Origin of the sequence: Micromonospora sp. NPDC005291 (assembly GCF_040607415.1) — a bacterium.
Taxonomy (GTDB): Bacteria; Actinomycetota; Actinomycetes; order Mycobacteriales; family Micromonosporaceae; genus Micromonospora.
The window spans coordinates 169230-223789 of sequence record NZ_JBEXGR010000009.1; the positions used below are offsets into that span (position 1 = coordinate 169230).

The window sequence follows — 54560 nt, forward strand, 5'->3', positions numbered from 1 at the left end:
GCGGCCTCAACCGGGCCAAGGGCGTACTCAACATGATGATGATGAGCTTCTCCGCTATCGGGCTCATCTCTATTCTGTGGTGGTTCTACGGTTTCAGCGTCGCCTTCGGGGCCGACGTGAACGGATTCTGGGGCGACCCGGGCGCGTACCTCGGCACCAAGACCTTCCTCGCCGAGACCGACCTGTGGGGCGCGACGGCGGAGAACCCCAGCGGCATCGGGGTTCCGCTCTACGTGTTCATGGCCTTCCAGATGGTCTTCGCGGTGATCACCGTCGCGCTGATCAGTGGGGCCATCGCCGACCGGGCCAAGTTCGCCGGCTGGCTGCTGTTCGCCTTCGGCTGGGCCACCCTGGTCTACTTCCCGGTCGCCCACTGGGTGTGGGGCGGCGGGATCATCGGCGCTGACATCCACGCACTGGACTTCGCCGGTGGTACCGCGGTGCACATCAACGCCGGTGCGGCGGCCCTGGCCGTGGCTCTGGTGCTCGGCAAGCGGCTCGGTTGGCCGCGCGAGGGCATGAAGCCGCACAACATCCCACTGGTCGCGCTCGGTGCGGGTCTGCTGTGGTTCGGCTGGTTCGGGTTCAACGCCGGCTCGGAGCTGACCGTCGACTCCGTCGCCGGGCTCGCCTTCATCAACACCCAGCTCGCCACGGCGGCGGCGGTGCTCGGCTGGATCGCGGTCGAGTGGATCAAGGACCGCAAGCCGACCATGGTCGGTGCCTCGTCCGGCGCTGTTGCCGGCCTGGTCGCCATCACCCCGGCCTGTGGTTTCATCGCACCCTGGGCCGCCGTCCTGCTCGGCATCGTCGCCGGGGCCGTGTGTGCGCTGGCCGTGAGCCTCAAGTACAAGCTCGGCTACGACGATTCCCTCGACGTGGTCGGCGTGCACTTCGTCGGCGGTTGGATCGGGTCGCTCTGGCTCGGTCTCTTCGCCACCAACTCGGTCAACGCCGCGATCAGCGACGTGGTGGGTGCATCGGACGGTCTCTTCTACGGCGGCGGCGCGACCCAGTTGGGTCGGCAGGCGCTCGCCGGCCTGATCGTCTCCGTATGGTCGTTCGGCATCGCCTGGGTGCTCGCCGTCGTCATCGAGAAGACGATCGGCTTCCGCGTCAAGGGTGAGGCTGAGGCCGACGGCATCGACATCGCCGAGCACGCCGAGAGCAGCTACGACCTGTCACCGGCGGGCGGCGGCACGGGCAGCGCGTTCGCGATGGCCGGCATCGGCACTCCCGGTGGCGGCGCGACGAGTGATGCCAAGCCGGAGGCGGACACCGCCGAGCCGGTCAGCGCGAAGGTCGCCGGTTAACGTTCCTGGGATGGAGGGGTTGGACATGAAGCTGGTGACCGCGGTCATCAAGCCGTACCAACTGGATGCGGTGAAGGAGGCTCTGCACGCCCTCGGGGTGGCCGGGCTGACCGTCAGCGAGGTGCAGGGGTACGGGCGGCAGAAGGGGCACACCGAGGTCTACCGGGGTGCCGAGTACACGGTCGAGTTCCTGCCCAAGATCCGGGTCGAGGTGCTCACCGACGAGATCGACGTGGAAAAGATCGTGGACGCCATCGTCGGTGCTGCCCGCACGGGCAAGATCGGCGACGGCAAGGTCTGGGTCACCGGTGTCGAAGAGGTCGTCCGGGTGCGTACCGGCGAGCGCGGCCTCGACGCACTCTGATCCCGGCCACGACTGACATGACCTCGTTGATCAAGAAGAACGCGTCAGGACACGCCGATGACGGTGACGCCAACCTCTTGATCAACGAGGTCGTCGGCGTACGCGGCGGGGTCGGCGAAGCCGCTCGGGTTGGTCGGGCGGCGGCTTACGACGACTTTCTGCGCGGGTTGCTGCCCGCGCGGGAGGGGGTCGCGCTGATCGCCGTCGGTGGGCTGGGCCGGCGACAGTGCGCGCCGTACGGCGACCTCGACCTGGTTCTGCTGCACGCGGGTGTACCGGGCACGGACGAGTTGGCCGCCTCGGTCTGGTACCCGATCTGGGACGCGGGCCTGCGGCTCGACCATTCGGTACGGACCGTCTCGGAGGCGCTCTCGGTCGCGCAGGACGACGTCAAGGTCGCCCTCGGGCTGCTCGACGCCCGGTTGGTCGTGGGCGACCGGGCGCTGGCCGATTCGCTGATCCGCACCGCCGCCGATCATTGGCGGCGGACCGCCGTCCGCCAGTTGCCCGGCCTGCGGGAGGTCACCGAAGCCCGCTGGCGGGCCCACGGTGAGCTGGCCTTCCTGCTGGAGGGCGACCTCAAGGAGGCCGCCGGCGGTCTGCGCGACGTGGGTCTGCTGCGGGCCATCTCCGCCGCCGGCATCACCGACGCGCTGCGCCCCGCCGTACGCGCCGCTCACCTGCGCCTGCTGGACACCCGGGACGCCCTGCACCAGCAGGTCGGCCGCCGGGTCGACCGGCTGGTCGCACAGGAGCGGGACGGAGTGGCCGCGCTGCTCGGTCTTGAGGACGGTGACGCCCTCCTGCGCCGGGTCGCCGGTGACGCCCGCACGGTCAGCCACGCCCTGGATGACGCGTTCCGTGCCGCCGACCGGTTGCGCTCCGGCCGGTCCCGTGGCGGTAACGGTCGACCCGCCCGCCGTCCCGTGGCCCGCGACGTGGTCGAGCACGACGGGGAACTGGTGCTGGCCCGGACGGCGATCGGGGCACGTCCCGACCCGAGCCTCTCGCTGCGGGTCGCCGCCGCGGCTGCCGCGACCCGACTCCCGATTGCCCGGGCCACCTGCGAGTGGCTGGCGGCGTACTGCCCGCCACTGCCCGCGCCCTGGCCGGCCGGGGCCAGGGCCGCGCTGACCACCCTGCTCGGTGCCGGTCCCGGTCTGGTGCCGGCCTGGGAGACCTGCGACCGGTACGGGCTGGTCGACGGCTGGCTGCCCGAGTGGACCCGGTTGCGCAGCCTGCCCCAGCACAACCCGGTGCACCGCTACACCCTCGACCGGCATCTCGTGCAGACCGCTCACGAGGCCAGCCGCCACGCCCGCGAGGTGGAACGCCCCGATCTGCTGCTCCTCGGCGCCCTCCTGCACGACATCGGCAAGGGGCTCACCGGTGATCACAGCACCGTCGGTGTGCCACTGGCCCAGGCGGTGGCGACCCGGATCGGTCTGCCCCCCACCGAGGTCGAGTTGATCGGCACGCTGGTCCGATTGCATCTGCTCCTGCCCGACGTGGCCACCCGCCGCGACCTGGCCGACCCGGTCACCATCGCCTCGGTGGCCGAGGCGGTCGGCGACACCGGCACCCTCGACCTGCTGCACGCGCTGGTCCGCGCCGACGCGGCGGCGACCGGGCCGGCGGCCTGGTCGGACTGGAAGGGCCGACTCGTCGCCGAGTTGGTCGCCCGGGTCCGCACCGCACTGGACACCGGCGTGCTGCCCGATCCGCCCGCCCCGGACCCGGCGCTGCTGGCCGGGCCACTGCCGGTCGTCCACCTGACCGGGGACCGGGTGTCAGTCGCCGCGGCCGACCGGCGGGGCCTGCTCGCCACGGTTGCCGGCTGCCTGGCCCTGCACCGGCTGGAAGTGATCTCCGCGGACGCCTCCGTGGTCGACGGCCGCGCCCTGGTCGAGTGCCGGGTGCAACCCCGCTACGGACTGCCGCCGGACCCGGTCGCACTCCGCGCCGACCTGCGCAGGGCGGTCGGTGGTGACGTGTCGGTCACCCAGCGGCTGCGTGGCCGTGCGCTCGCCGCCCGGAGCGGCGGCGCGGCCCCCCGGGTCGTCTGGCACCGCGAGGCGGCCACCGACGCCGTGCTGTTGGAGCTACGCGCAGCGGACGCCGCCGGGCTGCTCTACCGGGTCACCTGCGCGCTCGACGAGGCGGGCGCACTGGTCCGCGCAGCCCGCATCTCCACCCTCGGAGCCGACGTGGTCGACGCCTTCTACCTGGTGGGCGGCTGGCCGGACGACGCGACCCGGGCCAACCTGGAAGCCGCGGTCCTGGCCGCCGTCTGACCCGCTCGGTGCCGGCCCGACGCCCCGGCCCTGCTATCGGGCGTCGGGCGTGCTCGCCTCCTGGCCGATGCGTGGCCCTCCTGGCCCTTGCGCGGGGCTTGCCTGGCCCCCAGGCTGCCTCGCTCCCACGAGCCCGGTCGCTCCCACGAGCGTGATACCTCAGAGTCATATTTATGCCCCAGAGTCATCACGCTCGCACAGGCGTGCGGCCCTCGACCCGGCCCACCGTGGGTGGCGACGGGGCGGCGGGTACGTCCGAGGGCGTAGTGGGGGTGCCGCCCCTGGACGCACGCCGTGGAGCGTCGACGCCGGCAGAATGACGGCCATGCGGTGGAGTGGGCAGTGGGCGGGGCGGACGGCTCCCGACGCCGTGCTCGCCCTGGTGCTGCTCGGCTTCGGGCTGTTCGCCACCGGCCTGGCCGGGGACAACCAGCCGGGGTCGAGACCGGTGGACGCCGCCTGTCGGGTGCTGATCGTGGTCGCCGCGCTCGCCCTGCTGGCCCGGCGACGCGCCCCGGTCGCCACCCTGGCCGTGGTCACCGTGGCCACCTCGACGTACCTGGTGAGCGGGCACCCGTACGGGCCGATACTGCTTACCTTCCTGGTCGCGGTGTACACCGTCGCGGTACGGCTGCCGGTGCGCCCGGCGGCACTGTCCACCGGTGGAGCGTTCGTCGTGCTGCTGGCGCACGTCTTCGTCTCTCGGGGCCCGGCTCCCGGTTGGACGGCGGTGCTGCCCACGTCGGCCTGGCTGGTCGTACCGTTCGCGGTGGGGGTGGTGGTCCGGGTCAACCGCGAGGCAGCCGCGCGCAGCAGCGCCGAGGAGGCCCGTGATCGCGTCGAGCAGGCTCGGCGGCGAACCGACGAGGAACGGCTGCGTATCGCTCAGGAGGTGCACGACGTGGTGGGGCACGGGCTTGCCGCGATCAGCATGCAGGCGGAGATCGCCCTGCACCTGCTGCCGAAACGGCCCGAGCAGGCGGAGATCGCGCTGACCGCGATCAGCCGGACCAGCCGGGAGGCGTTGGACGAGCTCCGGGTCACCCTGGGCGCGGTTCGGCAGGGCGCGGAGCGTGGGCCGGTGCCCGGTCTGGCCCGGCTCCCGGCGCTGCGCGACCGGCTCGCCGGGGCCGGTCTCGCCGTCGAGATGCGCGTGGTCGGCGACCCTCGGGAGTTGCCGGCGGCGGTGGACCTGGCCGCGTACCGGGTGGTGCAGGAGGCGTTGACCAACGTGCTGCGTCACGCCGGGGTGTCCGACGCGGAGGTGACCGTCGGCTATCGGGCCGAGGAGTTGACCGTCGAGGTCACGGACCGGGGCACGGGCGCAGCCGGCGATGGGGTCGATCCGGCCGGTGACGGTGACGGTAACGGTGACGGTGTCGGCGGGCACGGCCTGGCCGGGATGCGGGAGCGCGTCGCGGCGTTGGGCGGGCGGTTGGCAGCCGGGCCGCGTGCCGAGGGCGGGTTCCGGGTGTACGCCCGGCTGCCCGTGGAGCCGGCCTCGTGATCCGGGTGCTGATCGCCGACGACCAGGACCTGGTCCGGCTCGGTCTGCGCGCGCTGGTGGAGAGCGAGGACGACCTGACGCTGGCCGGTGAGGCGGCCGACGGGCTGCGGGCGGTCGAGCTGGCGCGTCGGGAACGGCCGGACGTGGTGCTGATGGACATCCGGATGCCCGGCATCGACGGCATCGAGGCAACCCGGCGGATCGTCGCGGACCCGGACCTGACCGGTACGCGGGTGGTGGTGCTCACCACCTTCGAGCTGGACGAGTACGTCTTCGACGCGCTGCGGCACGGCGCGAGTGGGTTCCTCACCAAGGACACCCGACCGGCCGAGCTGCTGCGTGCGATCCGGCTGATCGCCGAGGGGGAGGCGCTGCTGTCGCCGTCGGTGACCCGTCGAGTGGTGCGGGAGTTCGCCACCCGGCCGTCCCGGGTGCTTCGTCCGCACCCCCGGCTGGACGCGCTGACCGACCGGGAGCGTCAGGTGGTCGGCCTGGTCGGTGAGGGCCTGAACAACGAGGAGATCGCCCTACGGCTGGTGGTCAGCCCGGCGACCGCGCGGACCCACGTCAGCCGGGCCATGGGCAAGCTGGGAGCCCGGGACCGGGCCCAGCTCGTCGTCTTCGCGTACCAGTCGGGGTTGGTGTCCGGTTGAGGCCTGGAAGGCCGGCCGGGCCGGGCGACAGCGGCCGTGCGGGCGGCCGGTTACCCTAGCGGTGGCCGGACTCCGCAGTGCCGGCCGCGTTGTGCCCGCCGGAACACTGACAAACGGGATGTTCGCGTGTTTGACACCTTGAGTGACCGCCTGTCCGGGATCTTCACCAAGCTCCGCGGCAAGGGGCGGCTCACCGACGCCGACATCGACGCCACCGCGCGCGAGATCCGTCTCGCGCTGCTGGAGGCGGACGTCGCGCTGCCGGTGGTCAAGGGCTTCATCGCGGCCGTCAAGGAGCGTGCCCGCAGCTCCGAGGTCTCCCAGGCGCTGAACCCGGCCCAGCAGATCATCAAGATCGTCAACGAAGAGCTGATCAAGGTGCTCGGCGGTGAGGGTCGGCGGCTCCAGTTCGCCAAGCAGCCGCCGACGGTGATCATGCTGGCCGGCCTCCAGGGCTCCGGTAAGACGACTCTGGCCGGCAAGCTGGCCCGCTGGCTCAAGGGCCAGGGCCACCAGCCGCTGCTGGTCGCCGCCGACCTCCAGCGCCCCAACGCCGTCGGGCAGCTGCAGGTGCTCGGTGGCCGGGCCGGCGTCGAGGTGTACGCCCCGGAGCCCGGCAACGGCACCGGTGACCCTGTGCAGGTGGCGCGGGCGTCGATCGAGCACGCGAAGCGGGCTGCCCGCGACATCGTCATCGTCGACACCGCCGGCCGACTCGGTATCGACGCCGAGATGATGCAGCAGGCCGCCGACATCCGCGACGCGGTCCAGCCGGACGAGGTCATCTTCGTCATCGACGCGATGGTCGGTCAGGACGCCGTCCGCACCGCCGAGGCTTTCCGTGACGGCGTCGGCATCACCGGCGTGGTGCTCTCCAAGCTCGACGGTGACGCCCGCGGTGGCGCCGCGCTGTCGGTACGCGAGGTGACCGGGCAGCCGATCCTGTTCGCCTCCACCGGTGAGAAGCTGGAGGACTTCGACGTCTTCCACCCCGACCGGATGGCCAGCCGGATCCTCGGCATGGGCGACGTCCTCACTCTGATCGAGCAGGCCGAGCAGGCCTTCGACTCCGATCAGAAGGAGAAGATGACCGCCAAGCTGATGGGCGGTGAGCAGTTCACTCTGGAGGACTTCCTCGACCAGCTCATCGCGGTGCGGCGGATGGGCCCGATCGCCAACGTGCTCGCCATGATGCCGGGCATGGGGCAGATGAAAGACCAGCTCGCCGATCTGGACGACACCCACTTCGACCGGGTCACCGCGATCATCCGGTCGATGACCCCCGCCGAGCGCACCACCCCGAAGATCATCAACGGCTCCCGTCGGGCGCGCATCGCCAACGGTTCCGGGGTCACGGTGATGGACGTCAACCAGCTGCTCAACCGCTTCGCCGACGCGCAGAAGATGATGAAGCAGATGGGCGGCATGATGGGCCTGCCCGGTGGCGGCCGGCGCAAGGCGACCAAGAGCCCCAAGAACAAGCGCAAGGGCACCAAGGGTGGCGGCCGGCCGCGTACCGGTGCCGGCGCCGGGATGCCGGGCGGTTTCCCGGGCGGCATGCCGCAGCTCCCGCCGGGCATGGACGCGAACGACCTCGCTGGTGGCCAGGGCCTGCCGCCCGGCTTCAAGCTTCCGAAGATCGACTTCAACAAGCTCGGCAAGGGCGACAACCACCCCCGCTGACGCGTGTCGGTGACGGTGGGCGGCGTCGCGGACGCCGGGATGATCGGGTAGGACTGTGCACATGGCTCTTCATGTGCGCGGTGTGCTGCTCCCCGACGACGAGGTCCGGGATCTCTGGCTGGTCGGCGACCGGGTGACCTTCACCCCGGTGCCCGGGGCGGAGACGGTCGCCGACGGCGGCTTCGTCCTGCCGGGCCTGGTCGACGCGCACTGCCACATCGGCATCGCCCGTGGCGGCGCCCCGATCACCTCCCTCGACCAGGCCCGCGAGCTGGCCCACATCGACCGGGACGCCGGGGTGCTGGCGATCCGCGACGCCGGTTCGCCGTACCCGTACCCCGAATTGGACGAGGAGCCGGACCTGCCGCGACTGGCCCGCGCGGGCCGGCACGTCGCGCCGCCGAAGCGCTACCTACGCGACATCGGCGTGGAGGTCGGCGCGGCCGAGGTGGCCGCGACGGTGGCCGCACAGGCGCGGGCCGGCAACGGCTGGGTCAAGCTGGTCGGCGACTGGATCGATCGCGGCGTGGGCGACCTGGCGCCGGCCTGGGACGCGGACACCCTCACCGCGGCCGTGCGGGCCGCGCACGACGCCGGGGTACGCGCGGCGGTGCACACCTTCTCCGAGTCGGCCGTCGAGATCATGGTGCGGGCCGGGGTGGACTCGGTGGAGCACGGCACCGGGCTGAGTCTCGACCTGATCGACGAGATGGCCCGCCAGGGCACCGCGCTGATCCCCACCATGATCAACATTGCGACCTTCGGCGGGATCGCCGAGCAGGCGCGGGACAAGTTCCCCGGGTACGCCGAGCACATGCTGGCACTGCGCGACGGCTTCCCCGAGGTGGTGCGGGCCGCGCACGAGGCGGGCGTGCCGATCTACGTGGGCACCGACGCGGGCGGCGGCATCGACCACGGGCTCGCCGCGGAGGAGATGCTGCTGCTGCACGAGCAGGCCGGCATGGCGCCGATCGACGTGCTCGCCGCCGCCTCCTGGGGCGCCCGGGAGTGGCTCGGCTTCCCGGGCCTGGCCGAGGGCGGCCTCGCCGACCTGACCGTCTACCCCGAGGACCCCCGCCGCGACCTGCGCGTCGTCCGCGCCCCGTCCCGCACGATCCTCCGCGGCCGCGTCGTCCGCTGACCTTCGCCAGGACGCCGCCGTCGTCGGCCTAGTGCCCGCGGCAGCCGTCGTCGTCGCCGCCGTCCCCGCCGCCACCGCCACCGCCACCGCAAGATCGTGCTCGATCGTGGATGTAGTGGCCTCGGCTTCCTTGGGATGCCACTACATCCAGGAAGCAGCACGATCTTGGGCGCGTGGCGCGTGGCGCGTGGCGCGTGGCGCGTGGCGCGTGGCGCGTGGGTCCGTCGGGGGTCAGCGGTTGGGCTGGGTCGCGGCGGCGCTGAAGAGGCGTACGGCAAGGTCGGCCAGGCCCGAGGCGGTCTGGTCGATCGGGGAGCGGGGAAGCACGATGTGGCTCACGACCAGGCGGACGATGCTGTCGGAGGCGAAGGCCAGCGCGGCCGGGTCGGCTCCCGGCAGGTGGTCGCCGGCCCACTCGATCAGCGCGCCGGAAGCTTCGGTGAGCACCACCTCGGCCCGGGTGGTCAGGTAGGGCAGCAGCTCGTCCGACCCGCCTCGGGCGCTGGTCAGGATGGCCTTGACCAGCGGATTGTCCGCCGCCGTGGCGAGGGTGTGCGCGATCGCCGCGTAGGCGCCGGCCCGCACGTCGGCGTCGTGTGCGAGCAGCGCGGCACGGACGTCGCCGACGAACCGGTCCACCTCGTGCCGGGCCAGTGCCTCGGCCAGCCCCGCCTTGCTGCCGAACTCGTTGTAGACGGTCTGCCGGCTCACCCCGGCCGTCGTGGCCACCCCGCCCATCCGGACCGCGTCCCAGCCGGCGGCAATGGTCCGGGTGCGGGCGGCGTCCACGATCGTGTCCCGCAATTGCTGACGCGGTGAGTTGGTCGATGCAGTCATGGTGGTCGAATTCTACGGGCCCATCGTCGACCCGCCAGCGCTGCCACGACGGCCACGGCGACCGGGCGGGACACGGCACGGCTACTCCCGGACGCGGCGTCCCCCCGCGTGGCGCATAGGATGTGCGGTCATGGCTCGCGTGCTCACTCCCCGTGCGGAGGATTTCCCCCGCTGGTACCAGGACCTGATCGCCAAGGCGAAGCTGGCCGACAACGGCCCGGTCCGCGGCACCATGGTCATCCGACCGGCCGGCTACGCCATCTGGGAGCGTATGCAGGCCGAGATGGACGCCCGGATCAAGGCGGCGGGTGCGGAGAACGCGTACTTCCCGCTGTTCATCCCGGAGAGTTACCTCAAGCGCGAGGCGCAGCACGTCGAGGGCTTCTCGCCGGAGTTGGCGGTCGTCACCCACGGTGGTGGCAAGCCTCTCGCCGAGCCGGTGGTGGTGCGCCCGACCAGCGAGACGGTCATCGGCGAGTTCATGGCCAAGTGGATCGACTCGTACCGGGACCTGCCGCTGCTGCTCAACCAGTGGGCGAACGTGGTCCGGTGGGAGCTGCGTCCGCGCATCTTCCTGCGTACCAGCGAGTTCCTCTGGCAGGAGGGGCACACCGCGCACGCCACGCGGGAGGACGCCCGTGCCTACGCCCGGCGGATCCTGCACGAGGCGTACGAGGACCTGATGGTCAACGTGATCGGCATTCCGGTGGTGGTGGGCCTGAAGACGACGCGCGAGCGGTTCGCCGGCGCGACCGCCACGTACACCTGCGAAGGCATGATGGGCGACGGCAAGGCACTCCAGTTGGGCACCAGCCACGAGCTGGGCCAGAACTTCGCCAAGGCGTTCGACATCAGCTACTCCTCGAAGGAGGGCGGCCGGGAGCACGCCTGGACCACCTCCTGGGGCACGTCGACCCGCATGCTGGGCGGCCTGATCATGGCGCACGGTGACGACAACGGTCTGCGCGTGCCGCCGAAGCTGGCGCCCATCCAGGCGTACGTCATGGTGGTCAAGGACGGCGAGGGCGTCGGCGAGGCGGCGGCCAAGCTGCGCGACGGCCTGCGCGACGCCGGTGTCCGGGTGGCGCTCGACGACCGGACCGACACCCCGTTCGGCCGCCGGGCCGTCGATGCCGAGCTGCGCGGTTATCCGGTACGCGTCGAGGTCGGCCCCCGTGACCTGGCCGTCGGCAACGCGACGGTGGTGCGTCGCACCGACGGGTCGAAGACCCCGACGCCGGTGGCCGATGTGGTCGCCGCGGTGCTGGCCGCGCTGGAGACCGACCAGCAGGTGCTGCACGACCAGGCGCTGGCCAACCGCGAGTCGCGCACGGTGGAGGTGGCCACCCTCGCCGAGGCGATCGAGGCCGCCGCGAACGGCTGGGCGCGGGTGCCGTGGTCGGCGGTCGGCGTGGCCGGTGAGGCCGAGGCGAACGGCCAGGGCGTCACGGTGCGCTGCCTGCTGCGCGCCGACGGCTCGGTACCGGACTCCGAGGACGAGCCCGACCTGATCGCCATTCTCGCCCGCGCCTACTGAGGTGCGCTCACCGCACTCACCTCGTTGATCTAGGGCATACTGTCGTTAGTTGATCTCTGTCAACAACGATATGCCCTAGATCAACGAACGAGGTGAGTGCGGGTGCGGCGGCGCGGGGTGGGGTTTGAGGCGGGTCGGCTGATCATGCACCGGAACGTGCGGCACGGTCGGATCGGGTGGGTCCGGCCGGGCCGGGTGGTCAGCGACGACGAGCGGGGCCTGCTGGTGTGGATCGCCCGGGACTCTCCGGTGGCCCACGAGGTGACCGAGGCGGGGCTGGGGATGCGGGCGATGCCGTTCGCCGAGTGGATCTCGTCGACGTACCGGCTGGCGCACGGGCGCTGGGATGGCCCGCCGCTGCTGAAGTTCCTGCCCGCCGGGGCCGCGCACTCCGTCTGGTGGTTCTCCGACGCGCAGGGCCGGTTCGCCAACTGGTACGTCAACCTGGAAGAGCCCGGTGTCCGCTGGGACGACGGCCCGGTTGCCGGTGTCGACGTGGTGGACCAGGACCTGGACGTGGTGGTACGACCGGACCTCAGTTGGGACTGGAAGGACGAGGACGAGTTCGTCGAGCGGCTCGCATTCGGTGACGACTACTGGGTGACCGACGAGAAGGCGGTTCGCGCCGAGGGGGAGCGGGTGATCTTGCTCGCCGAGGCTGGTGAGTTCCCGTTCGACGGCACCTGGTGCGACTTCACGCCCCCGTCAGACTGGGACGTACCGGACGAACTTCCGCCGGGATGGGACCGTCCACCGGTGCGCTGAGAGGTGTTCCGAGTCACTGGATACGCGGTGTCCGGGTCCGATGCGTGAGATCGGCATCGGATCTGGCAGAATAGGTCGCTGGTATCCGGCGCGCGTCCGGCGCCCTCTAACCCGGGCACGTTGCCAGTCCACCGAGTAGTCTCCGGCCCAACCCCACTGTGCCGTCGGCGCTCACCCATGCACACCGCCCGCACGGGCCGGTGAGATCGCAACAGGAGCGAAACAACTGTGGCCGTAAAGATCCGGCTCCTGCGGATGGGCAAGATCCGCAACCCGCAGTACCGCATCGTCATCGCCGACTCGCGCACCAAGCGTGACGGTCGGGCGATCGAGTTCGTCGGGGTGTACCAGCCGAAGGAAGACCCTTCGATCATCGAGGTCAAGTCGGAGCGGGTCCAGTACTGGCTGTCCGTCGGCGCTCAGCCGAGCGAGGCGGTGCAGCGGCTGCTGGAGCTGACCGGTGACTGGCAGAAGTACAAGGGCCTGCCGGCCCCGCCGCCGCTGCTGGTCGCCGCCGAGCGGACCGACCGCAAGGCGGCGTACGAGGCTGAGGCGAAGGCCGCCGCCGGGCTCGCCCCGGAGACCCCGGCCAAGCCGGCCAAGAAGGCCGCCAAGGCTGCCGAGGCTCCGAAGACCGAGGCTCCGAAGACCGAGGCTCCGAAGACCGAGGCTGCGGCCGAGGCTCCGAAGACTGAGGCTCCGGCCGCCGCTGCCGAGGCTCCGGCCGAGGCCCCGGCCGCCGCTGCCGACGCCGGTGAGCAGGCCTGACATGCCATTGCGTCCGGCGTTGGAGCACCTGGTCAAGGGCATCGTCGACCACCCGGACGACGTCCGGGTGCGGATGGTCGATTCCCGTCGGGGCAAGCGGCTCGAAGTCCGCGTGCACCCCGAGGACCTCGGCACTGTGATCGGGCGGTCCGGCCGGACCGCCAAGGCGCTGCGCCAGGTGATCGGCTCCATCGGCGGGCGCGGGGTACGCGTCGACATCGTCGACTCGTACTGATGCAGCTCGTCATTGGCAGGATCGGCAAGCCGCATGGTGTCCGCGGTGAGGTCACCGTGGAAGTGCGGACCGACGAGCCCGAAGCACGGTTCGCCCCCGGCACAGTGCTGCGCACTGAGCCGGGGGCGAAGCCCCCGACCGCATCGCCGCGCAGCACTGAGCCGGGCACTGAGCCGGGGGCGGTTCCGGCTTCCGCGCCAGCGGGCGAGCTCGGAGTGCCGTTCCGGGTTCCCGCGGAGCTGACCATCGAGGAAGCCCGCTTTCACCAGGGCCGGATGCTGGTCGCGTTCGACGGAATCCTGGACCGCGACGGCGCCGAGGCGCTGCGCGGGACACTGCTCGTGGTGGACAGCGCCGACGTGGCTCCGCCGGACGATCCGGAGGAGTTCCACGACCACCAGTTGGTCGGGTTGGCGGCGGTAACCCGGGCAGGCGAACGGCTGGGCGAGGTCGTTCGGATCGACCACGCACCCTCCTCCGACCTGCTGGTCCTGCGGCGCCCCGAGGGGCGTACCGCGTTGATCCCCTTCGTCCGGGCGATCGTTCCGGAGGTCGACCTCGCCGGTGGACGTGTGATCGTCGACCCGCCAGCCGGACTGCTCGACCTCTAGGCCGCTGGAGCACCCCCGCATGCGCGTCGACGTCGTGTCGATCTTTCCGGAGTACTTCGCCCCGCTGGACCTGTCGCTGATCGGGCGGGCGCGGGCCAACGGCGTACTCCAGCTTGCCGTGCACGACCTGCGGGCCTGGACCCACGACGTGCACCGCACGGTCGACGACACCCCCTACGGCGGCGGCCCGGGCATGGTGATGCGTCCTGAGCCGTGGGGTGAGGCGCTGGACGCGCTCGCGCCAGCCGAGGCCCCGCCGCCCCGGCTACTGGTGCCGTCGCCGGCCGGCGCCCCGTTCACCCAGGCCATGGCGTACGAGTTGGCTACCGAGTCGCACCTGCTCTTCGCCTGCGGTCGCTACGAGGGAATCGACCAACGTGTGCTGGCACACGCCGCCACCCGGATGCCGGTCACCGAGGTCTCGCTCGGTGACTACGTGCTCTTTGGCGGCGAGGTCGCGGTCCTGGTGATGCTGGAGGCGGTCACCCGGCTGCTGCCCGGGGTGCTGGGCAACGCGGGCTCGCTGGACGAGGAGTCGCACGCGCACGGGCTGCTGGAAGCGCCGATCTACACCAAGCCGCCGAGTTGGCGTGGGCACGACGTGCCGGAGGTGCTCCGCTCCGGGGACCATGGCAAGATCGCCCGCTGGCGGCGCGAGGAGGGCCTGCTGCGGACCGCCGCCCGGCGCCCGGACCTGCTCGCCGCGCTGCCCGCCGACCGGCTCGACAAACGGGACATCGCGGCCCTGGACCGGGCCGGATTTCAGCCGCCGCCGGGGGATGTGGCAAAGTAGGGGGGTTGCCGCATCCGTCCGCGCCCGCGGGCAGCTGCGAGGATCCCCGACCGGGGTCGGCTCGCCGAGCACCACCCGGGGATCAGAACCACCCACCCGCGCACCGAGTGACGGTGCGCCGTGAGCCTTACGAGGACGCAGCGATGAACATCCTGGACGCCCTTGACGCCCAGTCGAAGCGGACCGACCTTCCCGACTTCCGGGCCGGTGACACCGTCAAGGTGCACGCCCGCGTCGTCGAGGGCAACCGGTCCCGTGTCCAGATCTTCCAGGGCGTCGTGATCCGTCGCCAGGGTGACGGTCTGCGCGAGACCTTCTCGGTCCGCAAGATCAGCTTCGGTGTCGGCGTTGAGCGGACCTACCCGATCAACGGCCCGGGCATCGACCGGATCGAGATCCTGACCCGCGGTGACGTGCGTCGCGCGAAGCTGTACTTCCTGCGCGAGCTGCGCGGCAAGAAGGCCAAGATCAAGGAGAAGCGGGAGAAGCAGCCCAGCTGACTTCCCGCTCGCCACGCCGCCTGAGCTGCGCGTATGCCGTATCGACCAGATCGCACTACCCTGGTCGTACGGGCGCAGCTAGGCGGCAGGCCCGCCCATGTGATGGGCAGCCGTCCACTACCGCCCGTGGAGCCTCGACGAGGCTCCCGGGCGGTGGTTTTTCTGCGGACCGGGGAGTGGCGTGGTGCAGACGCTTGACGAGGACGGCGCCGTCGATCCCTGGCGCCGACGGGCTCGCCGTGGCCGCCGGCAGATGCCGCTCTGGCAGGAGCTTCCGCTGCTGCTGGTCGTCGCCTTCTGCCTCGCGGTGCTGATCCGCACCTTCCTGCTCCAGGCGTTCTTCATCCCGTCCGGCTCGATGGAGGACACGCTCCTCATCGGGGACCGGGTGCTGGTCAACAAGGTCGTCTACGACGTCCGTGACCCCGTACGCGGCGAGGTGGTGGTGTTCCGGGGCACCGACCGCTGGGCGCCGCAGGTCGACGAACAGCCGGATCCGGGCGTCGCCGGCAAGCTCGCCCGCACCGTCGGCGACCTGGTCGGGGTGAGCCGCCCCGGTGAGAAGGACTTCATCAAGCGGGTGATCGGTCTGCCCGGCGACCGGATCAAGTGCTGCGACAGCCAGGGTCGGGTGACCGTCAACGGCACCCCGCTCAACGAGCCGTACGTGCTGCGGAACTCCCCGCTGGACCTGCCGCCCAACCCGTCGGAGTGCCGCTCCCGGCGCTTCGACGAGGTTGTCGTACCGCCCGGTCAGATCTTCGTGATGGGCGACCACCGCGAGGTCTCCCAGGACGCACGCTGTCAGGGCCCGGTGCCGATCGACAACGTGGTCGGCCGGGCCTTCATGGTGGTCTGGCCCTCGTCGCGGTGGAATTCGCTGTCGGTGCCGTCGACATTCGAAGACGTGTCCGGGCCGGCCACGGCATCCTCCGGCGCGCCCCCGGTGCGACCGACCCCGCAGGGCGGTGTGCTGCTCATTCTTCCGGTGGTGGCCGCTCTGCGTGGTTCCCGCGCGTTCCGGACGGTGACGTCCGGTCCGGCAACGTAGGCTCCTTGGCGTGATTGACGAGCAGACCGACAAGCCCCGCAGTTCCTTCTGGAAGGAGCTGCCGATCCTGCTGGGTGTGGCGATCCTGGTCGCGGTGCTGGTCCGCGCCTTCGTGCTGCAGACCTTCTTCATCCCCTCCCCGTCCATGGAAAACACCCTCAAGATCGATGACCGGGTGCTGGTCAACAAACTGGTCTACGACTTCCGATCGCCGCACCGCGGCGAGGTCATCGTGTTCAAGGCTCCGACCGAGTGGAGCGGCAACCCCGACGGTGAGGACTTCATCAAGCGGGTGATCGGCACCCCCGGCGACCACGTGGTCTGCTGCGACCCGGAGGAACGGTTGATCATCAACGGCAAGTCGCTGGATGAGCCGTACATCTTCTCGATGAACGGGATCCGCGACAAGCCGGCCGACCAGGAGTTCGACATCACGGTGCCGGAGGGTCGGCTGTGGGTGATGGGTGACCACCGCTCGGCCTCGGGCGACTCACTGGAGCACTGGCAGCAGTCCGGGCAGAACATCACCGAGGCCACGATCCCCGAGGAGGAAGTGGTCGGGCGCGCGTTCACCGTCTTCTGGCCGTTCAATCGGGCCACCTGGCTGACCGTGCCCGATCAGTACGACGGCATTCCCAAGCCGTAGACCGGCGGGGGCGTGGGCGATCCGCCGTCGGTCTGGCAGGCTGGGGCGGTGAACGTGAGCGCGAGGAGTGAGCTTGCGAGCCCCGCAGTCGCGAACAGCAGCAACCGTGTCTACACCCCTCGACGCGCGGCCCGCGTGCTGCTCGTCGACGCGGCCGGTCGGGTCCTGCTGTTCGAGGGCTTCGACCCGGCACGACCCGGGCACCGCTACTGGTTCACGCCGGGCGGCGGGCTCGACCCGGGGGAGTCGCCGGCGGCGGGCGCGGTCCGAGAGTTGGCCGAGGAGACCGGGCTGCGGCTCGACCCGGCCGAGCTGGGCGAGCCGGTCTGGTCCGACGCGACCGAGTTTCCGTTCGACGGCACCTGGTACCGCCAGGAGCAGGACTTCTTCCTGTTCCGGGTGCCGTCCTGGGAGGTGGACACCACGGGCTTCAACGACGTCGAGCAGCGCAGCATCGCCGGTCACCGCTGGTGGCTTCCCGACGAGCTGGTGGCCAGCGGTGAGCGGTTCTACCCCTCCGAGCTGCCCGCCCTGCTGACCCGGCTGGGGCAGTCGACCGCCGCCGACCAGGACGAGGCGTCGTGCTGACCCCGCCGCGCACCGTCGTGCGCCGCGAGGCCGGGCTGTACGCCCTGGAGCGGGCGCTGCAACGGCGGGGCTTCCGGCACGTCGCCGGCGCCGACGAGGCGGGCCGGGGCGCGTGCGCCGGTCCGCTGGTCGCCGCCGCGGCGGTGCTGCCCGAGGGGCGGCGCGGCGAGATCGAGGGGCTGGCCGACTCGAAGCTGCTCACCCCGGCCAGCCGGGAACGGGTGTACGCGGAGGTCGTGGACCGGGCACTCGCGTACGCCGTGGTGGTCATCCCGGCCGAGGAGGTCGACGCTCGGGGGCTGCACGTGTGCAACCTGGCCGCGATGCGCCGGGCACTCGCCTCGCTCACCACGCGCCCGGAGTACGTGCTGACCGACGGCTTCGGCGTGGACGGCCTGGGCGTGCCCGGGCTGGCGGTGTGGAAGGGCGACCGCGTGGCGGCGTGCGTGGCGGCAGCCAGCGTGCTGGCCAAGGTCACCCGGGACCGGATCATGGTGGAGATGGACGGGGTGTTCCCGGCGTACGGCTTCGCCGAGCACAAGGGCTACATCACCCCGGAGCACACCGCGGCGCTGCGGGAGCACGGGCCGTGCCGGGAGCACCGGTTCTCGTACGTCAATGTCGCCACCGTCTCCGGCCGCGACGGCCGGCCGCCGCGCGCCCGACGGCCCGGCGGCCACGGCCCGGAAGAGCCGATGGAGCGCTCCTGGGCGTCAGGGGGTACCGTCGGCGTGGCGTTGGGCGAGCAGCCTCGGCCTCCGACGCCGGTGGGGGAAGATGTGGCCATGGAAGGCGGAGTGCGATGAGCGCGGAAGATCTCGAGAAGTACGAGACCGAGATGGAGCTGCAGCTCTACCGGGAGTACCGCGACATTGTCCGCCAATTCTCGTACGTGGTGGAGACGGAGCGTCGGTTCTACCTGGCCAACCAGGTCGACCTGCACGTGCGCAACTCCGACGGCGAGGTCTACTTCGAGGTCGAGATGCACGACGCCTGGGTGTGGGACATGTATCGTCCTGCCCGCTTCGTGAAGAACGTCCGGGTGATGACCTTCAAGGACGTCAACGTCGAGGAGCTGGAGAAGCCCGACATCTCGCTGCCGGCCGACTCCGGCTTCGGCGGCTGACCGCACCCGTACCGCCCGGCCGCACCACGGGCCCCCCACCCGTGGCGTAGCCGTCGCCGCCGATCACTCGGCCGGCACCACGACCTCGACCCGCTGCACCAGGTTGTTGGCGAAGCCGCCACGGTTCCACGGTTGCTCGACCGGCTGGGTCCGCCCGGACGCGTCGGTCGCCCGCGCGCCGAGCACGTACCGACCGGGCGTCGCGACCCACTCGTGTCGCCAGCGCCGCCAGGCGAAATCTCCAGCCTCCGCCGGGTCCAGCTCGGCCGGTGCCCAGCTCTCCCCGCCGTCGGTGGTCACCTCAACGGCGACCACCGGCGCGTGCCCCGACCAGGCCCGACCGTCGAGGGTGCACGGTCCCGGGCGCAGCACCCGGCGGCGGGACATGAAGTCGGGGAAGCCGGGCGGACGGACCAGCGCACGCGGCTCGATCCGCGTGACCGGCACGCCCGGGTCGTCGGCATCCTGGCGCACCCGGTAGGCCACCGCGTTCTGGTAGCCGTCGAACGGTCTGGTCTGAATCTCGATGGAGTGGACCCACTTCACGTGCGCCATGCCGTACCAGCCAGGCACGATCAGTCGCAGCGGCGCGCCGTGCTGCGGCAGCAGGGCAGCGCCGTTCATCTCGTACGCCAGCAGCACCTCCTCGCGCAGCGCGTCGGCGACCGGCAGCGCCCGCTGGTAGTCCTGCTCGATCCCGCGTTCGACACCGTGATCGGCGCCGGTGAAGACCACGTCCACCGCGTCCGACCCGAGGCCCGCCTCACGCAGCAGCGGCGCCAGCGGGGTGCCGGTCCACTCGGCGTTGCCGACCGCCTCGACCAGCCAGGGCTGGCTGACCGGCCGGGGGTGCAGCAGGGCTCGACCGTTGCCGGCGCACTCCAGGGTCACCTGGTGGGTGACCCGCGGCCGCTCGCGCAGCTCGGCAAGCGTGACCGTCAGCGGCCGGTCCACCGCGCCGCCGATGGTCAGCGTGTGCGTCGCCGGGTCGAGCTCCGGAATGTCGTAGTGGATCAGCAGGTAGTGCAGCCCGGCCGGGGTGACGTCGTAGCGCAGCGCCTCCAACGGGATGCCGTGGTTGCGGGCGGCGAGCTGCAACTCCTCGGCGCTGATCGCCTCGTCCGGCTCCGCGAGCCGGGACGGCCCGCTCACCTCGGCCAGCGTCGGCCCGCTGGGGGGCTTCGTCCGGTCATCGACACTGGTCATGCGGGGCCTCCCGGTCCAAACGGCGGCACCCGCCGTACGCGGCCCAGCCTAGGCCCTCCGTGATGGCCCAACACGGGCCGGCGGATGCCGCGGCGTTCGAGCGCCTCACCACCGAGGAGGCCGCGCATGCGGAATTGATTCTCGATGTTCCCTCCGACGTCGACCAGGAGGTGACCGGAGGGGAATGCTGCATCAGCTCGGCAGGAAACGGAACATCGTCATCCCGGAGGGCAGCGGCCGGGGATGGCCGAGGTGCCGGTGTACGCCGACACCCACCTGTTCGGCCGGGGTGCTGACCGCGATCTGCGCGAACCCCTCGTGCGCGAACCAGTCTCCGATGGCCGGCACCAGATCGGGCTCGCGCCGGTGCCGCGTCCAGATCACCGTGCCGCCGCTCGCGCAGAGGGCGGCGCAGTGCCCGACGGTGGCCCTGACGTCGGCGTCCGACACGTTGCCGAACACCCCGCAGAGCAGCACCACGTCGGCGGGGACCAGATCGGCGTACGCGTCGGTCAACCCGGCGTCGCCCACCACCACCTGCACGCTGGTCAGCCCGGCCGCCCGTGCGGCGTCCTCGGCCATCGCGGCGTTGCGCGGGTCCAACTCGACCAGGCGGGCGGTCACGTCGGCTTGGCGGGGGTGTGTGGCGAGCACCGGGATCAGGTCTCGCCCCTGACCCGCGCAGGCGCTGACCACCCGCAGCGGCCCGGCCGGTGCGCGGTCCAGGGCCGTCCGGACCTGCTCCTGCACCTTGGTCAGCCGGGCGGCCAAGGCCGACCCCGGCTCGTCGTAGTCCTCGTGCCAGGAGAGCCAGTCCCGAGTCATCGGCCCAGCATAGGTAGCGTCCACCAACCCCGGGCATAGCAGATCATCGACGCCTTCGGGTCGTCGTCCACAGGTCCTCCGGTCATCCACAGCTCGGTCGGCCGGGCTGGCGGACGACCCGGCCCTGGCCGAAGGCTGCCGTCATGCGACCGCCATCCGCACCGTGCGTCGGCTCGATCCGCCGTACCGTCCTGCTCTGCACCGCGTTGCCGCTCGCGCTGACCGTCCAGCTCTGCGGGCTGGCCGTGCTGGTCGCGGCAGTGCCCGGCCAATCACCGGCGCCGGCCGTGCCGCTCGCTGTGGCGGCGGTGGCGGACCAGGTGGACGCCGGCCCCGGGCGGTTCCGCTGGCCGGTCGACGGGCCGCCTCGTCCGGTACGCCGGTTCGATCCGCCGCCCCGGCCCTGGCTGCCCGGCCATCGGGGGGTCGACCTGGCCGCCCCGCCCGGAGCGGTGGTCCGCAGCGCCGGGTCGGGCACCGTGCTCTTCGCCGGTCTGGTGACCGGCCGCCCGGTGATCACCGTGGGGCACGCCGACGGGCTGCGAACCACCCACGAACCGGTCCGACCAGCCGTACGCCCCGGCCAGCCGGTCGCCGCCGGCGCGCCACTGGGTGAGCTGCTGCCCGGACATCCGGGTTGCCCGGCCGACGCGTGCCTGCACTGGGGTCTACGCCGGGGCCAGGAGTATCTGGACCCGCTGGCACTGCTCGGCCTCGGCCCGGTGCGACTGCTCCCGGTCGACGGGGTCAGTGCCGGCGGGGGTAGTGGGGTCAGCGCTGGGCGAGCAGTGCCGGCAGCCGCACGGCCAGCCGTTCGTACTCGTCGGCGGTGTTGTAGACCTGACCGGTGAGCCGCAGCCACCCCTGGCCGCTCCAGCTCATCACCGCCACCTCGGCGGCGAGCCGCTCGCCGATCCGCGTCTGCAACGCCCGCGCCGCGTCGATGGTGGGGGCTGTGCCCGCCGGCAGCGGAATGAGGCGCAGAGACACCCCCGGCCCGCCGGGGTCGGGCAGTTGGGCGGGGGGCACCCCCAGCGCGTCCCCCACCACCCGCTGGCCGTACGCGGCGAGGGCGGAGTTGTGCGCCCGCACCCGGTCGAGGCCGAGACTGCGCAGCGTGAACAGGCCCGCCGGGGCGGCCAGCCAGGGCGTGTAGTCGAGAGTCGCCTGCCACTCGATCCGGGCCGGGAAACCGGAGTCCTGCTCCCAGGAGACCACCAGTGGCTCGATCTGGTCCCGCCACTGCGGTGCCACCGCCAGCAGGGCGGTCCCGCGCGGGGCGTACGCCCACTTGTGCAGGTTGCCCACCCAGAAGTCGGCGCCGATGCTGGCCACCGGCGTCGGCAGCATGCCCGGGGCATGCGCGGCGTCCACCAGGACCGGCACGCCATGTTCGCGGGCAACCCCGACGATGGCGGCGGTCGGGAAGAGCTTGGCGGTGGCCGAAGTGAGCTGATCGACGACAAGTAGCCGGGTACGCCCTGGACGCAGGCCGGCGCGGATGGTCTGCACGATCTGCTCGTGGGTGGCGTCCAGCGGGATCGGCAGGACCCGGCCGACCGCTTCGGTGCGGCGGCACTCACGTTGGATGGCCAGGCTCACCGCCCCGTACCCGTGGTCGGTGCTGAGCACCTCGTCACCGGGTCGCAGGCCCAGCGACTGGAGCACCACGGCGACGCCGGTGGTCGTGTTGCCCACCAGGGCGCTGCCATCGGGGTCGGCGCCCAGGAACCCGGCAAGGTGCTGGCGGGTGTGGGCGATCCGATCGACCAGCCCCTGGGTGAAGAAGCGCAGGGGGTTGGCCTCCATCTCGTCGCGCAGCCGCTGCTGGGCTCGCTGCACGCCGATCGGGACCGCGCCGAACGAGCCGTGGTTGAGGTGGCTGACCGCCGGATCCAGGGAGAAGAGCAGGCGGGCGCCCGGGATCGGCTCAGGGGGCTGCGGGACGCTCACTTGATGATCGTAACCGCCGCGCTCCCTCGCCTCCGGCCCTTGATCAGGCGCGCGGGTGGGCCTGGCGGTACGCGGCACGCAGCCGCTCCACCGAGACGTGCGTGTAGATCTGCGTGCTGGCCAGCGACGAGTGGCCGAGCAGCTCCTGCACGGCGCGCAGGTCCGCACCACCCTCCAGGAGATGGGTGGCAGCGGAGTGGCGCAGACCGTGCGGGCTGATCCGGGGCAGGCCGGCTGTCTCGGCGTACGCACCGACGATCTGACGCGCTGTCGTCGTGTTGAGCCGACCACCTCGGGCGCCGAGCAGCAGCGCGTCGCCAGAGTGGACGCCCACCAACGGTGGGCGTCCCCGGCGTAGCCACTCGTCCAACGCCCGCTGAGCGGGCACCCCGTACGGCACCGAGCGTTCCCGTCCGCCCTTGCCGAACACCCGGATCACCCGTCGGCCGTGGTCGACGTCCCCGACGTCCAACCCGCAGGCCTCGCTGACCCGCACACCGGTGGCGTAGAGCAGCTCGAGCAGCACCCGGTCGCGCAGCGGCACCGCCTCGGTCGCGGCCCGTTCCGCTGCGCCCGATGCCGGTCCGGTCGGTGGGTCCGCGGGCGGTGCCTGCCGGGTGGGCGCCTCGACCAGAGCGGCGGCCTGGTCGGCGCGCAGAACGGTGGGCAGCTCCCGGTGCGCACGAGGGCTGGCGAGCGCGGCACCCACGTCGGCGGAGAGCAGCCCGGCCCGGTGCGCCCACGCGCTGAACGCCCGCGCCGACGCGGCCCGCCGGGCCAACGACGTGCGGGCCGCACCAGTGGTTCGCTGCCGCGCCAGCCAACTGCGCAGCACCGACAGGTCCAGCTCGGCCAGGTCGCCGCAGCCCATCCGTACGGCGTGGTCGAGCAGTGAGACGAGATCGGTGACGTACGCGCGGACGGTGTGCGCCGACCGGTTACGCACCCGGGACAGGTGCTCGGCGAAGTCGTCGATGGCGTCGCGCAGCGCTGGCGGTAGTGCCTGGTGCATGGCCCGGGTGCCCCGGTCGGGCCGGCTCATCGTGGCCCCGCCAGCCGCGCCGACGCGCTGGCCCGACCGGCCCAGGCAACCCCACTGACAGCTGGCACGGCACCAGCCTACGGCCGGGCGACGTACGTCACCGGCCACGATGGTGCCGGTGTTCGTCTAGCGGCGGTTGGCCCTCTTGATCAGTACCGCGACCAAGCCGGCAATGAGCGCGGCGGACGTGACGAGACAGCACAGCGTGGTGATGTGCCACGGCTTGATAGCACCCATGACCGCGCACGGTACCGGCAACACCGACTGTCGGGGTGCCCGGTGCTTCAGGGTGCGGTGACGCCTTCGGTGCCGCGCTTCGGTTTGACGGGTGAGGTGAGGGCATAGCCGTCGTCGCGACGGACCACCATGGACAACTCCTCCAGCAGGGACAGCTTGCGCAACGCGGTCCGTAGGTCGACACCGGCGCGGGCGGCGAGCCGGTCCACGCCCATCGCGCCCCGGCGGGGCAGCGCCTCCAGCAGCGAGCGCGCGTCGTCGTCGAGCGTGTCGGTCGCCCGTTGCGGGCCGCGCGCCAGCGGGGCCAGGTCCGTGCCGATCCGGCCTACCTCCTCAAGCACGTGCGCCACCCCGGTGACCAGCCGGGCCTTGGGGAACTCGCGGAGCAACTCGTGTGCCCCGACGGACATCGCCGAGGTCACCGGCCCGGGCACCACCATGGCCACCCGCTCGGTGTAGATGGCTCGCCGAGCGGTCTGTGTCGCGCCACTGCGCGCCGACGCCTCCACCACGACGGTGCCCAGGGTGCCTCCGGCGATCACCCGGTTGCGGATCAGGAACCGGGGCCGCAGCGGCTCGGCGCCGGGCGGCCACTCGCTGACCAGCAGCCCGGTGTCGGCGATCCGGTCGAAGAGCGCGGCGTTGCCCATCGGGTACGGCCGGTCCAGCCCACAGGCGAGCACCGCAACGGTCAGGCCGCCCGCGTTGAGGGCACCCCGGTGGGCGGCAGCGTCGATGCCGAACGCGCCACCGGACACGACGGTCCAGTCCCGCTCGGCCAGCCCGTACCCCAGCTCAGTGGCGACGTGCTGGCCGTAGCCGGTCGCCGCCCGCGCCCCGACCACGGCCACCGAGCGCTCCAGGGCCTCGCCCAGCGGCCAGCTGCCGCGTACCCAGAAGCAGAGCGGTGGGGCTGTCTCACCGTCCACCCGGCGGGTGACGTCCGGCAGGTGCAGCGTGGCCAGGCCCGCCACCCGGGCCGGCCACTCCTCGTCGTCCGGTGTGACCAGCCGGGCACCGAGCCGGTCCGCCCGGTCCAGCGCCTCGGCCGCCACCGCCCGGGCGTCGCCAGCCGCCGACCGGGCGGCCACCGTGGTGTGCAGCCAGCCGTCCGGGCTGCCGCCGTCGAGCAGCAGGTCCAGGGTCGCCACCGGGCCGAGCCGTTCCACCAGTCGGTGCACCGCGCGGGTGCCCGGCTCGGCCAGCCAGGTCAGTGCGACCCGGGCCAGCCTGCGTTCCTCGTCGGCGCTCACGTCGCCTCCCCCGTCCGTAGTTGGATCGCCTCCCGGACGTCGTCCAGGTCTGGCCGGTCCCGGCCGTCCAGATCAGCGATGGTCCAGGCCATCCGGATCACCCGATCGAAGCCGCGTGCCGACAGCGAGCCGGAGTCGAGCCGGCCACGCAGCTCGACGGTGACCCGGGCGGGCAGCCGCCACGGCGGTCGGCGCAGATGCGGGCCGTCCACCTCGGCGTTGACTCGCCGACCGAGGCTGGCCCAGCGGGTGGCCGCCGCCTGCCGGGCAGCCGCCACCCGGGCGGCGACCGTCGCCGAGGGCTCGGCCTCGCCGTCGGGTGCCATCAGTTCCGCCGCCCGCACCGGCATCAGCCGCACCTGCACGTCGATCCGGTCGAGCAGCGGCCCGGAGAGCCGGCCCAGGTAGCGGCGGCGGGCCAACGGCGTGCACTCGCAGTGCGCGTCGCCGGCCGGTTTGGCACAGGGGCACGGGTTGGCGGCCAGCACCAACTGGGTTCGGGCCGGGTACACGGTGCCGCCCCCGCTGCGAGTCAGCTGAATGCGGCCGTGCTCCAAGGGTTGACGCAGTGCCTCCAGGGCACCCTTGCTGAACTCGGGGGCCTCATCCAGAAAGAGCACACCGCGGTGTGCCAGCGACACCGCGCCGGGTCGGGCCAGCCCCGAGCCGCCACCGACCAGCGACGGGACGGTCGCGGTGTGGTGCGGTGCCTGGAACGGCGGGCGACGCAGCAACCGGCCGCCCGGTGGCAGCAGCCCGGCGACCGAGTGCAGCGCGGTGACCTCCAGCGCCGCGTCGTCGTCCAGCTCGGGAAGGATCGACGGCAGCCGTTCGGCGAGCATCGTCTTGCCGGCGCCCGGAGGGCCGAGCAGTGCCACGTGGTGCCCGCCAGCGGCGGCGACCTCCAATGCGCGCCGGCCCATCTGCTGCCCGGCGACGTCGGCGAGATCCGGCCCGTCGGCGGCCGGCGCCGGGGTGGCGGCCGGCGGCTCGATCAGCGGGGTGCCGTCGCGAACGAAGGCGACCAGCCGGTGCAGGGTGTCCACCGCTCGCACCCGTACCCCGGGGATGACCGCGGCCTCGGCGGCGTTGCCGACCGGGACGATCACCCGCTCGACGCCGGCCTGGGCTGCGGCGGCGACCATCGGGAGCACCCCGCGCACCGGCCGGACCGTTCCGTCCAGCCCCAGCTCGCCGAGGACCACCACCCCCTCCAGGGGAAGCAGCGGCAGCTCACCCGAGCCGCCCAACAGAGCTGCGGCGATGGCCAGGTCGAACCCCGAGCCGAACTTCGGCAGCGTGGCGGGCAGCAGGTTGAGGGTGATCCGCCGGTTGGGCCAGCGCTGGCCGGAGTTGACCACGGCGGCGCGGACGCGGTCGCGGGCCTCGTGCAGGGCGGTGTCCGGCAGACCGGAGATCACCACCGCTGGTAGACCGGCGGCCAGGTCGGCCTCCACCTCGACCAGGTGGCCGGTGACGCCGACCAGCCCCACACAGAGCACCTTCGCGTAGCTCATCGCGCGTCACCGACAGCCCGAACGTCCGGTGTCCGCATCTCAGAACGCGCCCTTGAGGTGGTCGACCTGGGCCGGGCCGGCGTCCGGTAGGCGCACCGACAGCACGTCGAAGCGAACCTCCTCGGCGGTCGTGCCCGTCTCGGCCAGCCAACGCGCGGCGAGCCCACGCAGTCGGCGGGCCTTGGCCGGCACGACGGCTTCGGCAGGGGTGCCGAAGTCGTCGCTCCGGCGGGTCTTCACCTCGCAGAAGGCGAGCACCGGCCCATCCCACGCGATGATGTCGATCTCCCCGGCCGGGCAGCGCCAGTTTCGGGCGACCGGGCGCAGCCCTGCCTCGGTCAGGTGCTGGGCGGCGCACCGCTCGCCGTAGGCGCCAACCGCCTGGTTCCGCTTCGTCATGGCCGGCACGGTGCCTGTCGCCGCACCGGCATCGCGACCCCGCTGGAGGCCGAACTGTGGACGACGGGCCACCTGTGGACAGCCGGACGATCAAGCCCGCGATGTGCTACGGCACCCTGCTGCACAGGTGGGCGGCCGGCGCGGCCCGCGCGGGTTCAAATGGCGCGCAGGCAGCCGGTCGCATACGGTGCCGGACGTGGACGGACGACGGAGCATTCCGGAAGATCAGGAGCCGCGCTGGTACCCCGACGAGCGGGGTCGCGGTTACGGCGAGTCGGAGTGGCGTGGCGCGGGCGAACCGCGGTACCGGGACAGCGAGATTCCCGAGCAGCGTGGCGCCGACGAGGGCCGCTTCGGCGAGGACACCGGCGCTGGCCGACGTCGGGAGCCGGACTCCGGCCGCTTCGGCGCCGTCGACGCGGGCCGCCTCGGCACGCCTGAGCCGGATTCGGGCCGCTTCGCCTCGGCGGAGCCGGACCTGGCTCGCTTCGCCTCGGCGGAGCCGGATTCGAGCCGCTTCGCCTCGACGGAGCCTGACTCGGCTCGCTTTGGCGTCGCGGAGCCGGACTCCGGTCGCTTTGGGGCGGTCGAGGGCCAGCCCGTCCGCTTCGGTACGCCTGAGCCCGACTCCGGGCGGTTCGGCGCGGTCGACCCGTTGGGGGACGCCCGGCCGGAGACCGACGGATACCGGGCTACCCGGTCCCGGCGCGCGGAGCGGGACCCCTCGGAGATCTCCGGCGAGCTGCCCGGTCGCCGGGCCGCCCGGGAGTCGGCCGGGACGGATTCCCGGCTGACCATCGGCCGCGAGGACGCCACCGCCAACCGGGTGGCGACGCCGACGCCGCCAAGCGACACGTCGGCCGGTGTGCTCGCCGACCAGGCTCGTCCGGCCCCGCTCAGCGCATATCCGATCATCGAGCCGACCCGGGGCGGCGACACGCCGCACCCGCTGGAGATGCCGACCGGCCCGATGACCCCGATCATCCCGCGCGGGGAGCTGCCCGCAGGCGAGCCGTCGGTGTATCCGCCGGTGGCCGACGGCGTCTACCGGACCCGTCGGCCGGTGTTGGCCGTACTCTTCGCCCTGCTGGTGTTGATCTTCGAGGTTCCCGCGCTGCGGGTGCTGCTGGCGGGCGTGACCGGTGATCCGGTGGACGCCGGGAACGTGGTGGTGGGTATCGCCCTGGTCGCCGCTCTCCCGATCTTCGCAACCGGGCTCTATGGGCTCCGTACCGGAGGTTTGGCGCTTTCCGACGGCGGCCGGGGCTGGCTACGCCCACCGACGGCCTACCTGACCGTCGGCCTGGGGCTCTTCCTCGCGGCGGCGCTCGCCGCCGGCTGACCCGCCGCTGTTGATTCACGCAACAACCAGGAAATAGTGGCCTCCGGCGACGCGGAGGCCACTATTTCCATGAACCAGCGCGATCGTCCAGCGCGAGCGGGCGGCGAGCGGCGAGCGGCGGCTCAGCACCCGCGCGCACCCCGGAAAGGCTGAACGGGTGAGGGGCGTACACTGGCCAACTGGCGACCGCCTCGTGCGGTCGACCTCGCGCGCCCTCTTCACGAATCATCGTGGAGTGACGGCCTCCCTGGTCCCGATCTTGATCGGGTCCACCATGGGCCGGCGACCAGGCGCCAGGACGCCCGGCCACCGGCCGGGCGTGACAACCAGGGATCTTGAGGAGTACCCCAACCATGGCCGTCGTGACCATGCGCCAGCTGCTGGAGAGCGGTGTCCACTTCGGGCACCAGACCCGGCGCTGGAACCCGAAGATGAAGCGCTTCATCATGACCGAGCGCAACGGCATCTACATCATCGACCTGCGCCAGACCCTCGAGTACATCGAGAAGGCGTACGAGTTCGTGCGTGGGACCGTCGCCGAGGGTGGCAGCATCCTGTTCGTCGGCACCAAGAAGCAGGCCCAGGAGGCGATTGCCGAGCATGCGACCCGGGTCGGCCAGCCGTACGTCAACCACCGCTGGCTCGGTGGCATGCTGACCAACTTCCAGACGGTGTACAAGCGGCTCCAGCGGATGAAGGAGCTGGAGGGCCTGGGTGACCTCAGCGGCACCACCGCCGGTTACACCAAGAAGGAGACCCTGCAGCTCTCCCGCGAGAAGATCAAGCTGACCCGCACCCTCGGTGGTCTGCGGGACATGCAGAAGCTTCCCGCCGCGGTCTGGATCGTCGACACCAAGAAGGAGCACATCGCCGTCGACGAGGCCCGCAAGCTGGGCATCCCGGTGATCGCGGTGCTGGACACCAACTGTGACCCGGACGAGGTCGACTTCCCGATCCCGGGTAACGACGACGCGATCCGGTCGGCCGAGCTGCTGACCAAGGTCGTCGCCGCCGCCGTCGCGGATGGTCTGATCGCGCGTTCCGGCCGTCGCCGGGGCAGCGACGAGAAGCCCGAGGGTGTCGCGAGCGACGAGCCGCTGACCGAGTGGGAGCGCGAGCTGCTGGAGCCGAAGAAGGCCGACGAGTCGGCCGCCCCGGCCGCGCAGCCCGCCGCTGTCGCCGCCGAGCAGCCTGCCGCCGCGCCGGCCGAGCAGCCCGCCGCTGTCGCCGAGCAGCCCGCCACCCCGGAGCAGCCGGCGCAGGCTGCCACCGAGCAGCCGGCGACCGCTACCGCGGAGTGATCGCACCGTCGCTGCCCCGCTGTCCGTTTCGGGCGCGGGGCAGCGGCGGTACGCCGGGCACGATTCGCCCGGATCCGGGTAACCGGCACCTCTGACCATCCACACGCCGTCTCAACATCGAAGAGAGAGCCATGTCCCAAATCACCGCCGCGGACGTCAAGAAGCTCCGCGACCTCACCGGCGCCGGCATGATGGACAGCAAGAAGGCGCTGACCGAGGCCGAGGGCGACTTCGACAAGGCCATCGAGATCCTGCGCGTCAAGGGCGCCAAGGACGTCGGCAAGCGGGCCGGTCGTACGGCCGCCAACGGCCTCGTCGCCCACTCCGGCAAGGCGCTGCTCGAGCTCAACTGCGAGACCGACTTCGTCGCCAAGACCGAGTCGTTCATCGCGCTGGGCCAGCAGCTGGTCGAGCACGGCGAGCGTTCCGGCGTGAACACCGCCGAGGAGCTGCTCGCCACCGAGCTCGACGGCAAGGTCGTCGCGGACCTGATCCAGGAGCAGTCGGTCAAGATCGGCGAGAAGCTGGTGCTCAACCGGTTCGCCAAGGTCGAGGGCACCACCGCCGTCTACCTGCACCGCAAGGCGCAGGACCTCCCGCCGGCCGTTGGTGTGCTGGTGTCGTACACCGGCAAGACCGACGAGGCGGGCGACGCCGACGCCCGAGGTGTGGCCATGCAGATCGCCGCGATGCGGCCGAAGTACCTCACCCGGGACGAGGTTCCGGCTGAGGTCGTCGAGTCCGAGCGGCGCATCGCCGAGCAGACCGCCCGCGAGGAGAACAAGCCCGAGGCGGCCCTGCCGAAGATCATCGAGGGCCGGGTGAACTCCTTCTTCAAGGACTACGTCCTGATCGAGCAGTCGTCCGTGTCTGACAACAAGAAGTCGGTGAAGCAGCTGCTGGCCGAGGCCGGCATCGAGGTCACCCGCTTCGTACGGTTCGAGGTCGGCCAGGCCTGAGTCGCCACCGGGCGCCGCGGGCGCCCGTGGGCAGAGACGTCAACGAGGAGGCCGCCGGTGTACATGACAGGCACCGCGGCCTCCTCGTCACATAGGGTCGGCAGCGGCAGGTTCGCGGTACGCGCCGCACGGGGCGTGCGCGTGGGGAAGGGCGGGGCGGATGACGCAGGTTGTGAGTGACCGGACGCTGGCGGTGGACGATCCGACGGCACCGCCGCCGGGGCGTGCCCGCCGGGTGGTGCTGAAGCTCTCCGGTGAGGTGTTCGGTGGCGGCGCGATCGGCGTCGACCCGGACGTCGTCCAGGCCATCGCCCGGCAGATCGCCACCGTGGTCCGCCGCGGCGTGCAGGTTTCCGTGGTGGTCGGTGGCGGCAACTTCTTCCGTGGCGCGGAGCTGCAGAAGCGCGGGATGGACCGGGCCCGCGCCGACTACATGGGCATGCTCGGCACCGTGATGAACTGCCTCGCGCTGCAGGACTTCCTGGAGAAGGAAGGCATCGAGACCCGGGTGCAGAGCGCCATCACCATGGCCCAGGTCGCCGAGCCGTACATCCCGCTGCGGGCGATCCGGCACCTGGAGAAGGGCCGTGTGGTCATCTTCGGCGCCGGCGCCGGGATGCCGTACTTCTCCACCGACACGGTGGCCGCCCAGCGGGCGCTGGAGATCCGGGCCGACGTGGTGCTGATGAGCAAGAACGGCGTGGACGGCGTCTACACGGCCGACCCCCGGATCGACCCCACCGCCAGCAAACTCGACTCGATCACCTTCTCCGAGGCGCTGCGCCGCAACCTGCGGGTGGCCGACGCGGCGGCGTTCAGCCTCTGCATGGAGAACGGCCTGCCGATGCTGGTCTTCGGCGCGCAGGGTGACGACACCATCATTCGCGCGGTGGGTGGCGACAAGATCGGCACCCTGATCACCGCCTGAGCCCCGCCGATGGCGTTGGCAGCGGCGGTCTGACGACTTTCAGCAGAGCCCACGACGAGCACAGAAGGAGGCGAGGAGACCGGTGATCGACGACACCCTCCTCGAGGCCGAGGAGAAGATGGAGCGTGCGGTTGAGCACGCCAAGGAGGAGTTCGGCGCCATCCGTACCGGTCGCGCCAACCCCGCCATGTTTTCCAAGGTCATCATCGACTACTACGGCACGCCCACGCCGCTGACCCAGATGGCGTCGATCGCGATCCCCGAGCCGCGGATGGCCATCATCAAGCCGTACGACAACTCGCAGATCAACGCGATGGAGAAGGCGATCCGCGACTCGGACCTCGGGGTGAACCCGAACAACGAGGGCACTCAGCTGCGCATCCTGCTCCCACAGATGACCGAGGAGCGCCGCCGCGACATGATCAAGGTGGCCCGGCACAAGGGTGAGGAGGCCAAGGTGGCGATCCGCAACGTCCGCCGCCGTGGCAAGGAGGAGCTGGACCGGATCGTCAAGGACGGCGAGGCCGGCGAGGACGACGGTCGCCGCGCCGAGAAGGAGCTCGACGACCTGACCCAGCGGTACGCGGCCAGCATCGACGACCTGGTCAAGCACAAGGAAACCGAACTGCTCGAGGTGTGACGGTCCGCCCGCTGGGCGGGTGAGACGCTCCGAGGCCCGTCCCCGACGTTGGGGACGGGCCTCGCGTCGTACCTCAGCGGGAAATGGTGGTCTCGGCCAACTGCTCACCGGTGTACGCGTCGCGTAGCGACAAGCGGGCGCCGGCCCGGGTGTCGAACCCGGGGCTGGCGGCCAGGGGCGACATCCGCCGCCGTGCCTCGTCCACCGTGCCGGTACGGCGTGTGCAGTAGGCTCTGCAGGATTCCCGGCCACCGGGCGGTGAACACCGGGAATCGACCGACCGTCGGGGCGGTCAATCGGAGGAACATCGCGCTGTAGGGGATGCTTGTGGTCTTGCGTCATGTGGTGGTTCTCGTGTCGCGTCGCGGTGCGTGATGTCCCACCCCGACCCCTACGGCAGCGAGCCTCGCGGCTGGGACCGGCCCGAGCGCCCGGTGGCACTGCCCTGGCCCGAACAGGACCTGGATGCCGGCCAGTGGAGCCGCCGTCCAGCCCCCGGCCCCGAGCTGTACGCCGAGCCGCACACCCGGCCGTACACCGACCCCCACCCGACGGACCCGTACGACGAGCGTGGCCGCCCGGACGACCGGGACCGCTTCGACGACCGTGACCGGCACGATCGTTTCGACGATCGCAACCGGTACGACCACCTGTCCGCCACTGGCGACGGCCCGACCGGTTACGACGGCCCGGAGCACCCGGACCCGGACCGGAGCTCTCCCGCCCGCCTCGACGACCCCGGGTATCCGACCGAGCAGTTCGCGCCCGTCCGGGCCGATCCGGCACCGGACCAGGAACCGGCGGCGACCGGTCGACGGTCGAGAGGTCGACGCCGGGCCAGTGCCGACCGACCCGCCACCCAGCAGTTGGGCAATGGGCGCGCCGGCCGCAACCTCCCAGCGGCGATCGGGGTCGGGCTCGGCCTCGGCGCGCTGATCGTGGTGCCGCTGGCCTTCTACCCGTTGGCGTTCCTGCCGGTGATCGCCGCCGCCATCGCCATCGGCATGTGGGAGATGGCCCGAGCGGTCCGGCGCAGCGGCGCCCACCCGCCGCTGGTGCCGCTGATCGCCGGTGGTGTGCTGACAGTCGGTCTGGCCTGGTTCGCCGGCCCGGACGCGCTCAGCCTGGGGCTACTGGTCACCGTGCTGGGCACCATGATCTGGCGGCTGGGCGACGGTCCGGCCGGCTTCCAGCGGGATCTCACCGCAGCCACCCTGATCGCCGTCTACGTGCCGTTCCTCGGCGGTTTCGCGGCGCTGCTGGCGGCAGCCCCCGACGACGGCCCGCTGCGCATCCTGGCCACGCTGATCGCGGTGGTCCTCTCCGACACCGGCGGATACGCGGCCGGTGTCTCCTTCGGCCGACACCCGATGGCCCCGTCGGTGAGTCCGAAGAAATCCTGGGAGGGTTTCGCCGGCTCGGTCACCGCGGCGGCCCTGGGCAGTGCGCTGCTGCTGTGGCTGATGTTCGAGGTGGCCCCCTGGTGGGGCGCGTTGTTCGGGGTGGCGGTCTCCTGCGCGGCGGTCCTCGGCGATCTGGCCGAGTCCATGATCAAGCGGGATCTCGGTGTCAAGGACATGAGTAACCTGCTGCCCGGCCACGGCGGTCTGATGGACCGACTGGACTCGATCCTGTTCGCGGTGCCGACCGCCTACCTGCTGCTGGCGATCTTCGTGCCGATGGTGAACTGAGGTATGAATCACGGCGTCCCGGTCTTCCGGCTCCGGCGGTCGCGGCCCGTTCGACACCTCCGGACCGGCACCTGCCGCCAGCGGCGTGACACACTGGACCAGCCATGACGAGCCTGCCGTTGATCCCTGTCATCTCGAACGCCCCCGCCGCGCGCCGGGCGTCCATGCCGCCGAAGCACCTCGCTGACCTGGACCTGGCGGGCCGGCAGGCGCTGGTCACCGAGTTGGGCGAGCCGGCCTTCCGCGCCAAGCAGGTCTCGAACCACTACTTCGGGCGGCTGGTCCGCGATCCGCAGGCAATGACCGACCTGCCGGCGGCGACCCGCGAACGGCTGGCCGGTCAGTTGCTGCCCACGCTGCTCAACCCGGTGCGGGAGTTGGCCTGCGACGACGGTGCGACCCGTAAGGCGCTGTGGCGGCTGCACGACGGTGCAATGGTTGAGAGCGTGCTGATGGGCTACCCCGACCGGGTGACAGTCTGCATCTCCAGCCAGGCCGGCTGTGGCATGGCCTGCCCGTTCTGCGCGACCGGCCAGGCCGGGCTGACCCGCAACCTGTCCACCGCTGAGATCGTCGACCAGGCGGTGTACATGGCCGGGGTGGCGGCCTCCGGCGCGGTCGCCGGCTCTCCGCCGCGGCTGTCGCGAGTCGTCTTCATGGGCATGGGCGAGCCGCTGGCCAACTACAACCGGGTCATCGCGGCGGTCCGTCGACTGGTCAGCCCTGCTCCGGAGGGGCTCGGCCTGTCCCAGCGGCACATCACCGTTTCCACGGTCGGCCTGGTGCCGGCCATCCGCCGACTGGCCAGCGAAGACCTCTCAGTGACCCTTGCGCTGTCGTTGCACGCGCCCGATGATGATCTGCGCGACGAACTTGTGCCGGTAAACCAGCGCTGGAAGGTAGCTGAGGTGCTGGACGCAGCGTGGGACTACGCCGCCCGGACGGGCCGTCGCGTGTCGATCGAGTACGCGATGATCAAGGACGTGAACGACCAGCCGTGGCGAGCTGACCTGCTCGGGCGGCTGCTGGCCGGCAAGTTGGCCCACGTGAACCTCATCCCGCTCAATCCGACGCCGGGCAGCCGCTGGGACGCGAGCCCGAAGCCGGTTGAGCGGGAGTTCGTCCGGCGGTTGCGCGACGCCGGGGTGTCCACCACCGTACGGGACACCCGAGGTCGCGAGATCGACGGCGCGTGTGGCCAGCTCGCCGCCGCCGAGGACAACGACACCAACACCGACCGCGCCGGAGAGGCACCGGCGTGACCGGGCGTGGCGAACGAGACCAGGAGACATAGTGGCGAGTCAGGGTCAGCGTTTCCGGCGCAAGGCGCTCCGCCGGGGATACAAGGTCGACGAGGTGGATGCCTTCCTCGACCGGGTCGAGGCGACGCTCGACGGCCGACAGGTCGGCGCCCCGGTGGCCTCCCAGGAGGTCCACGACGTCGTCTTCCGGGTCCGGTTCAACGGTTACGACGAGTGGCAGGTCGACCTGCACCTGGACCGGGTCGAGCGGCAGTTGGCCGAGCTGGAGGAGCGCAGCAGCGCCGGGCGCGGCGGCGACCCTCGAATGGGTGACCGGATGGGCCCTCCGGACCGTATGGGCCCGCCGATGCGCGATGACCGGGGCATGGTTCCGCAGCCGATGCCGCCCCGGCCGATGCCCGCGCAGGCCGGCCCGCCCGCCGACCGCTACGGCCGCTACGACGAGCCGACCGGCGCCTTCGCCGGCGGGTACGACGCCCCCCGTGGCGGTTACGACGCGCCGCGAGGCCCGGCTGGCCCTGGCCCGATGGGCCCCGGCGGCCCGATGGGCCCCGGCCCGATGGGTGGCCACGGAGTCCCGCCGCGCGGCCTCCCCGCAGGCCCTGGTGGCTACGGCCCGGATGATCAGCGTTCGCCGGGTGGGTATGGCCCCGACGATCAGCGTTCGCCCGGTGGTTACGGCCCGGATGATCAGCGTTCGCCCGGTGGTTACGGCCCGGATGATCAGCGTTCGCCCGGTGGGTACGGCCCCGACGGCCAGCGCTCGCCCGGTGGCTATCCGCCGGAGGAACCGCGCTTCGACGGCTTCGAGGCCGGGCGGCACGGCCGCGCCGACATGACCGCCGAGATCCGGATGCCGGAGCGGGACCTGCGCGACATGCGCCGTGGCCCGGCCGGTCCGCCTCCGATGTCGCAGCAGGGCATCGGTGGCCCGCCGATGGCCGGTCCGCCCGCTGTGGCTGGCCCCCCGATGGGTGGTCCGCCGATGGCTGGCCCGCCCGGCAGCGACCTGTACCGGGTCGACCAGATCCGCCGTAGCTTCCAGGTGCGCCGGTTCGGCAGCGGGTACGACCCCGACCAGGTGGACCGATTCTTCGACACCCTGCTCGGCGGCATGCAGCGCCGTAACCCGATGCCGGTCGACCCGAAGGACCTGGACACGCTCCGGTTCGGCCTGGTGCCCGGTGGCTACTTCGAGGCTGAGGTCGACGCCGCGCTCAAGGACGTGCAGGACATCCTCTTCGGGCGCTGACCCCGATCTGTACGGACGAGGGCCCGTCCCCCGGGTGGGGGCGGGCCCTCGGCGTTGTCGGCCGGTCGTCCGGCGGGCGGTCGGGTCAGGAGCGCAGACCGTTGCGCCGCAGCACGGCGTCGCCGATCACGATGATCAGCAGCAGCGCGGCCAGGCCGATCAGCCAGATGTCCTCGACCCTGCCCTCGTGGTTGCCGCAGATCATCGCCAGCAGCGCCAGCGCGGACAGCACCGCGCCAATCTGCCCGGACTTGCGGTGTCCGGGCTTGTGCTGGTCTGGCGACGTTACCGGCTCGCTTCCTGCCACTGTCGGTCCTTCCCTCGCGATCGGATCTTTGGTTAGTCTGGCACGCCTCCTGCTCGGTACGGTCGGGTGGGGGTTTCCCGGCCATCGGCCTTGCCCACCCGGGCCGAACGGCACTGCCGGCATCGAGGGGCGGCGGTCAGACTCGCTCCGGTAGCGTTTGGCGTACACCTGATTGTCTGTTTGAGGGGGACTGTGCGGTGCGAGTGACCGGAACCGGGCACGCCAGCATGCGGATCGACACGGCCGCGGGCAGTATTCTGTGCGACCCGTGGGTCAATCCGGCCTATTTCGCTTCGTGGTTCCCGTTCCCCGACAATTCCCTGCTCGACTGGGAGAGCCTGGGCCAGGTCGACTACCTGTATGTCTCCCACCTGCACCGGGACCACTTCGACGCGAAGCATCTGCGGGACTTCGTCTCCAAGGACGCCACGGTTCTGCTCCCTGAGTTCCCCACCTCGGAGATGGAGGACGAGTTCCGGGCGCTGGGCTTCACGAAGTTCCTGAAGGCCCCCAACGAGCAGGTCGTGGAGCTGCCCGGCGGCCTGAAGATCATGATTCAGGCGTTGACCAGCCCGACCGACGGGCCGATCGGCGACTCCTCGCTCTGGGTCGAGTACGACGGGGTGCGGCTGCTCAACCAGAACGACGCCCGCCCCACCGACCTGACCGTCTTCGCCGAGCTGGGGCATGTGCACGCGCACCTGCTCCAGTTCTCCGGCGCGATCTGGTACCCGATGGTCTACGAACTGCCGCAGGCGGCGAAGACCGCGTTCGGTAAGCAGAAGCGCGACCGGCAGTTCGACCGGACCTGGCGTTACATCGACGACCTGAAGGCGTCGCACGTCTTCCCGATCGCCGGCCCTCCGTGCTTCCTCGACGACGAGCTGTGGCAGTTCAACGACATCCACGGCGACGAGGGCAACATCTTCCCCGACCAGTCCGTCTTCCTGTCGGAGTACGCCAAGGTCGGCGGCACCAACGGCATCGTGCTGCTGCCCGGCAGCGTCACCGAGGTCACCACCGAGGGTGCGACCACCACTCACCCGGTGCCGATCGACGAGTTCTTCGCGAACAAGGTCGCCCACCTGGAAGAGATGCGGGAGCGCAAGCGCCCCATCATCGAGGCGGAGAAGGCGTCCTGGCGGCACCCCGAGGTGGACGTGCTCGGCCAGATGAAGCGCCGGATCGAGCCGCTGCTCGACGAGTCGATCTACCTGGCCAAGGGGGTCGGTGGCCCGGTCCGCTTCGACCTGGTGGGTTACGACGGGGTGAGCGTCGAATCAATCGTGGTGGACTTCCCGGGTAAGGAGGTCCGGCCGTACGCCGAGGAGAAGGTGCGCTACCGGTTCCGTACCGAGCGGTCGCTGATCGAGCATCTGCTCTTCATCGACGAGGTGGACTGGGTCAACTCGCTCTTCCTGTCCTGCCGGTTCTCGGCGGCCCGGATCGGTCAGTACAACGAGTTCGTCTACGCGTTCTTCAAGTGCCTCTCCGAGGAGCGGCTCCAGTACGCCGAGGGCTGGTATGACGAGCACGAGCGCAGCACCGACGCCGAGGACGTCACCCTGGGCGACTGGGTGGTGCAGCGGCGCTGCCCGCACCTGAAGGCGGACCTCACCCGGTTCGGCATCGTCGACGGTGACCAGCTCACCTGCCAGTTGCACGGCTGGCGCTTCGACCTGCCGTCTGGCCGCTGCCTGACGAGCGTCGGCCACAAGGTCCGAGCCCATCGCGTAGACGCGGAAACCCCCTCCCCAGCAGGCGAGGCCGCGATCTAACCAGCCTCCAAGCGCGTCGATCATGGAGTTGTGGTGGGTGACAAAATCCGCTCCCTGCCCCAAAGCAGGCACCACGCCTCCATGATCGACGCGGTGTCGGGCGGGTTAGGGGTTCAGGTCTTTGAGGATGCGGCGGGCGGCGTTGTGGCCGGCTGCGCCGATCACGCTGCCGGCCGGGTGGCAGCCGGCGCTGCCGGCGTACACGCCGTCGATGCCGGTGGCGTAGGGCATCCGATCCGTGAACGACACCGTGTTGTCTACGTGGTGGATGTGGCCGCCGGTGATGCCGAAGTGGGCCTCGATGCCCGGTGGGGGCAGTGGCACCGCGTCGGCGATCAGGTCGGCCGTGCCGGGGGCGTACCGCTCGACGATCTCGATGAGCCGGTCGACGTAGCCGGGCAGTTCGGCGTCCCAGGTGGTGCCGGCCAGCTCGTAGGGGACCGACTGCACGAAGAGCGCCGACGAGTGGTGCCCGGCGGCGTCGGAGAGCGACGGGTCGACGGTCGTGTGCAGATACCACTCGATGGTGGGCTCCGCCGGCAGCAGCCCGGCCTGCACGTCCGCCCACATCGCCCGCAGTGCCGTCATCGGTGAGGTGGCCTCCCCACCGACCAGCGATGCGGAGCCGGGCAGCAGATGGATGGTCGAACCGAACGGGCTCGGCGTACCGACCGGCAGGCAGGAGAACTGCGGCAGCCCGGTGAGCGCCAGGTTGAGCTTGAGGGTCGTGCCGGGGCGGCGGACCGCCGCCATCCGCTCGCCGAGCGGCGCCGGGAGCGCGCCGTCGGGCAACAGGTTGATCAGCCGGTACGGGTCACACGCGCCGAGCACCACCCGTGCGGCGACCTGCCGGCCGTCGGCCAGCACCACTCCGCTCGCCGCGCCGCCGTCCAGGGTCACCGCACTCACCGGCGTACCGGTCAGGATGGTCGCCCCGGCGGCGCGGGCGGCCTCGGCGAACGTGCGCGAGACCGTGCCCATCCCACCCTCGGCGATCATCCAGGTGCCGCCCGAGCCGGGTAGCCGGCACATGTTGTGCACGAGGAAGTTGTGGCCCGTCCCGGGGTCGTCCGGGCCGGCGTTGAGCCCGGACAGCCCGTCGGTGACCGCGTACATGCTGACCAGCAGCTCGGAGCGGAACTCGAACCGGGCCAGGTAGTCGGCCACCGAGCCCTGGACGAGGTCGACGAAGACCTGCCGCAGCGCCGGGCGGACGTGCCGCTCGGCGGTCTCCTGGACGCTCAGCGGCTCCGCCAGCCAGGCCGGGGCGAGATCCTCGCGCAGCGCGGCCAACTCGGCCTGCATGGCGTCGTCGGCGGCCACGTCGGCGGGGGAGAAGAACTCGGCGAGCTGCGCCCGGGTAGCGGCGGTGTCACTGCCGAAAAGCAGGTACGGCGAGCCGAGACCGCCCGGCGTGGGCAGGAAGTAGTGCGGGTCGCGTCGGAGCACCGGGATCCGTACGTCGAGCGTGGTGAGCAGCTCCGGCGGCATCAGCCCGAGCAGGTACGAGCCGGTGGAGTGGCGCAGCCCCGGCACCTTCGGGAACGGGTTCTCGGTGCGGGTCGCGCCGCCGATCATGTCGGCGGCCTCCAGCACCAGGACGTCCAGGCCGGCGCGGGCCAGCAGGACTGCGGAGACCAGGCCGTTGTGCCCGGCACCGACGATCACGACGTCGGCGCGGGCCGGAATCTCACTGCTCATGCCGCCGCAGCCTAGTCCGCACCCCGGCCCCCCGCCCGCCCCCGCCCGGCCCGGCCCTCGCCTGGTGATCAAGAGGTTTGCGTCACGAGAGGCGCTTTCGGTGACGCAAACCTCTTGATCACCTGGGCTGGGGGGTGGTGCGGTCGGCGCGCCAGCGGGAGAGGGCCAGGGTGGCCGAGTAGCCGGCCAGGACGATCACGTGGAACAGGTAGAGCCAGAGGAGTACGGCCACGCCTGCGCCGATCTCGTCGAAGCCACCGAACGGCACCCCGAGGTTCAGTGGGAGGGAGGCGAAGAGCACGAAGCCGTGCATGAAGCCGGAGAGGTTCGCCGCGGTGAACGACCCGATCGCGAGCGTGGAGAGCCAGTCCGGCGAGGCCGGCCCGACCACCCGGAACACCCACATCAGCACCGGCGTGAGCACCAGCCAGACCGCGAGGAACGACAGCACCACGCCCAGCACGCCGAACCAGCCGCCCCGGCGCACGAGATGGGTGGTGAGCGGCAGCGCCAACAGGATCGACAGCAGCAGCGCCGGGGCGGGCGCGAGCAGCGGCAGCAGCAGTAGCCGGCCCCGCCAGCCGACCAGGTGCTCATCGGAGCGCGGCGCGGCCACCGAGACGAACGCGCGGCGCAGACCCTCGCCGTACAGCGAGGCGGGCAGCAGTGAGGCCAGCGCCAGCAGCGGGGTCAGCTCCACCCCGGCGTTGACCAGCGCGTCCACGGCCCGGGGCGCGCCGATCGCGGTGGGTAGGGCCTCCACGGCGTACGAGGTCAGCCGGCGTACCCGGTCGGCCCCGGCGACCAGCGCGGTGAGCCAGATCGCCAGCAGGGCGACCGGCACCACCGCGATCGCCCCGTAGAAGGTGATCGCGGCGGCGTGCAGCGACAGGTCTCGCCCGCGCACGGGTCGGAACGCGGCACTGGTGATGCGCTTCGCCCGCTGCCATCCGCTGCCCATCGGGATCTCTTTCCCTGCCAGAGGGTCGGTCACTCATTAAGATCGCGCGCCATGACCGTTGTCACTACCGAACGCCTGATCCTGCGCGACTGGACGGCCGATCCGGCCGATCTGGCCCGGATCTACGACATCTACTCCCGCCCTGACATCACCCGATGGCTGGGCGCGTCACCGGGACTGCCGATGACCGACCCGGCCCAGGCCGTCGAGCGGCTGGAACTCTGGCGGGACCGGCACGCCGCCGACGCCGGCCGGTACGGCACCTGGGCTGTCCAGGTACGCGAGACCGGCCTGGTGGCGGGCACGGCGTTGCTCAAGCCACTGCCGGGGCGCGATGAGGGACGGCGTACCGAAGACATTGAGACGGGCTGGCACCTGCACCCGGATTCGTGGGGTCACGGCTACGCCACCGAGGCCGCCCGTGCGCTCATGGCGCGGGAGTTCGCCGCCGGCACCTCGGAGATCTACGCGGTCGTATCGCCGGGTAACGAGCCGTCGATGGCGGTCTGCCGGCGACTCGGCATGGCGCACGTGGGCCGGCGCACCGACTGGTATGGCGGGGAGGAGTTGGAGACCTTCGTCCTGGCCGCCCCGGGCGGACACCCGTCCTCGGGTCAGCCGGGCAGATAGCGGGGGGCGAGTTCGGGGCGCCGGCCTCCGAAAGCGGCGAGGTCAGTGCGAAAGACCGCGTCGAGGAGGCCGGCGTCCTCGACGCCCGGGGCGAGGACGACCTCCCCCAGTTCCAGGCGGCGCAGGCTGGCCGTGACCACGTCCTCGGCGCTCATGCGCGGGATCACGCCGCGCTCCTGCATGCACACGACCGCGGCACGACCGCGCAGGGTCAGGGCGACGACCTTGACGTGTACGAGTTCCTTGACCTTGGGATGCGCGGTCCTCTCACCGACCCGCCATCACCAGGTCGTAGCCGTCGTCGCAGCCGGTCGGCCACGGCGGGGCAGGCGCGTCGGTACGTGGATTGCCATCAATAGTCACGGTGGTCGAAGTGTTGACGCCTTCGTAGCACGTCAGTAATCTTTGGTCAACGCGATGCAAGATCTCGACAAAGACGTGCTTGATTCATTGCATGCGTAGGAAAAATCCGATGGACCGATCCTTCTTGATGGGGTTCATCCCGCAATGCGGTGCCCCCGCACCGTTAGCACGTCGTCTCTTCGGCACCCCCCGTCACCGGCCCGATCGCGTCCCCCGCGTCGGGCCGGTGATGCACCGCCGCACACCCACCCCGTGGTCAAGCCGCCCGCGGCAACCGTCCCCCGACGACAAGGACAGTGATGAGACGAACGAATCTGTTCAGGATGGTGGCGGCGACAGTCGCGGCCACGCTGATCGCCACGGCAGGCGCGACGGCCGTCGCGAACCCTGCCGACGCCGCCCGCCCCGCAGACACGGCAGCCGCGCCACGCACCGGCTTCGCCCCGGCGGCCACCAACCTCGCCCAGGGTCGCCCCACCCAGGAGAGCGGCCACGCAGACGTCTACGACTCGTCGAAGGTCGTCGACGGCAACGCGGGCAGCTACTGGGAGAGCGTCAACAACTCGTTCCCCGAGTGGGTGCAGGTCGATCTCGGCTCATCGCAGAGCGTCAACCAGGTCGTGCTGAAGCTGCCGACCTCCGGTTGGGCGACCCGTACGCAGACGTTGAGCGTGCAGGGCAGCGCCAACGGTTCGTCGTTCACCGACCTGTCAGGGTCGCAGACCTACACCTTCAACCCGGCAACCGGCAGCACGGTCACGATCAACTTCAGCCAGACCGCCACCCGCTACGTTCGGATCACCGTCACCGCCAACAGCGGCTGGCCGGCCGGGCAACTGTCCGAGCTGGAGGTGTACGGCAGCGGTGGCGGCGGTCCGGACACCACCGCGCCGAGCGTGCCGGGCAACCTCTCGTACACCCAGTCGGGCACCACCATCACCCTCAACTGGGTCGCGTCGACCGACAACGCGGGCGGCAGCGGCATCGCCGGCTACGACATCTACCGCAACGGCGCGTTCCTCCAGTCCATCGCGAACGTGACCACCTTCAACGACACGCAGCCGGCCACGGCGACGGTGTCGTACCACGTTCGGGCCCGTGACGTCGCAGGCAACGTCTCCGGCAACAGCAACACGGTGACCCGCACCGGCAGCGGTGACACCACCGCGCCGAGCGTCCCGGGCACGCTGTCGCACAGCACGTCGGGCAGCACGATCACGCTCAACTGGGGTGCCTCCACCGACTCCGGTGGCAGCGGCCTGGCCGGCTACAACGTCTACCGTGGCGGCAGCCTGATCGCGACCCTGGGCACCGTCCTCACCTACCAGGACACCCAACCCGCGACGGCGACCGTGTCCTACTACGTCCGGGCCCGCGACGGCGCCGGCAACCTGTCCGGCAACAGCAACACGGTCACCCGGACCGGCACCCAGCCCCCGGCCTGCACGAACGTCGCGCAGGGCAAGAGCATGACGGCGTCCGGCTCCACCTTCACCTTCACCCCCGAGAAGGCGAACGACGGGCAGCTCGGCACGTACTGGGAAGGTGCGGCGAGCTACCCGCAGAACCTCACCGTGGCACTGGGCGCGAACCACTCCATCTCCGGCGTCACCGTCAAGCTCAACCCGGACCCGGCCTGGGGCACCCGTACCCAGACCATCCAGGTCCTCGGCCGCGACCAGGCCTCATCGGCGTACACCAGTCTGGTGTCGGCGGCGAGTTACCAGTTCGCCCAGGGCAACAACGTGGTGAGCATCCCGGTCACCGCGACAACCTCGGACGTGCAGTTGCGGTTCACCGGCAACACCGGCGCTCCGTCCGGCCAGGTGGCCGAGCTTGAGGTGTGCGGCACGCCGGCCCCCAACCCGGACCTGGTCATCAGCTCGACGACCTGGTCGCCCGCATCGCCCAGCGAGGTCACGCCGGTCACCCTCTCGGCCGTGGTCCGGAACATCGGCTCGGCGGCGGCCGGCGCCACCACGGTGAACTTCAGCCTGGCCGGCGCGGTCGTCGGCAGCGCCACGGTGGGGGCGCTCAGCGCGGGCGCCTCGACCACCGTGTCGTTCAACGCCGGTACGCGACCGATGGGCAGCTACGCCGTCTCGGCGGTGGTCGACCCGACGAACACGATCGTCGAGCAGAACGACGGCAACAACAGCTTCACCGCACCCGCACCGCTGGTGGTCGCGCAGGCCCCGGGCCCCGACCTGCAGGTGCTCAGCATCAGCTCCAACCCGCCGAACCCGGCCGTCGGGGCGTCCGTCACCTTCACCGTGGCGGTCCGCAACCGCGGCACCACCGCGACCGGCGCGACCACGGTCACCCGGTTGGTGGTGGGCAACACCACGCTCAACACCAACACCGCCTCGATCGCGGCCGGCGCGACGGTCACCGTGGCCGTCACCGGCAGTTGGACCGCCACCAGCGGCGGCGCCACCCTCACCGCCACCGCCGATGCCACCAACGCGGTCACCGAGACCAACGAGACCAACAACGCGTTCAGCCAGTCGATCGTCGTCGGGCGTGGTGCAGCGGTCCCGTACGTCTCCTACGAGGCGGAGGCCGGCCGCTACCAGGGCACGCTGCTGGAGCCCGACCCGCTGCGCACCTTCGGCCACACCAACTTCGCGACCGAGTCCTCGGGCCGCAAGTCGGTACGGCTCACCAGCACCGGGCAGTTCGTCGAGTTCACCTCCGCCAACCAGGCCAACTCCATCGTGGTGCGCAACTCCATCCCGGACGCGGCCGGTGGCGGCGGCATCGAGGCGACCATCAGCCTCTACGTCAACGACGTCTTCTCCCGAAAGTTGACGTTGTCGTCGCGGCACAGCTGGCTCTACGGCAACACCGACGGGCCGGAGGCGCTGACCAACACCCCGCAGGCCGACGCCCGACGGCTGTTCGACGAGTCGAACGCGCTGCTGTCGCAGTCATACCCGGCCGGCACCCGGTTCAAGTTGCAGCGTGACTCGGGTGACACCGCCTCGTTCTACGTCATCGACATGATCGACCTGGAGCAGGTGGCACCGGCGGCGAGCCAGCCGGCCGGCTGCACCTCGATCACCTCGTACGGTGCGATCCCGAACGACGGGCTCGACGACACCGCCGCCATCCAACGGGCGGTGACCGACGACCAGAACGGCGTCATCAGCTGCGTGTGGATCCCCGCCGGGCAGTGGCGGCAGGAGCAGAAGATCCTGACCGACGACCCACAGAACCGGGGTACGCACAACCAGGTCGGCATCAGCAACGTCACCATCCGAGGCGCGGGCATGTGGCACTCGCAGCTCTACACGCTGACCGAGCCGCAGAACGTGGTGGGCGGCATCAATCACCCACACGAGGGCAACTTCGGCTTCGACATCGACAAGAACACCCAGATCTCCGACATCGCCATCTTCGGCTCGGGCCGGATCCGTGGCGGTGACGGCAACGCCGAGGGCGGCGTGGGTCTGAACGGTCGCTTCGGTACGGGCACCCGGATCAGCAACGTCTGGATCGAGCACGCCAACGTGGGTGTCTGGGTGGGGCGCGACTACGACAACATCCCCGACCTCTGGGGCCCGGCCGACGGGCTGGACTTCAGCGGCATGCGGATCCGTAACACGTACGCCGACGGCATCAACTTCAGCAACGGCACGCGCAACTCGCGGGTGTTCAACTCGTCCTTCCGCACCACCGGTGACGACGCCCTCGCTGTCTGGGCCAACCCGTACGTCAAGGACCGCAGCGTCGACATCGCCCACGACAACCACTTCGTCAACAACACCATCCAGTTGCCCTGGCGGGCGAACGGCATCGCCATCTACGGCGGCTACGACAACTCGATCGAGAACAACCTGATCTACGACACCATGAACTACCCGGGCATCATGCTGGCGACCGACCACGACCCGCTGCCCTTCTCCGGGACGACGCTGATCGCCAACAACGGGCTCTACCGGGCCGGTGGTGTCTTCTGGAACGAGGACCAGGAGTTCGGTGCCATCACGCTCTTCCCGGCCACCCGGGACATCGTCGGGGTCACGATCCGGGACACCGACATCTACGACTCGACGTACGACGGCATCCAGTTCAAGAACGGCGGCGGCAACATGCCGAACGTCGCGATCACCAATGTGCGGATCGACAAGTCCAACAACGGCGCCGGCATCCTCGCGATGAGTGGCGCCCGTGGCAATGCCAACCTGACCAACGTGACCATCACGAACTCGGGCGACGGCAACATCGTCATCCAGCCGGGCTCGCAGTTCGTGATCAACGGAGGCTAGGCCCGGCGCTCGCCTGACCCGTGTGCTCCCTCGGTGCTCCGGCACCGGGGGAGCACGCTCATCCGGCGGGCCACGGCCGCTTGATCGACACCGTTTCGGCGATATCGGGGTGTCCGAGGGCTGGGATGCCCCCATGTCGGTGATCTGGAGTCGATCATCGCCAGGTGCCGTCGCGCAGGCTCCGTCGTGGTCGTCGCGGCGCTGGCAGCGGCCGGCGTAGTCGAGCTTGGCGTCACAGAACACTCGGGCCTGGCGATAACCGTGGGGCCGCTCCGTCGATGCCGGACAGGGTGTGCGATGCCGTTGCGGTGAGGGCTGCGGGACTAGGTTGGTCTGAGCAGGATGGTCCGCTGAGGGGGTGAGCCCAGATGGCCCAGGCAGCGTTCGCGCCGGAGCCGGCGCCGCAGCACACCGAGCCGTCATTCGACGTGCTGCGGTGGCACGACGAGCCGTGGACCGCGCAGCTCGCCCTCGACCTGTTGCCGGAGACCAACGGCCCCAAGGTTGAGGTCCTGAGCGGAAGTGTGGTCGTGACACCACACGCCGGGTATGACCATCAGGACGCCGAGCTGGATCTCGCCTATCTCCTCAAGCAGGCAGCCCGTCGCGCCAAGCTGTGGCTCTATGTGGAGGCGAACGTCGTCTCGGGCGAGAACCTCTTCATCCCGGACATCGTCATTCTCGATGCTCCGGGCGGCGGCAGAACAACGATGGACATCAGGCATGCCGTGCTTCTCGGTGAAATCGTCTCTCCCGGAAATCGACGCAAGGACATCATTGACCGACCGCGTGAGTACGCCGCCGTGGGCGTGCCCTATTTCCTCAGGGTCGACCTGCGGAATCGGGTGCCAACTCTCGCGTTGTACGAGCTGACCGAGGGGGAGTACCGGCCGGTGGCTGCTGCTGCAGCCGGGACGCGGTTCGTCATGCGCGAGCCGTTCGAGTTCTCCCTCGATCCGGCCGACCTGCTCGGCGAGGAAGCGCTGCCGGAGGAGCCGGCCACCGACGGCTGATCCCACAGCGAGAGGGCTGGGGCGACACGCTTGATCGACACCGTTTCGGCGATGTCGGGGTGTCCAGGGTTGGGGATACCCCTATGTCGGTGATCTGGAGTCGATCACCGGCCGGAGGAGCCCGTCGATCCGCAGGTGAGCGGGGAGGGCTGAGGCTCCCAGTGGGCGTACAGCGGCGGTGGGGAAGAATGGCCGCGTGACTTCCCCCCGCGACCTCGTCCTACTCGGGTCCACCGGCTCGATCGGCACACAGGCCATCGACATCGTCCGGCGCAACCCGGACCGGTTCCGGGTCGTCGCCGTCGGTGCGGGCGGCGGCAACGTCGAGCTGCTCGCCACTCAGGCCCTGGAGCTGGGCGTCGAGGCCGTCGGGGTGGCCAGGGCGTCCGCCGCGCAGGATCTCCAGCTCGCGTTCTACGCCGAGGCGAGCCGGCGTGGGTGGGCCACCGGAGACTTCAAGCTTCCCAAGATCGTGGCCGGGCCGGACGCGATGACCGAGCTGGCCCAGTGGCCGTGCGACGTCGTGCTCAACGGGGTGGTCGGCTCGCTGGGCCTCGCTCCTACGCTGGCCGCGCTGCGCGGTGGTCGTACCCTCGCGTTGGCCAACAAGGAGTCCCTCGTCGCCGGTGGCCCGCTGGTCAAGGCCGCGGTGACGCGGCCGGGGCAGATCGTCCCGGTCGACTCGGAGCACTCGGCGTTGGCCCAGTGCCTGCGCTCCGGGTCGCGCGGCGAGGTGCGCCGGCTGATCGTCACGGCCAGCGGCGGCCCGTTCCGGGGTCGGCAGCGCGACGAGTTGACGCAGGTCACACCCGAGCAGGCCCTCGCGCACCCGACCTGGAACATGGGGCCGGTCGTCACGATCAACTCGGCCACCATGGTCAACAAGGCGCTCGAGGTGATCGAGGCGCACGAGTTGTTCGACGTGCCCTACGCGGACATCAGGGTGATGGTGCACCCGCAGTCGGTGATCCACTCGATGGTCGAGTTCGTCGACGGGTCGACGATCGCCCAGGCCAGCCCACCCGATATGCGGCTGCCCATCGCGCTGGGGATCGGCTGGCCGGACCGGGTGCCTGAGGCCGCCTCCGCCGTCGACTGGACGGCCGCGCACACCTGGGAGTTCGCGCCGCTCGACGACGAGGCGTTCCCGGCCGTCGCGCTGGCCAAGGCCGCGGGGGAGGCCGGTCGCTGCCGCCCGGCGATCTACAACGCGGCGAACGAGGAGTGCGTGGCGGCGTTCGTGGCAGGCCGGCTGCCGTTCCTCGGCATCGTCGACACCCTGGAACGCGTGTTGGAGGACGCTCCGGACTTCGACGAACCAGGTACCGTCGAGGACGTGCTCACGGCTGAGTCGTGGGCACGCGCGCACGCGCAGGAGATCATCGCGGGTTCGGTGGAAGGAGCTTGATGTCGTACCTGCTCGGGGTGGTCCTCTTCGCCCTGGCCATTCTCATCTCGGTGAGTCTGCACGAGGCGGGGCACCTGCTCACCGCCAAGGCGTTCGGGATGAAGGTCACGAAGTACTTCGTCGGCTTCGGCCCCACCATCTGGTCGTTCAGGCGGGGTGAGACCGAGTACGGCCTCAAGGGCATTCCACTCGGCGGCTTCTGCAAGATCGTCGGGATGACTCCGCAGGACGACGACGTCGAGCCGGGCGACGAGTCGCGGGTGATGTGGCGCTACCCGGTCTGGAAGCGGACGATCGTGATGGCCGCCGGGTCGATCACGCACTTCGCGCTCGCCCTGATCACGATCTGGATCCTCGCCGTCTCCGCCGGCCTGCCCAACCCGGACTTCCCGACCACCGACTCGCAGGCCCGCGCGGAGCCCGCGGTCATCCAGCTCAGCCAGTGCGTCGTGCCGGAGAACGCGGTGCGGGCGTGCACGTCCGCCGACGCGGCCAGCCCGGCCGCCCAGGCGCAACTGCGCAACGGTGACCGGATCACCGCGATCAACGGCACCCCGATCGGCTCCTACGGCGACCTGCTCACCACGCTGCGCAATCTCAAGCCCGGGGAGACCGCGCAGATCCAGTACGTCCGCGACGGGCAGCCGGGCAGCACCAGCACGGTGCTCGCACAGACCCAGCGGCCGCCCCTGAACGACCCGAGCGGCGCTGCCGCACCGGTGGCCGCCCTCGGCGTCGGCCTCGTCCCCAGCACCCCCACCCGCGTGACGTACGGCCCGATCGGCGCCTTCGGCGCCACCGCCGACTTCACCGGTCAACTGGCCGTCGGCACCGCCCAGGCGCTCCAGCGTCTCCCGCAGAAGGTCCCCGCCCTGTGGACCGCCCTCACCGGCGGTGAGCGGGACATGGACACCCCGATCAGCGTGGTCGGCGCCAGCCGACTCGGCGGCGAGGCGGTGGAGAACAACGCCTGGCTGGTCTTCTTCATGCTCTTCGTGTCGCTGAACTTCTTCATCGGCGTGTTCAACCTGCTGCCGCTGCTCCCGGTGGACGGCGGTCACATCGCCATCGCCTGGTTCGAACGGGCCCGCTCCTGGGTCTACGCGCGGATCGGCCGGGCCGACCCCGGCCGGGTGGACTACCTCAAGCTGATGCCCTTCACGTACGTGGTGATCCTGATCGGTGGCGCGTTCACGCTGCTGACCATCGCCGCGGACGTCGTCAACCCCATCACGCTCTTCTCAAGGTGAGTGCCTGAAGTGACCGCAATCAGTCTCGGTATGCCCGCCGTGCCACCCCCGCCGCTCGCTCCCCGCCGGGCCAGCCGCCAGATCATGGTCGGCTCGGTACCGGTCGGTGGCGGTGCGCCGGTGTCCGTGCAGTCGATGACCACCACCCTCACCTCCGACATCAACGCCACCCTCCAGCAGATCGCCGAACTGACCGCGTCCGGCTGCCAGATCGTCCGGGTGGCGGTGCCGTCCCAGGACGACGTCGAGGCGCTGCCGGCGATCGCCAAGAAGTCGCAGCTCCCGGTGATCGCCGACATCCACTTCCAGCCCAAGTACGTCTTCGCGGCGATCGACGCGGGTTGCGCGGCGGTCCGGGTCAACCCGGGCAACATCCGCCAGTTCGACGACAAGGTCCGGGAGATCGCGAAGGCCGCCGGTGACGCCGGCGTGCCGATCCGGATCGGCGTCAACGCCGGGTCGCTCGACAAGCGGCTGCTCAGCAAGTACGGCAAGGCCACCGCCGAGGCGCTGGTCGAGTCGGCGCTGTGGGAGTGCTCGCTGTTCGAGGAGCACGGCTTCCGCGACATCAAGATCTCGGTCAAGCACAACGACCCGGTCGTGATGATCCGGGCGTACCGGCAGTTGGCCGAGCAGTGCGACTACCCGCTACACCTGGGCGTCACCGAAGCCGGCCCGGCCTTCCAGGGCACCATCAAGTCGGCGGTCGCCTTCGGTGCCCTGCTGGCCGAGGGGATCGGCGACACGATCCGGGTGTCGCTGTCCGCCCCGCCGGTGGAGGAAATCAAGGTCGGCAACCAGATCCTGGAGTCGCTGGGCCTGCGCGAGCGGGGCCTGGAGATCGTCTCCTGCCCGTCCTGCGGGCGGGCCCAGGTGGACGTCTACAAGCTCGCCGAGGAGGTCACCGCCGGTCTGGAAGGACTGCCGGTGCCGCTGCGGGTGGCCGTGATGGGCTGCGTCGTCAACGGTCCGGGTGAGGCCCGCGAGGCCGACCTCGGCGTCGCCTCCGGCAACGGCAAGGGCCAGATCTTCGTCAAGGGCAAGGTCGTCAAGACGGTGCCCGAGGCGCAGATCGTGGAGACGCTGATCGAGGAGGCGTTGCGGATCGCCGACGAGATGGGCGCCGAGCTTCCCGAGGAACTGCGCGGGCTGGTCACCGGCCCGACCGTCACCGTGCACTGATTTTCCATGTGGAAAAAGCGGCCGTTCCCTGCGGGGAACGGCCGCTTTCGTTGTGTCCCGGCCCGCCGATGCGCGGCGGGTAGGTGCTGTGGCGTACAGCGCTGCTGTGGTGCGGCGCTGTGGTGCCGTGTGCTGTGCTGTGGTGCGGCCTTGCGTCACTCGGATTCGGCGAGAATCGCGTACAGCTTGCGTCGCGTCTCGTCGAGCACCTGGGCGGCCCGCTCGCGCTGGTCGTCGGTGCCGTTCATCATCACCTGACGCAGGGCGTTCATCGCCTGCGCACCGGAGTCGCGGATGTCGTGCCAGCTGCTCACCGTGCCCTGGGCGACGTCCGCCCACGGCGGGGTCTGGGCGGCCTCGGTGGCTTCCGCCTGACCGGCCTCGGTGACCGTGAACCGCTTCCGCCCGCCGCCGGACTCCTCCGTGCTGGCGACGATCACGCCCTCGTCCTCCAGGAGCTGGAGGGTGGGGTAGATCGAGCCCGGGCTCGGCCGCCACGCACCGCCGGTGCGGGAGTCGATCTCCTGGATCATCTCGTAGCCGTGCATCGGCCGCTCGGTGAGCAGGGCCAGCACGGCGCCCCGGACGTTGGGGCGTCGGCCCCGACCTCGCCCTCGGCCCCGACCGCCCCAAGGGCCGCCGTGTCCGTGCTCGTGGCCGTGCGGACCGGGGGGGACCGGCGGAAAGCCGAACCCACGCATCCGAGCCTCGTGCATCTGGTGGTGCTGTCGGTGGAACCTCATGGGGTTCTCCCTCTCTTCGTACTGTCGCTGATGCATCAACGATATATCGGCAATGCATCGCTGACAACCCTCTCCTTTACAAACCGTACGTACGTCTTGCTAAGGTGTCGGGCATGCGCCTGCTTCCCCCACCGGGCCCGGCCCGGGTCCTCACCCTCGGCACCCTGGTCAAGACCACAGGGCGGGGGCTCTGGCTCGTCGCGAGCGCGCTCTTCCTCACCCGATCGGTCGGCCTGTCGGCGACCCAGGTGGGCATCGGGCTGACCATCTCGGCGCTGGTCGGTGTGCTGGCCAGCACACCGAGCGGCTACCTGGCCGACCGCGTCGGCCCACGAGGCGTGCAGGTCAGCGCACTGTTCGCCGCCGGCACGTTGACCATCGGCCTGATCGCCGTCCGGTCGTTCCCCACATTCCTGCTGGTGGGAGCCGCCACGGCGCTCGCAGACGCAGTCGAGCGCGGCGCCCGGGGCGCGCTGATCGCCGGAGCGATCCCGGCCGACCAGCGGGTACGCACTCGCGCCTACCTGCGGGCCACCACCAACGTCGGGATCTCCGTCGGTGCCGTCCTCGGCGGCTTCGCCATCGCCGCCGACACGCGAACCGGGTACGTCGCGCTGATCCTGACCGCGGCGGCGGCGTCACTGGCCGCAGCGGTGATCTTCCTTCGACTGCCCAGCGTCGCCCCGGTCGCCGCTCCGACCCACGGCCCCCGGCTGATCGCCCTGCGGGACCGCCCGTTCCTCGCCTTCACCCTGGTCGACGGGCTGATGTCCATGCACTTCAGCCTGCTCACCCTCGCCCTGCCACTGTGGATCGCCGGACACACCCGGGCACCCATCTGGATGATCTCCGTGTTGACGCTGGTCAACACCGTGCTGGTGGTGCTCTTCCAGGTACGTGCCACGCGGAGCGCCGCTACCCTGCCCGGAGCCGCCCGCGCCGCCCGTCGAGCGGGCGTGGCCATTGCCCTGGCCTGCGTACTCTTCGCCGTCAGCGGCGCACTGCCCACGGCTGCCGCCGTCGCCTTCCTCTGCTGCGGGTCGCTGGCACACGTGACCGGGGAGCTGTGGCATTCCGTCGCCGGCTGGGGGATCTCCTTCGGGCTGGCGCCGGCAGACGCCCAGGGGCAGTACCAGGGGGCGTACGGCATGGGCTACGAACTGGGGAAGATGCTCGCGCCGGTGGTGGTGACCAGCCTCGCGCTCGGCTGGGGCGTACCGGGCTGGCTTGTGCTCGGTGCCCTGTTTCTCCTGCTCGGGGCCCTGGTGCCCCCGGTTGTCCGCTGGGCCGGGCGGACCCGGTCGATCAGCGAGCCCGCAGAGCCGGTGACCGTCTGAGATCGGCCTTGTCACTCGACCGGCGGAGCGGGGGGTCGATCTGGCAGGCTGATAGTCGTGCTGACGGTGCCGGTACGCCAACTGGGGGAATCGGAGCGCCGCGCGGTCGAGCGACTGCTCGACCATGACCCGTTCGCGGGCGCGCAGGTCGCCGAGCGGATTGCCGCGCGCGGGCTCTCCTGGTGGCGGGCCGAGGGCAGAATCCTGGGGTACGGCACCCGCCGCAACCTGGAATCACTCTGCTGGCTCGGCGGCAACCTGACCCCGGTCCTGGCAACCGACGCCGCGGTGGCCGCCTTCGCCGATCTGCTCGCAGGTGAGGAGCGGTTGTGTTCCTCCATCGTCGGTCGGGCTGATGCCGTCCTCGGGCTGTGGGACCGGCTCTCCGACACCTGGGGGCCAGCACGAGACGTCCGCCCCAACCAGCCACTGCTCGCCGCCGACACCCTGCCGTCCGTACCGGCCGACCCGGAGGTACGCCAGGTCCGCTCCGGCGAGGTCGATCGGCTCTTCCCGGCGGCGGTAGCCATGTACACCGAGGAGGTCGGCGTCTCCCCGCTGGCCGAGGACGCCGGGCGCAGCTACCGCCGCCGGGTCAACGACCTGGTCCGGGCCGGTCGGGCGTACGCCCGCTTCGTCGATGGCAAGGTCGTGTTCAAGGCCGAGTTGGCCGTGGTGACCAAACGGACCGCGCAGGTCCAGGGCGTCTGGGTGGCACCGGAGTGGCGGGGTCGAGGGATCGCCACCGCCGCCATGGCAGCCGTGGTCCGCGACGCGCTGCTGCGGGTCGCCCCCACGGTCAGCCTGTACGTCAACGATTTCAACCTCCCGGCCCGCCGGGTCTACGAGCGCTGCGGCTTCCAGCCGATCGGAACCCTCGCCACAGTCCTCTTCTGACCGCTGACCGTTTTCAGGGTTGGGCGGTGGGGCGCTGGGCGCTGGCGTCTGCGTTGGGTTGGCCGCGGTGCAGTGCCCGCCGTCAGGTGCCGGCGCCAGTTGGGGCAAGGTCATCCGCCTCCCGAACCAGCCGGCGCGTCGCGCGCAGCGCGTTCGCGCACCCGCCAGTGCGTCGTTCGCAGCGTGTCTCGGCACCGGCCAGTCCAGCGCATCCCGGCACCGGCCAGCGCGACGCTCGTAGCGCGTCCCGGCACCGGCCTGTGCGTCGCTCGCAGCGTGTCTCGGCACCGGCCAGTCCAGCGCATCCCGGCACCGGCCAGCGCGACGCTCGTAGCGCGTCCCGGTACCGGCCAGCGCGCCGCGCGCATCCACCAGCCCGAGCGGGGTGTGCAGGGCGTGGAAACGCCGCTGGCCGGCATCCCCCGGGTTGGGGTGCCGGCCAGCGGTTTAGGTCATGTGGGTCAGCTGTTCCAGTGCTGGCCGACGAGGTCGGTGGCCTG

The 54560-nt window shown here is 71.2% G+C and carries 50 protein-coding genes (1 of these 50 only partly in view); 37 read left to right on the forward strand and 13 right to left on the reverse strand.

The genetic code is table 11. The features are described from left to right. The 7 genes from ABZT18_RS15440 to ABZT18_RS15470 form a co-directional block, all read left to right on the forward strand. On the forward strand, window positions 1–1313 hold the 3' portion of the coding sequence (locus tag ABZT18_RS15440; RefSeq protein ID WP_354997497.1) for an ammonium transporter. The gene continues 100 nt to the left of window position 1, outside the view; 1313 of the gene's 1413 nt are visible here — the last part of the coding sequence; its start codon lies beyond the left edge, outside the window; the stop codon is at window positions 1311–1313. A 25-nt stretch (window positions 1314–1338) separates the two neighbouring features. Beyond that, complete coding sequence (locus ABZT18_RS15445) at window positions 1339–1677, forward strand: P-II family nitrogen regulator (RefSeq protein ID WP_007456507.1); 339 nt, start codon at window positions 1339–1341, stop codon at window positions 1675–1677. A gap of 17 nt (window positions 1678–1694) precedes the next feature. Beyond that, window positions 1695–3971 carry a [protein-PII] uridylyltransferase gene (locus tag ABZT18_RS15450; RefSeq protein WP_354997498.1) on the forward strand — a complete coding sequence of 759 codons (2277 nt, stop codon included), beginning with the start codon at window positions 1695–1697 and terminating at the stop codon, window positions 3969–3971. Between the two features lie 325 nt (window positions 3972–4296). Further along, the gene (locus ABZT18_RS15455; protein ID WP_354997499.1) at window positions 4297–5478 is read left to right on the forward strand and encodes a sensor histidine kinase; all 1182 of its coding nucleotides are present in this window, start codon (window positions 4297–4299) and stop codon (window positions 5476–5478) included. Continuing rightward, on the forward strand, window positions 5475–6131 hold the full coding sequence (locus ABZT18_RS15460; RefSeq protein WP_354997500.1) for a response regulator transcription factor: 657 nt from the start codon (window positions 5475–5477) through the stop codon (window positions 6129–6131). Before ABZT18_RS15455 ends, ABZT18_RS15460 begins: the two co-directional genes overlap by 4 nt. Before the next feature lie 126 nt (window positions 6132–6257). Beyond that, a complete protein-coding gene (ffh, locus tag ABZT18_RS15465) occupies window positions 6258–7814 on the forward strand; it encodes a signal recognition particle protein (RefSeq protein ID WP_354997501.1) in 1557 nt (518 codons plus the stop codon). Between the two features lie 61 nt (window positions 7815–7875). Next, window positions 7876–8955: an amidohydrolase family protein gene (locus tag ABZT18_RS15470; RefSeq protein ID WP_354997502.1), complete on the forward strand. Its 1080-nt coding sequence runs from the start codon at window positions 7876–7878 to the stop codon at window positions 8953–8955. 231 nt (window positions 8956–9186) lie between these two features. Here ABZT18_RS15470 and ABZT18_RS15475 read toward each other — a convergent pair whose 3' ends face one another. Next, complete coding sequence (locus ABZT18_RS15475) at window positions 9187–9792, reverse strand: TetR family transcriptional regulator (protein ID WP_354993142.1); 606 nt, start codon at window positions 9790–9792, stop codon at window positions 9187–9189. Window positions 9793–9922: 130 nt separating this feature from the next. Here ABZT18_RS15475 and proS point away from each other — a divergent pair, with 130 nt between their 5' ends. The 12 genes from proS (at window position 9923) to ABZT18_RS15535 (ending at window position 18412) form a co-directional block, all read left to right on the forward strand. Further along, window positions 9923–11329 carry a proline--tRNA ligase gene (gene proS / locus ABZT18_RS15480; protein ID WP_354993143.1) on the forward strand — a complete coding sequence of 469 codons (1407 nt, stop codon included), beginning with the start codon at window positions 9923–9925 and terminating at the stop codon, window positions 11327–11329. A gap of 117 nt (window positions 11330–11446) precedes the next feature. After that, window positions 11447–12094 (forward strand): DUF402 domain-containing protein, encoded by a 648-nt coding sequence (locus ABZT18_RS15485; RefSeq protein WP_354993582.1) that lies wholly within the window; start codon window positions 11447–11449, stop codon window positions 12092–12094. Between the two features lie 228 nt (window positions 12095–12322). Beyond that, entirely contained in the window at window positions 12323–12862 is a 540-nt protein-coding gene (gene rpsP / locus ABZT18_RS15490) for a 30S ribosomal protein S16 (RefSeq protein WP_354993144.1), read from the forward strand. After that, window positions 12837–13097: an RNA-binding protein gene (locus ABZT18_RS15495; protein ID WP_172862164.1), complete on the forward strand. Its 261-nt coding sequence runs from the start codon at window positions 12837–12839 to the stop codon at window positions 13095–13097. The genes rpsP and ABZT18_RS15495 overlap by 26 nt, the downstream gene beginning before the upstream one ends. Then, window positions 13097–13708 carry a ribosome maturation factor RimM gene (gene rimM / locus ABZT18_RS15500; protein WP_354993145.1) on the forward strand — a complete coding sequence of 204 codons (612 nt, stop codon included), beginning with the start codon at window positions 13097–13099 and terminating at the stop codon, window positions 13706–13708. Before ABZT18_RS15495 ends, rimM begins: the two co-directional genes overlap by 1 nt. Window positions 13709–13727: 19 nt before the next feature. Next, on the forward strand, window positions 13728–14501 hold the full coding sequence (trmD, locus tag ABZT18_RS15505; protein ID WP_354993146.1) for a tRNA (guanosine(37)-N1)-methyltransferase TrmD: 774 nt from the start codon (window positions 13728–13730) through the stop codon (window positions 14499–14501). 143 nt (window positions 14502–14644) lie between these two features. Then, window positions 14645–15001, forward strand: a complete 357-nt coding sequence (gene rplS / locus ABZT18_RS15510) for a 50S ribosomal protein L19 (RefSeq protein WP_354993147.1) — start codon at window positions 14645–14647, stop codon at window positions 14999–15001. A 181-nt stretch (window positions 15002–15182) separates the two neighbouring features. Then, window positions 15183–16052, forward strand: coding sequence for a signal peptidase I (lepB, locus tag ABZT18_RS15515; protein WP_354993148.1), 870 nt, complete (start codon window positions 15183–15185; stop codon window positions 16050–16052). 10 nt (window positions 16053–16062) lie between these two features. Then, a complete protein-coding gene (gene lepB / locus ABZT18_RS15520; protein WP_354993149.1) occupies window positions 16063–16698 on the forward strand; it encodes a signal peptidase I in 636 nt (211 codons plus the stop codon). 48 nt (window positions 16699–16746) lie between these two features. Continuing rightward, complete coding sequence (locus ABZT18_RS15525; protein WP_354993150.1) at window positions 16747–17286, forward strand: NUDIX hydrolase; 540 nt, start codon at window positions 16747–16749, stop codon at window positions 17284–17286. Continuing rightward, complete coding sequence (locus ABZT18_RS15530; protein ID WP_354993151.1) at window positions 17280–18092, forward strand: ribonuclease HII; 813 nt, start codon at window positions 17280–17282, stop codon at window positions 18090–18092. The genes ABZT18_RS15525 and ABZT18_RS15530 overlap by 7 nt, the downstream gene beginning before the upstream one ends. Then, window positions 18089–18412, forward strand: coding sequence for a DUF2469 domain-containing protein (locus tag ABZT18_RS15535; RefSeq protein ID WP_007075222.1), 324 nt, complete (start codon window positions 18089–18091; stop codon window positions 18410–18412). Before ABZT18_RS15530 ends, ABZT18_RS15535 begins: the two co-directional genes overlap by 4 nt. Window positions 18413–18475: 63 nt before the next feature. On the opposite strand, the gene ABZT18_RS15540 is transcribed toward ABZT18_RS15535, so the two are convergent. Beyond that, entirely contained in the window at window positions 18476–19618 is a 1143-nt protein-coding gene (locus ABZT18_RS15540; RefSeq protein WP_354993152.1) for a sulfite oxidase, read from the reverse strand. A 192-nt stretch (window positions 19619–19810) separates the two neighbouring features. Then, window positions 19811–20443, reverse strand: coding sequence for a class I SAM-dependent methyltransferase family protein (locus ABZT18_RS15545; RefSeq protein WP_354993153.1), 633 nt, complete (start codon window positions 20441–20443; stop codon window positions 19811–19813). 143 nt (window positions 20444–20586) lie between these two features. Here ABZT18_RS15545 and ABZT18_RS15550 point away from each other — a divergent pair, with 143 nt between their 5' ends. Then, a complete protein-coding gene (locus ABZT18_RS15550; RefSeq protein ID WP_354993154.1) occupies window positions 20587–21294 on the forward strand; it encodes a M23 family metallopeptidase in 708 nt (235 codons plus the stop codon). On the opposite strand, the gene ABZT18_RS15555 is transcribed toward ABZT18_RS15550, so the two are convergent. The 5 genes from ABZT18_RS15555 to ABZT18_RS15575 form a co-directional block, all read right to left on the reverse strand. Further along, complete coding sequence (locus tag ABZT18_RS15555; RefSeq protein ID WP_354993155.1) at window positions 21215–22396, reverse strand: aminotransferase class V-fold PLP-dependent enzyme; 1182 nt, start codon at window positions 22394–22396, stop codon at window positions 21215–21217. The genes ABZT18_RS15550 and ABZT18_RS15555 overlap by 80 nt on opposite strands. 43 nt (window positions 22397–22439) lie before the next feature. Beyond that, window positions 22440–23438: a tyrosine recombinase XerC gene (locus ABZT18_RS15560; protein WP_355251535.1), complete on the reverse strand. Its 999-nt coding sequence runs from the start codon at window positions 23436–23438 to the stop codon at window positions 22440–22442. Between the two features lie 284 nt (window positions 23439–23722). Beyond that, window positions 23723–24928 carry a DNA-protecting protein DprA gene (locus ABZT18_RS15565; protein ID WP_354993157.1) on the reverse strand — a complete coding sequence of 402 codons (1206 nt, stop codon included), beginning with the start codon at window positions 24926–24928 and terminating at the stop codon, window positions 23723–23725. After that, window positions 24925–26445 (reverse strand): YifB family Mg chelatase-like AAA ATPase, encoded by a 1521-nt coding sequence (locus ABZT18_RS15570; RefSeq protein WP_354993158.1) that lies wholly within the window; start codon window positions 26443–26445, stop codon window positions 24925–24927. Before ABZT18_RS15570 ends, ABZT18_RS15565 begins: the two co-directional genes overlap by 4 nt. A 39-nt stretch (window positions 26446–26484) precedes the next feature. Further along, a complete protein-coding gene (locus ABZT18_RS15575) occupies window positions 26485–26844 on the reverse strand; it encodes a YraN family protein (RefSeq protein WP_354993159.1) in 360 nt (119 codons plus the stop codon). A 196-nt stretch (window positions 26845–27040) separates the two neighbouring features. Here ABZT18_RS15575 and ABZT18_RS15580 point away from each other — a divergent pair, with 196 nt between their 5' ends. The 8 genes from ABZT18_RS15580 to ABZT18_RS15615 all read left to right on the forward strand — a co-directional run bounded on the left by ABZT18_RS15580 (window position 27041) and on the right by ABZT18_RS15615 (window position 36219). Continuing rightward, the gene (locus ABZT18_RS15580) at window positions 27041–28186 is read left to right on the forward strand and encodes a hypothetical protein (RefSeq protein WP_354993160.1); all 1146 of its coding nucleotides are present in this window, start codon (window positions 27041–27043) and stop codon (window positions 28184–28186) included. A gap of 353 nt (window positions 28187–28539) precedes the next feature. Then, on the forward strand, window positions 28540–29487 hold the full coding sequence (gene rpsB / locus ABZT18_RS15585; RefSeq protein WP_354993161.1) for a 30S ribosomal protein S2: 948 nt from the start codon (window positions 28540–28542) through the stop codon (window positions 29485–29487). Between the two features lie 131 nt (window positions 29488–29618). After that, complete coding sequence (tsf, locus tag ABZT18_RS15590) at window positions 29619–30446, forward strand: translation elongation factor Ts (RefSeq protein ID WP_354993162.1); 828 nt, start codon at window positions 29619–29621, stop codon at window positions 30444–30446. A 160-nt stretch (window positions 30447–30606) separates the two neighbouring features. Continuing rightward, window positions 30607–31374: a UMP kinase gene (gene pyrH, locus ABZT18_RS15595; protein WP_088946657.1), complete on the forward strand. Its 768-nt coding sequence runs from the start codon at window positions 30607–30609 to the stop codon at window positions 31372–31374. An 82-nt stretch (window positions 31375–31456) separates the two neighbouring features. Next, on the forward strand, window positions 31457–32014 hold the full coding sequence (frr, locus tag ABZT18_RS15600; protein ID WP_354993163.1) for a ribosome recycling factor: 558 nt from the start codon (window positions 31457–31459) through the stop codon (window positions 32012–32014). Window positions 32015–32388: 374 nt separating this feature from the next. Continuing rightward, the gene (locus ABZT18_RS15605) at window positions 32389–33705 is read left to right on the forward strand and encodes a phosphatidate cytidylyltransferase (RefSeq protein WP_354993164.1); all 1317 of its coding nucleotides are present in this window, start codon (window positions 32389–32391) and stop codon (window positions 33703–33705) included. Between the two features lie 104 nt (window positions 33706–33809). Further along, window positions 33810–34967, forward strand: a complete 1158-nt coding sequence (gene rlmN, locus ABZT18_RS15610) for a 23S rRNA (adenine(2503)-C(2))-methyltransferase RlmN (RefSeq protein ID WP_354993165.1) — start codon at window positions 33810–33812, stop codon at window positions 34965–34967. A gap of 31 nt (window positions 34968–34998) precedes the next feature. After that, window positions 34999–36219 carry a DivIVA domain-containing protein gene (locus ABZT18_RS15615; RefSeq protein WP_354993166.1) on the forward strand — a complete coding sequence of 407 codons (1221 nt, stop codon included), beginning with the start codon at window positions 34999–35001 and terminating at the stop codon, window positions 36217–36219. A gap of 85 nt (window positions 36220–36304) precedes the next feature. Here the strand turns inward: ABZT18_RS15615 and ABZT18_RS15620 are convergent, their stop codons facing one another. Next, window positions 36305–36526: a DUF2631 domain-containing protein gene (locus ABZT18_RS15620; RefSeq protein WP_354993167.1), complete on the reverse strand. Its 222-nt coding sequence runs from the start codon at window positions 36524–36526 to the stop codon at window positions 36305–36307. Between the two features lie 197 nt (window positions 36527–36723). Here ABZT18_RS15620 and ABZT18_RS15625 point away from each other — a divergent pair, with 197 nt between their 5' ends. Then, window positions 36724–38304 carry a Rieske 2Fe-2S domain-containing protein gene (locus tag ABZT18_RS15625; RefSeq protein ID WP_354993168.1) on the forward strand — a complete coding sequence of 527 codons (1581 nt, stop codon included), beginning with the start codon at window positions 36724–36726 and terminating at the stop codon, window positions 38302–38304. Between the two features lie 105 nt (window positions 38305–38409). On the opposite strand, the gene ABZT18_RS15630 is transcribed toward ABZT18_RS15625, so the two are convergent. Together ABZT18_RS15630 and ABZT18_RS15635 are read right to left on the reverse strand one after the other, a co-directional pair. Beyond that, entirely contained in the window at window positions 38410–40005 is a 1596-nt protein-coding gene (locus ABZT18_RS15630; RefSeq protein ID WP_354993169.1) for an NAD(P)/FAD-dependent oxidoreductase, read from the reverse strand. A 118-nt stretch (window positions 40006–40123) separates the two neighbouring features. Beyond that, window positions 40124–40966: a YhjD/YihY/BrkB family envelope integrity protein gene (locus ABZT18_RS15635; protein WP_354993170.1), complete on the reverse strand. Its 843-nt coding sequence runs from the start codon at window positions 40964–40966 to the stop codon at window positions 40124–40126. 51 nt (window positions 40967–41017) lie between these two features. Between ABZT18_RS15635 and ABZT18_RS15640 the strand changes: the two genes are divergently transcribed. Then, window positions 41018–41596 carry a GNAT family N-acetyltransferase gene (locus ABZT18_RS15640; RefSeq protein ID WP_354993171.1) on the forward strand — a complete coding sequence of 193 codons (579 nt, stop codon included), beginning with the start codon at window positions 41018–41020 and terminating at the stop codon, window positions 41594–41596. Here the strand turns inward: ABZT18_RS15640 and ABZT18_RS15645 are convergent. Next, window positions 41581–41763 (reverse strand): hypothetical protein, encoded by a 183-nt coding sequence (locus ABZT18_RS15645; protein ID WP_354993172.1) that lies wholly within the window; start codon window positions 41761–41763, stop codon window positions 41581–41583. The two genes, ABZT18_RS15640 and ABZT18_RS15645, sit on opposite strands and share 16 nt — an antisense overlap. A gap of 495 nt (window positions 41764–42258) precedes the next feature. On the opposite strand from ABZT18_RS15645, the gene ABZT18_RS15650 reads away from it, so the two are divergent. From ABZT18_RS15650 to ispG, 5 genes are all read left to right on the forward strand, one after another. Next, on the forward strand, window positions 42259–46230 hold the full coding sequence (locus tag ABZT18_RS15650; RefSeq protein ID WP_354993173.1) for a CARDB domain-containing protein: 3972 nt from the start codon (window positions 42259–42261) through the stop codon (window positions 46228–46230). Window positions 46231–46598: 368 nt separating this feature from the next. Next, window positions 46599–47243, forward strand: a complete 645-nt coding sequence (locus ABZT18_RS15655) for a Uma2 family endonuclease (protein ID WP_354993174.1) — start codon at window positions 46599–46601, stop codon at window positions 47241–47243. Between the two features lie 196 nt (window positions 47244–47439). Beyond that, window positions 47440–48651, forward strand: a complete 1212-nt coding sequence (gene dxr / locus ABZT18_RS15660) for a 1-deoxy-D-xylulose-5-phosphate reductoisomerase (RefSeq protein WP_354993175.1) — start codon at window positions 47440–47442, stop codon at window positions 48649–48651. Further along, window positions 48651–49901 carry a site-2 protease family protein gene (locus ABZT18_RS15665; protein WP_354993176.1) on the forward strand — a complete coding sequence of 417 codons (1251 nt, stop codon included), beginning with the start codon at window positions 48651–48653 and terminating at the stop codon, window positions 49899–49901. Before dxr ends, ABZT18_RS15665 begins: the two co-directional genes overlap by 1 nt. A 9-nt stretch (window positions 49902–49910) precedes the next feature. Beyond that, window positions 49911–51083 carry a flavodoxin-dependent (E)-4-hydroxy-3-methylbut-2-enyl-diphosphate synthase gene (ispG, locus tag ABZT18_RS15670; protein ID WP_354993177.1) on the forward strand — a complete coding sequence of 391 codons (1173 nt, stop codon included), beginning with the start codon at window positions 49911–49913 and terminating at the stop codon, window positions 51081–51083. A 155-nt stretch (window positions 51084–51238) separates the two neighbouring features. Here ispG and ABZT18_RS15675 read toward each other — a convergent pair whose 3' ends face one another. Next, window positions 51239–51826: a PadR family transcriptional regulator gene (locus ABZT18_RS15675; protein ID WP_354993178.1), complete on the reverse strand. Its 588-nt coding sequence runs from the start codon at window positions 51824–51826 to the stop codon at window positions 51239–51241. 113 nt (window positions 51827–51939) lie between these two features. Between ABZT18_RS15675 and ABZT18_RS15680 the strand changes: the two genes are divergently transcribed. Together ABZT18_RS15680 and ABZT18_RS15685 are read left to right on the forward strand one after the other, a co-directional pair. Then, window positions 51940–53163, forward strand: a complete 1224-nt coding sequence (locus tag ABZT18_RS15680) for an MFS transporter (RefSeq protein WP_354993179.1) — start codon at window positions 51940–51942, stop codon at window positions 53161–53163. 57 nt (window positions 53164–53220) lie between these two features. Continuing rightward, window positions 53221–54060 (forward strand): GNAT family N-acetyltransferase, encoded by an 840-nt coding sequence (locus ABZT18_RS15685; RefSeq protein WP_354993180.1) that lies wholly within the window; start codon window positions 53221–53223, stop codon window positions 54058–54060. The last annotated feature ends 500 nt before the right edge of the window (window positions 54061–54560 follow it).

Bases quoted from the DNA above. Each gene is read 5' to 3' on its own strand.
- proS (WP_354993143.1), top strand. From the start codon at position 9,923: ATGGCTCGCGTGCTCACTCCCCGTGCGGAGGATTTCCCCCGCTGGTAC.
- rlmN (WP_354993165.1), top strand. From the start codon at position 33,810: ATGACGAGCCTGCCGTTGATCCCTGTCATCTCGAACGCCCCCGCCGCG.
- ABZT18_RS15675 (WP_354993178.1), bottom strand. From the start codon at position 51,826: ATGAGGTTCCACCGACAGCACCACCAGATGCACGAGGCTCGGATGCGT.
- ABZT18_RS15650 (WP_354993173.1), top strand. From the start codon at position 42,259: ATGAGACGAACGAATCTGTTCAGGATGGTGGCGGCGACAGTCGCGGCC.
- ABZT18_RS15605 (WP_354993164.1), top strand. From the start codon at position 32,389: ATGTCCCACCCCGACCCCTACGGCAGCGAGCCTCGCGGCTGGGACCGG.
- rpsB (WP_354993161.1), top strand. From the start codon at position 28,540: ATGGCCGTCGTGACCATGCGCCAGCTGCTGGAGAGCGGTGTCCACTTC.
- ABZT18_RS15475 (WP_354993142.1), bottom strand. From the start codon at position 9,792: ATGACTGCATCGACCAACTCACCGCGTCAGCAATTGCGGGACACGATC.
- ABZT18_RS15665 (WP_354993176.1), top strand. From the start codon at position 48,651: ATGTCGTACCTGCTCGGGGTGGTCCTCTTCGCCCTGGCCATTCTCATC.
- ABZT18_RS15445 (WP_007456507.1), top strand. From the start codon at position 1,339: ATGAAGCTGGTGACCGCGGTCATCAAGCCGTACCAACTGGATGCGGTG.
- rimM (WP_354993145.1), top strand. From the start codon at position 13,097: ATGCAGCTCGTCATTGGCAGGATCGGCAAGCCGCATGGTGTCCGCGGT.
- ABZT18_RS15655 (WP_354993174.1), top strand. From the start codon at position 46,599: ATGGCCCAGGCAGCGTTCGCGCCGGAGCCGGCGCCGCAGCACACCGAG.
- ABZT18_RS15450 (WP_354997498.1), top strand. From the start codon at position 1,695: ATGACCTCGTTGATCAAGAAGAACGCGTCAGGACACGCCGATGACGGT.
- ABZT18_RS15560 (WP_355251535.1), bottom strand. From the start codon at position 23,438: ATGAGCCGGCCCGACCGGGGCACCCGGGCCATGCACCAGGCACTACCG.
- ABZT18_RS15635 (WP_354993170.1), bottom strand. From the start codon at position 40,966: ATGGGCAGCGGATGGCAGCGGGCGAAGCGCATCACCAGTGCCGCGTTC.
- trmD (WP_354993146.1), top strand. From the start codon at position 13,728: ATGCGCGTCGACGTCGTGTCGATCTTTCCGGAGTACTTCGCCCCGCTG.
- rplS (WP_354993147.1), top strand. From the start codon at position 14,645: ATGAACATCCTGGACGCCCTTGACGCCCAGTCGAAGCGGACCGACCTT.
- pyrH (WP_088946657.1), top strand. From the start codon at position 30,607: ATGACGCAGGTTGTGAGTGACCGGACGCTGGCGGTGGACGATCCGACG.
- ABZT18_RS15630 (WP_354993169.1), bottom strand. From the start codon at position 40,005: ATGAGCAGTGAGATTCCGGCCCGCGCCGACGTCGTGATCGTCGGTGCC.
- ABZT18_RS15640 (WP_354993171.1), top strand. From the start codon at position 41,018: ATGACCGTTGTCACTACCGAACGCCTGATCCTGCGCGACTGGACGGCC.
- ABZT18_RS15545 (WP_354993153.1), bottom strand. From the start codon at position 20,443: ATGACTCGGGACTGGCTCTCCTGGCACGAGGACTACGACGAGCCGGGG.
- ABZT18_RS15570 (WP_354993158.1), bottom strand. From the start codon at position 26,445: ATGAGCTACGCGAAGGTGCTCTGTGTGGGGCTGGTCGGCGTCACCGGC.
- ABZT18_RS15535 (WP_007075222.1), top strand. From the start codon at position 18,089: ATGAGCGCGGAAGATCTCGAGAAGTACGAGACCGAGATGGAGCTGCAG.
- tsf (WP_354993162.1), top strand. From the start codon at position 29,619: ATGTCCCAAATCACCGCCGCGGACGTCAAGAAGCTCCGCGACCTCACC.
- ABZT18_RS15470 (WP_354997502.1), top strand. From the start codon at position 7,876: ATGGCTCTTCATGTGCGCGGTGTGCTGCTCCCCGACGACGAGGTCCGG.
- ABZT18_RS15540 (WP_354993152.1), bottom strand. From the start codon at position 19,618: ATGACCAGTGTCGATGACCGGACGAAGCCCCCCAGCGGGCCGACGCTG.
- ABZT18_RS15455 (WP_354997499.1), top strand. From the start codon at position 4,297: ATGCGGTGGAGTGGGCAGTGGGCGGGGCGGACGGCTCCCGACGCCGTG.
- ABZT18_RS15680 (WP_354993179.1), top strand. From the start codon at position 51,940: ATGCGCCTGCTTCCCCCACCGGGCCCGGCCCGGGTCCTCACCCTCGGC.
- ABZT18_RS15550 (WP_354993154.1), top strand. From the start codon at position 20,587: ATGCGACCGCCATCCGCACCGTGCGTCGGCTCGATCCGCCGTACCGTC.
- ABZT18_RS15575 (WP_354993159.1), bottom strand. From the start codon at position 26,844: ATGACGAAGCGGAACCAGGCGGTTGGCGCCTACGGCGAGCGGTGCGCC.